The 57,671-nt window shown below is 63.3% G+C and carries 44 protein-coding genes and 4 pseudogenes (2 of these 48 only partly in view); 33 read left to right on the top strand and 15 right to left on the bottom strand.

The annotated features are described in order from the left end of the window. Nucleotides 1-722 carry the 5' portion of an SDR family NAD(P)-dependent oxidoreductase gene (locus tag CY658_RS01270; protein WP_180838824.1) on the bottom strand. 85 nt of this gene lie to the left of the window's left edge, so only the first 722 of its 807 coding nucleotides appear in the window; it begins with the start codon at nucleotides 720-722; the stop codon falls past the left edge of the window. 79 nt (nucleotides 723-801) lie between these two features. Continuing rightward, nucleotides 802-2,397: pseudogene (locus CY658_RS01265) on the bottom strand (GMC family oxidoreductase); the annotation flags it as partial. Nucleotides 2,398-2,540: 143 nt separating this feature from the next. Here CY658_RS01265 and hemE point away from each other — a divergent pair. Together hemE and priA are read left to right on the top strand one after the other, a co-directional pair. Next, nucleotides 2,541-3,650 (top strand): uroporphyrinogen decarboxylase, encoded by a 1,110-nt coding sequence (gene hemE, locus CY658_RS01260; protein ID WP_101488507.1) that lies wholly within the window; start codon nucleotides 2,541-2,543, stop codon nucleotides 3,648-3,650. Between the two features lie 486 nt (nucleotides 3,651-4,136). After that, nucleotides 4,137-6,212 (top strand): replication restart helicase PriA, encoded by a 2,076-nt coding sequence (priA, locus tag CY658_RS01255; protein WP_101490166.1) that lies wholly within the window; start codon nucleotides 4,137-4,139, stop codon nucleotides 6,210-6,212. Nucleotides 6,213-6,230: 18 nt separating this feature from the next. Here the strand turns inward: priA and CY658_RS01250 are convergent, their stop codons facing one another. Next, nucleotides 6,231-7,871 carry a S41 family peptidase gene (locus tag CY658_RS01250; protein ID WP_219589568.1) on the bottom strand — a complete coding sequence of 547 codons (1,641 nt, stop codon included), beginning with the start codon at nucleotides 7,869-7,871 and terminating at the stop codon, nucleotides 6,231-6,233. 103 nt (nucleotides 7,872-7,974) lie between these two features. Continuing rightward, nucleotides 7,975-8,184 (bottom strand): hypothetical protein, encoded by a 210-nt coding sequence (locus CY658_RS01245; protein ID WP_099794875.1) that lies wholly within the window; start codon nucleotides 8,182-8,184, stop codon nucleotides 7,975-7,977. A 256-nt stretch (nucleotides 8,185-8,440) separates the two neighbouring features. On the opposite strand from CY658_RS01245, the gene CY658_RS01240 reads away from it, so the two are divergent. Further along, on the top strand, nucleotides 8,441-9,130 hold the full coding sequence (locus CY658_RS01240; RefSeq protein WP_257884614.1) for a hypothetical protein: 690 nt from the start codon (nucleotides 8,441-8,443) through the stop codon (nucleotides 9,128-9,130). Between the two features lie 12 nt (nucleotides 9,131-9,142). On the opposite strand, the gene CY658_RS01235 is transcribed toward CY658_RS01240, so the two are convergent. Continuing rightward, nucleotides 9,143-10,162 (bottom strand): AEC family transporter, encoded by a 1,020-nt coding sequence (locus tag CY658_RS01235; protein WP_101488504.1) that lies wholly within the window; start codon nucleotides 10,160-10,162, stop codon nucleotides 9,143-9,145. 150 nt (nucleotides 10,163-10,312) lie between these two features. On the opposite strand from CY658_RS01235, the gene CY658_RS01230 reads away from it, so the two are divergent. From CY658_RS01230 to CY658_RS01205, 6 genes are all read left to right on the top strand, one after another. After that, nucleotides 10,313-12,409, top strand: coding sequence for an ATP-dependent helicase (locus CY658_RS01230; RefSeq protein ID WP_101488503.1), 2,097 nt, complete (start codon nucleotides 10,313-10,315; stop codon nucleotides 12,407-12,409). Further along, nucleotides 12,406-12,864, top strand: coding sequence for a hypothetical protein (locus CY658_RS01225; protein ID WP_257884613.1), 459 nt, complete (start codon nucleotides 12,406-12,408; stop codon nucleotides 12,862-12,864). The genes CY658_RS01230 and CY658_RS01225 overlap by 4 nt, the downstream gene beginning before the upstream one ends. Then, on the top strand, nucleotides 12,861-14,042 hold the full coding sequence (locus CY658_RS01220; RefSeq protein ID WP_101488502.1) for a phospholipase A: 1,182 nt from the start codon (nucleotides 12,861-12,863) through the stop codon (nucleotides 14,040-14,042). The genes CY658_RS01225 and CY658_RS01220 overlap by 4 nt, the downstream gene beginning before the upstream one ends. Before the next feature lie 26 nt (nucleotides 14,043-14,068). Further along, nucleotides 14,069-14,926 carry an ammonia-dependent NAD(+) synthetase gene (nadE, locus tag CY658_RS01215; protein WP_101488501.1) on the top strand — a complete coding sequence of 286 codons (858 nt, stop codon included), beginning with the start codon at nucleotides 14,069-14,071 and terminating at the stop codon, nucleotides 14,924-14,926. A gap of 165 nt (nucleotides 14,927-15,091) precedes the next feature. Continuing rightward, a complete protein-coding gene (locus CY658_RS01210) occupies nucleotides 15,092-15,808 on the top strand; it encodes a response regulator transcription factor (RefSeq protein WP_101488500.1) in 717 nt (238 codons plus the stop codon). Next, complete coding sequence (locus tag CY658_RS01205; protein WP_143713519.1) at nucleotides 15,793-16,419, top strand: winged helix-turn-helix domain-containing protein; 627 nt, start codon at nucleotides 15,793-15,795, stop codon at nucleotides 16,417-16,419. Before CY658_RS01210 ends, CY658_RS01205 begins: the two co-directional genes overlap by 16 nt. A gap of 152 nt (nucleotides 16,420-16,571) precedes the next feature. On the opposite strand, the gene CY658_RS01200 is transcribed toward CY658_RS01205, so the two are convergent. Beyond that, complete coding sequence (locus CY658_RS01200; protein ID WP_143713518.1) at nucleotides 16,572-16,820, bottom strand: hypothetical protein; 249 nt, start codon at nucleotides 16,818-16,820, stop codon at nucleotides 16,572-16,574. Nucleotides 16,821-17,040: 220 nt separating this feature from the next. On the opposite strand from CY658_RS01200, the gene CY658_RS01195 reads away from it, so the two are divergent. Further along, nucleotides 17,041-19,296, top strand: coding sequence for a hypothetical protein (locus CY658_RS01195; RefSeq protein WP_101488497.1), 2,256 nt, complete (start codon nucleotides 17,041-17,043; stop codon nucleotides 19,294-19,296). Nucleotides 19,297-19,307: 11 nt separating this feature from the next. Next, nucleotides 19,308-19,742, top strand: a complete 435-nt coding sequence (locus tag CY658_RS01190) for a DUF1810 domain-containing protein (protein ID WP_101488496.1) — start codon at nucleotides 19,308-19,310, stop codon at nucleotides 19,740-19,742. Between the two features lie 4 nt (nucleotides 19,743-19,746). Here the strand turns inward: CY658_RS01190 and CY658_RS01185 are convergent, their stop codons facing one another. From CY658_RS01185 to CY658_RS01170, 4 genes are all read right to left on the bottom strand, one after another. Further along, entirely contained in the window at nucleotides 19,747-20,073 is a 327-nt protein-coding gene (locus CY658_RS01185) for a hypothetical protein (RefSeq protein WP_257884612.1), read from the bottom strand. Nucleotides 20,074-20,089: 16 nt separating this feature from the next. Then, nucleotides 20,090-20,581, bottom strand: a complete 492-nt coding sequence (locus CY658_RS01180) for a ferritin-like domain-containing protein (RefSeq protein WP_101488495.1) — start codon at nucleotides 20,579-20,581, stop codon at nucleotides 20,090-20,092. Between the two features lie 415 nt (nucleotides 20,582-20,996). Beyond that, the gene (locus tag CY658_RS01175; protein WP_257884610.1) at nucleotides 20,997-21,722 is read right to left on the bottom strand and encodes a YqaJ viral recombinase family nuclease; all 726 of its coding nucleotides are present in this window, start codon (nucleotides 21,720-21,722) and stop codon (nucleotides 20,997-20,999) included. Between the two features lie 115 nt (nucleotides 21,723-21,837). Further along, nucleotides 21,838-22,827, bottom strand: coding sequence for a DUF932 domain-containing protein (locus CY658_RS01170; RefSeq protein WP_101488494.1), 990 nt, complete (start codon nucleotides 22,825-22,827; stop codon nucleotides 21,838-21,840). A gap of 804 nt (nucleotides 22,828-23,631) precedes the next feature. On the opposite strand from CY658_RS01170, the gene CY658_RS01165 reads away from it, so the two are divergent. The 9 genes and pseudogenes from CY658_RS01165 to CY658_RS01120 form a co-directional block, all read left to right on the top strand. Next, nucleotides 23,632-23,997 carry a hypothetical protein gene (locus CY658_RS01165; protein WP_101488493.1) on the top strand — a complete coding sequence of 122 codons (366 nt, stop codon included), beginning with the start codon at nucleotides 23,632-23,634 and terminating at the stop codon, nucleotides 23,995-23,997. Between the two features lie 110 nt (nucleotides 23,998-24,107). Continuing rightward, complete coding sequence (locus CY658_RS01160; protein ID WP_257884609.1) at nucleotides 24,108-25,397, top strand: TolC family protein; 1,290 nt, start codon at nucleotides 24,108-24,110, stop codon at nucleotides 25,395-25,397. Nucleotides 25,398-25,406: 9 nt separating this feature from the next. Next, nucleotides 25,407-27,002, top strand: coding sequence for an efflux RND transporter periplasmic adaptor subunit (locus tag CY658_RS01155; RefSeq protein WP_101488491.1), 1,596 nt, complete (start codon nucleotides 25,407-25,409; stop codon nucleotides 27,000-27,002). 12 nt (nucleotides 27,003-27,014) lie between these two features. Then, nucleotides 27,015-30,263: a CusA/CzcA family heavy metal efflux RND transporter gene (locus CY658_RS01150; RefSeq protein ID WP_101488490.1), complete on the top strand. Its 3,249-nt coding sequence runs from the start codon at nucleotides 27,015-27,017 to the stop codon at nucleotides 30,261-30,263. Between the two features lie 66 nt (nucleotides 30,264-30,329). After that, nucleotides 30,330-30,749: a hypothetical protein gene (locus tag CY658_RS01145; RefSeq protein WP_101488489.1), complete on the top strand. Its 420-nt coding sequence runs from the start codon at nucleotides 30,330-30,332 to the stop codon at nucleotides 30,747-30,749. A gap of 117 nt (nucleotides 30,750-30,866) precedes the next feature. Further along, a complete protein-coding gene (locus CY658_RS01140; protein WP_143713517.1) occupies nucleotides 30,867-31,292 on the top strand; it encodes a hypothetical protein in 426 nt (141 codons plus the stop codon). A gap of 932 nt (nucleotides 31,293-32,224) precedes the next feature. Then, the gene (locus tag CY658_RS01130) at nucleotides 32,225-32,629 is read left to right on the top strand and encodes a transposase (RefSeq protein ID WP_101488487.1); all 405 of its coding nucleotides are present in this window, start codon (nucleotides 32,225-32,227) and stop codon (nucleotides 32,627-32,629) included. Beyond that, nucleotides 32,565-33,902 (top strand): annotated as a pseudogene (gene tnpC / locus CY658_RS01125) (IS66 family transposase); the annotation flags it as partial. The gene CY658_RS01130 and the pseudogene tnpC, both read left to right, overlap by 65 nt. A gap of 97 nt (nucleotides 33,903-33,999) precedes the next feature. Beyond that, nucleotides 34,000-34,668: pseudogene (locus CY658_RS01120) on the top strand (arsenic resistance protein); the annotation flags it as partial. Nucleotides 34,669-34,940: 272 nt separating this feature from the next. Here the strand turns inward: CY658_RS01120 and CY658_RS01115 are convergent. From CY658_RS01115 to CY658_RS01105, 3 genes are all read right to left on the bottom strand, one after another. Then, the gene (locus tag CY658_RS01115) at nucleotides 34,941-36,269 is read right to left on the bottom strand and encodes a heavy metal sensor histidine kinase (protein ID WP_257884608.1); all 1,329 of its coding nucleotides are present in this window, start codon (nucleotides 36,267-36,269) and stop codon (nucleotides 34,941-34,943) included. Beyond that, nucleotides 36,266-36,949, bottom strand: coding sequence for a heavy metal response regulator transcription factor (locus CY658_RS01110; RefSeq protein WP_101488484.1), 684 nt, complete (start codon nucleotides 36,947-36,949; stop codon nucleotides 36,266-36,268). Before CY658_RS01110 ends, CY658_RS01115 begins: the two co-directional genes overlap by 4 nt. Before the next feature lie 396 nt (nucleotides 36,950-37,345). After that, nucleotides 37,346-37,666: a helix-turn-helix domain-containing protein gene (locus tag CY658_RS01105; protein ID WP_257884607.1), complete on the bottom strand. Its 321-nt coding sequence runs from the start codon at nucleotides 37,664-37,666 to the stop codon at nucleotides 37,346-37,348. A 1,427-nt stretch (nucleotides 37,667-39,093) separates the two neighbouring features. On the opposite strand from CY658_RS01105, the gene CY658_RS01100 reads away from it, so the two are divergent. The 10 genes from CY658_RS01100 (at nucleotide 39,094) to CY658_RS01055 (ending at nucleotide 52,277) form a co-directional block, all read left to right on the top strand. Next, on the top strand, nucleotides 39,094-40,317 hold the full coding sequence (locus CY658_RS01100) for a porin (protein ID WP_101488482.1): 1,224 nt from the start codon (nucleotides 39,094-39,096) through the stop codon (nucleotides 40,315-40,317). Between the two features lie 162 nt (nucleotides 40,318-40,479). Next, complete coding sequence (locus CY658_RS01095) at nucleotides 40,480-41,418, top strand: LysR family transcriptional regulator (RefSeq protein ID WP_101488481.1); 939 nt, start codon at nucleotides 40,480-40,482, stop codon at nucleotides 41,416-41,418. A gap of 816 nt (nucleotides 41,419-42,234) precedes the next feature. Next, on the top strand, nucleotides 42,235-43,953 hold the full coding sequence (locus tag CY658_RS01085) for a phosphoethanolamine transferase (protein ID WP_308217176.1): 1,719 nt from the start codon (nucleotides 42,235-42,237) through the stop codon (nucleotides 43,951-43,953). Between the two features lie 33 nt (nucleotides 43,954-43,986). After that, a complete protein-coding gene (locus tag CY658_RS01080; protein ID WP_101488478.1) occupies nucleotides 43,987-44,316 on the top strand; it encodes a zinc ribbon domain-containing protein in 330 nt (109 codons plus the stop codon). 90 nt (nucleotides 44,317-44,406) lie between these two features. Then, the gene (locus CY658_RS32315; protein ID WP_143713514.1) at nucleotides 44,407-44,760 is read left to right on the top strand and encodes a hypothetical protein; all 354 of its coding nucleotides are present in this window, start codon (nucleotides 44,407-44,409) and stop codon (nucleotides 44,758-44,760) included. Between the two features lie 89 nt (nucleotides 44,761-44,849). Beyond that, the gene (locus CY658_RS01075) at nucleotides 44,850-46,169 is read left to right on the top strand and encodes a TolC family protein (RefSeq protein WP_101488477.1); all 1,320 of its coding nucleotides are present in this window, start codon (nucleotides 44,850-44,852) and stop codon (nucleotides 46,167-46,169) included. Then, the gene (locus CY658_RS01070) at nucleotides 46,166-47,383 is read left to right on the top strand and encodes an efflux RND transporter periplasmic adaptor subunit (RefSeq protein ID WP_101488476.1); all 1,218 of its coding nucleotides are present in this window, start codon (nucleotides 46,166-46,168) and stop codon (nucleotides 47,381-47,383) included. The genes CY658_RS01075 and CY658_RS01070 overlap by 4 nt, the downstream gene beginning before the upstream one ends. Before the next feature lie 17 nt (nucleotides 47,384-47,400). After that, entirely contained in the window at nucleotides 47,401-50,526 is a 3,126-nt protein-coding gene (locus tag CY658_RS01065; protein ID WP_101488475.1) for an efflux RND transporter permease subunit, read from the top strand. Beyond that, nucleotides 50,523-50,861, top strand: a complete 339-nt coding sequence (locus CY658_RS01060; protein WP_101488474.1) for a P-II family nitrogen regulator — start codon at nucleotides 50,523-50,525, stop codon at nucleotides 50,859-50,861. Before CY658_RS01065 ends, CY658_RS01060 begins: the two co-directional genes overlap by 4 nt. A gap of 504 nt (nucleotides 50,862-51,365) precedes the next feature. Then, entirely contained in the window at nucleotides 51,366-52,277 is a 912-nt protein-coding gene (locus tag CY658_RS01055; RefSeq protein WP_101490162.1) for a cation diffusion facilitator family transporter, read from the top strand. 543 nt (nucleotides 52,278-52,820) lie between these two features. Here the strand turns inward: CY658_RS01055 and CY658_RS01050 are convergent. Then, a pseudogene (locus tag CY658_RS01050) lies at nucleotides 52,821-53,063 on the bottom strand (transposase); the annotation flags it as partial. 505 nt (nucleotides 53,064-53,568) lie between these two features. Between CY658_RS01050 and CY658_RS01045 the strand changes: the two are divergent. Beyond that, a complete protein-coding gene (locus CY658_RS01045) occupies nucleotides 53,569-55,320 on the top strand; it encodes a peptidoglycan D,D-transpeptidase FtsI family protein (RefSeq protein WP_101488473.1) in 1,752 nt (583 codons plus the stop codon). A gap of 213 nt (nucleotides 55,321-55,533) precedes the next feature. Here CY658_RS01045 and CY658_RS01040 read toward each other — a convergent pair whose 3' ends face one another. Next, nucleotides 55,534-55,911: a tyrosine-type recombinase/integrase gene (locus CY658_RS01040; protein WP_257884605.1), complete on the bottom strand. Its 378-nt coding sequence runs from the start codon at nucleotides 55,909-55,911 to the stop codon at nucleotides 55,534-55,536. 149 nt (nucleotides 55,912-56,060) lie between these two features. Here CY658_RS01040 and CY658_RS01035 point away from each other — a divergent pair, with 149 nt between their 5' ends. Both CY658_RS01035 and CY658_RS01030 read left to right on the top strand, forming a co-directional pair. Further along, entirely contained in the window at nucleotides 56,061-56,321 is a 261-nt protein-coding gene (locus CY658_RS01035) for a hypothetical protein (protein ID WP_180838819.1), read from the top strand. 161 nt (nucleotides 56,322-56,482) lie between these two features. Then, on the top strand, nucleotides 56,483-57,671 hold the 5' portion of the coding sequence (locus CY658_RS01030; RefSeq protein WP_101488472.1) for a sodium:proton exchanger. 98 nt of this gene lie beyond the right edge of the window; only the first 1,189 of its 1,287 coding nucleotides appear in the window; it begins with the start codon at nucleotides 56,483-56,485; its stop codon lies beyond the right edge, outside the window.

The following is a 57,671-nucleotide window of genomic DNA, read 5'->3' as shown; positions in this document are numbered from 1 at the left end:
GCGGCCAGCGGCGAAGCAAGGAACAGCACGGCGTTCGCCACGTCGTCCGGGCGCGCGGCGCGGCCCATGGGCACGTCGCGCGTGACGAGGTCGTAGGCCGCGTCGGTGTTCGGCAGGCGGTGCTTGTCGACAAGCACCTGCATCTGTTCGTCGGCCATCTCGGTGCGCACCCAGCCGGGGCACACGGCGTTCACGCGCACGCCCTTCTGGCCGTAGTCGCGTGCCAGCGAACGCACGAGGCCGATGAGCGCGTGCTTCATGGTCACGTAGCCGACCACGCCCGGCCCCGCGAAGTGGCCCGCGAGCGACGAGAGCACGACGATGTTGCCGCGCCGTGCAATGAGCTCGGGCAGCAGCTCGCGTGCGCAGACGAAGGCGGTGTCGAGGTTCAGGCGCGTGGACAGCGCCCATGAAGCGTCGTCGGTCGCGAGCGCGTCGCCCACGCCGTGGCCGCCTGCATTGGCGACCAGCACGTCGACGCCGCCGAAGCGTTCGCGCGCAGCAGCCAGGGCGCGCTGCACATCGGCAGTGTTCGCCGCATCGCCCGCCACCGCGAGCCCGCCGAGCTTGGACGCCACCACTTCGAGCTGCGCGAGGCGGCGCCCCATCAGCACCACGCGACCGCCCGCGGCGACGAACTGCGCGGCCACCGCCGCACCGATGCCGGTGCCGCCGCCGGTGATGAAGGCGACCTTGCCGGCCATGGAATCTGTAGCACTCATTTGCTCTGTCTCCTTGTTGAAAAGGACTCTAGGTTTCGGCGCGCTTTGGCGATTGACCGAACGTGCAATCTCAGTTGCCTGACAGCGCGAAGTCCGCGCAGCGCTCGGCCAGCATCACGGTCGGCGCGTTGGTGTTGCCGCTGACCAGTGAAGGCATCACCGAGGCATCGCACACGCGCAGCTTCGCGACGCCGTGCACGCGCATGTGCGCATCGACCACGGCCATGCCGTCGCTGCCCATGCGGCAGGTGCCGCTCGGGTGGTAGACGGTCTTGGCGCGCTCGCGCACGTAGGCCTCGATGGCGTCGTCGGTCATGTCGTCGGCCGCGGAGGGCGCGAGCTCTTCGGACACCACCTCGCGCAGCGCCGGCGCGCGCAGGATGCGGCGCGCCAGCTTCACGCCGCGCACCAGCGTGTCGACGTCGGCCTGCGCCTGCAGGTAGCCGCCGTCGAACAGGATCGGCGCCATCGGGTCGGCGCTGCGCAGCGCCACGCGGCCGCGCGACTTCGGGCGCAAAAAGCAGGGGTTGATCGACAGGCCGTGGCCGGCCAGCGGCGCGCGGTCGACATCGCCCACGAGCACGGGCAGCACATGGAACTGCAGGTCGGGCCGGCCCTCGCCGGTGGTGTCGACGAAACCGCCGCTCTCGACCACGTTCGACGTGAGCAGGCCGGAGCCGAAGCACATCCATTGCAGGCCGTGCTTCAACGCCGCCAGGCCGCGGTCGTTGCCCAGCAGGCTCACGGGCTCGCGCGTGCGACCGTAGACCGACACCTCGAGGTGGTCCTGGAAGTTCTCGCCCACGCCGGGCAGGTCTTTCACCACCGGCAGGCCGAGCGCCTGCAGCTGCGCGCCGGGGCCGATGCCCGACAGCAGCAACAGCTTGGGCGAGGCGAGCGCGCCGGCCGAGAGGATCACTTCGTCGCGCGCGGTGGCCACCACTTCTTCGCCGCTGCCGTTGCGACCCGTGCGGTAGACGACGCCGGTCGCCGCGCCGTCCTGCATCAGCACGCGCAGCACGTGCGCGCCCGTCACCACGGTGAGCTTGGGGTCGTCGCGCACGGCCGCGAGGTAGGTGGCGGCGGTGCTGGCGCGCCGGCCTTCGAAGGTGGTGGTCTGGTAGAAGCCGACGCCGGCCTGGCCGGCGCCGTTGAAGTCGTCGTTGTAGGCCAGCCCGCTCTGCTGCGCGGCGCGCAGGAAGGCCAGGCTCAGCGGATGGCGAAAGCGCGTGTCGCTCACCTTCAGCGGCCCGTTGGTGCCGTGCAGCTCGCAGGCGAAGCGCCCGTTGCCCTCGGCCTTGCGGAACCACGGCAGCACGTCGCGCCAGCCCCAGCCTTCACAGCCCTGCGCCTCCCAGCCGTCGTAGTCGGCCGGCGTGCCGCGCACGTAGACCATGGCGTTGACCGAACTGCCGCCGCCCAGCGTGCGGCCCTGCGGCACGACCATCTTGCGGCCGGCCGCGGCGGGCTGCGGCTCGCTCTCGTAGGCCCAGGTGCGCTCGGTGCCGATCACGCGCACGAAGGTGGCGGGCATGTGGATGAAGCGGTCGTCGTCGGGCGGACCCGCCTCCAGCAACAGCACGCGGCGCCCGGCACGCACCAGCCGGTGCGCCAGCACGCAGCCGGCCGAGCCGGCGCCCACCACCACCACATCGAAAACCTGCTGCTGCGCCATGTCCGTTCCAGACCGAAGTTGTTGTCGGGAACGGATGCTCGCGGCTCGCGCGCGCCGTGGCGCATCGGGGCGGGTTGATGCAACGCAAAGTGCGCTGTCGGTCAACTGACGGCGAATGCAAAGGGCCCTGCGACAATCGGGCCATGCCTTTCGCCCCTTTGCAAAACGACACCTTCCTGCGGGCCTGCTGGCGCCAGGCCACCGATCACACGCCCGTCTGGCTCATGCGCCAGGCCGGCCGCTACCTCCCTGAATACGTTGCCACGCGCGCCAAGGCCGGCAGCTTCATGGGGCTGGCCACCAACACCGACTACGCCACCGAGGTCACGCTGCAGCCGCTGGCGCGCTACCCGCTCGACGCGGCCATCCTGTTCTCGGACATCCTCACGGTGCCCGACGCGATGGGCCTGGGCCTGTCGTTCGAGGCCGGCGAAGGCCCGCGCTTTGCACGCCCGGTGCGCGACGAAGCGGCCGTGGCCGCGCTTGAAGTGCCCGACTTGGACAAGCTGCGCTACGTGTTCGACGCCGTGGGCTCGATCCGCAAGGCGCTCAACGGCCGGGTGCCGCTGATCGGTTTCTCGGGCAGCCCGTGGACGCTGGCCTGCTACATGGTCGAAGGCGCGGGTTCGAGCGACTACCGCCTCGTCAAAAGCATGCTGTACGGCCGCCCCGACCTGATGCACCGCATCCTCGCGATCAATGCCGACTCGGTGGCCGCGTACCTCAACGCGCAGATCGACGCCGGCGCACAGGCCGTGATGATCTTCGACAGCTGGGGCGGCGTGCTCGCCGACGGCGCGTTCCACGAATTCAGCCTGGCCTACACCGCCCGCGTGCTCGCCGGCCTGAAGCGCAACGGCCCCGACGGGCAGCCAGTGCCGCGCCTCGTCTTCACCAAGGGCGGCGGCCTGTGGCTGGGCGCCATGCGTGCGCTCGACTGCGAAGTGCTCGGCGTCGACTGGACCGTGAACCTCGCCGCCGCGCGCCGCTTGGTGGCCGAAGGTGCCGAGGACAAGGCCAAGGCGATCCAGGGCAACATCGATCCGAACGTGCTGTTCGCCCCGCCCGCGGCCATCGAAGCCGAGGTCGGCAAGGTGCTGCAGGCCTTCGGCAAGCCCCACACCGACCGCACCACGGCGGGCCCGACGCACATCTTCAACCTGGGCCACGGCATCAGCCAGTTCACGCCGCCCGACCACGTGTCGGCGCTGGTTCAGGCGGTGCACGACCAGTCGCGCGCACTGCGCGCCTGACGTTGACAACTGTAATCTGCCGACCGTTCGGTTGGCAGACTCAGCGCCCCCTAAAAGCCAGTCGGCCGGCGTTTGTCAAGCCCTAAAACGGCCCCGGACGCCCGACTTATGCACAAAACGCGTGTTGCACTGCGCAAGATTATCTGAGGGGGCATTGGTTCTGCTCCTAAACCAATAGCGACGCTAAGTGGTTGATTTATATAGGTTTTGATTTTTGCTTTTTTTACAGGCATTCCAGCGGAAGCCTTGAAAATCAAGGCTTCGGCGGCCATCCAGCCGTCTTGTCAACAAAGTTATCCACAGAAACTCTGGATGACCGCCAAAGCGCTGTGAAATCAACAACTTAAGCGGTCTTGCTCCAAAACGCATTAACAAACCTTGCCAAAAAGGACGCCCAGCCCCTCCGCCGAATCGCCGCCCGCAGACGGCGCGCCACCGGTCACATCCACCCCAAACGTGTCCTGCCCCTGGCGACTCGACATCGCGGTGCAGACGCCCGCGCATGCCGCGCTCGGTGACCTGCTGAGCTACGCCGGCGCCGAGCCGCTGGTGCCGGGCACGCTGGTGCGGGTGCCGCTGGGCAAGCGCGAAGTGCTGGGCGTGGTCTGGAACGAGCCGACCTCGATGGCAGGCGCCGAGCCCGACACGGCGCTCAAACCCGTCGGCGCCGCGCTCGACGCGCTGGCGCCGCTGGGCGAGGCCTGGCGCGACCTCGTGGCGTTTGCCGGCCGCTACTACCAGCGCTCGATCGGCGAGATCGCGCTGGCCGCCCTGCCGCCGCAACTGCGCGACCTGAGCACGACGCAGCTGGCGCGCCGCCTCAAGCGCAAGACCACGGCAGGACCGGTGGCCGAGACGGCCGAGTCCGCGAACCTGATCGCACTGAGCGAAGAGCAGGCGGCCGCGCTGGCCCGCATCGAGGCCGAGAGCGGCACCTTCCTGCTGGTCGGCAGCACGGGCAGCGGCAAGACCGAGGTCTACCTGCGCTGCGTGGCCGACCTGCTGGCGCGCGACCCCGAGGCGCAGGCGCTGGTGATGGTGCCCGAGATCAACCTCACGCCGCAGCTCGAAGCCCGCTTCAAGGCCCGCTTCGGCGACGAGGCCGTGGTGTCGCTGCACAGCGGCATGACCAACCCGCAGCGGCTCGCGAGCTGGCTGGCGGCGCACGGCGGCGCCGCGCGCATCGTGCTGGGCACGCGCATGGCGGTGTTCGCGTCGATCCCGGGGCTGAAGCTCATCGTGGTCGACGAAGAGCACGACCCCAGCTACAAGCAGCAGGAAGGCGCGCGCTACTCGGCGCGCGACCTCGCCGTGTGGCGCGGCCAGCGCGAAAAAGCCAAGGTGATCCTGGGCTCGGCCACGCCCTCGCTCGAGAGCTGGCACCAGAGCCGGCCGCCCGAGGGCGACGACCCCGGCGGGCGCTATGTGCGGCTGGCCATGCCTTCGCGCATCGGCGCGGGCGCGCTGCCGGCGGTGCGGCTCGTGGACATGAATCTGCAGCCGCCGAAGACGGTGATTTCAGGTGCGCTGCTCGACGCCATCGGCCAGCGCATCGCGCGCGGCGAGCAGAGCATGATCTTCCTGAACCGGCGCGGCTATGCGCCGGTGCTGGCCTGCGGCGACTGCGGCTGGAAGAGCGAATGCCCGCACTGCAGCGCGTACCGCGTGTTCCACAAGATCGACCGCACGCTGCGCTGCCACCACTGCGGTTTCACCGAGCGCGTGCCGCGCGCCTGCCCGGCCTGCGGCAACCCCGACATCGCGCCCGTGGGCCGCGGCACCGAGCGGCTCGAGGAGCACCTGGCCGAACTGTTCGCCGGCGTGAAGCACGCGGACGGCAGCGCGGTGCGCATCGCGCGCATCGACGCCGACAGCACCAAGAAACAGGGCGCGCTCGAATCGCAGCTCGCGGCCGTGCATGCGGGCGAGGTCGACGTGCTCGTCGGCACGCAGATGATCGCCAAGGGCCACGACTTCCGCCGCATCACGCTGGTGGCCGCAGTGAACCCCGACGGCGCGCTGTTCTCCAGCGACTTCCGCGCGCCCGAGCGCCTGTTCAGCCTGCTGATGCAATCAGCAGGCCGCGCGGGCCGCGATGCCGCCTACCTCGCTGCGCAAGGCACCAAGGCCGAGATGTGGATCCAGACGCACCACGCGCCGCATCCGCTGTTCGCGGCGCTGCGCCGGCACGACTACGAAGCCTTCGCCAAGCAGCAGCTCGAAGAACGCCAGGCCGCCGCCATGCCGCCCTTCGCGTTCCAGGCGCTGCTGCGCGCCGACGCGCGCGAGCAATCCGTCGCGCAGGGCTTTTTGAACCTGGCGGCTGACAAGGCCGAGGCCCTGTCCGGCGCCGACCTCGTCACGCGCTACCCGGCGGTGCCGCTGGCGATCCAGCGCGTGGCGAATGTGGAGCGCGCGCAAATGCTCATCGAAAGCCCGTCACGCGCCGCGCTGCAACGCCTGCTGGCCGCCTGGCAGCCGCTGCTGCACGAGCTGCGGCGCACGCCCGAGGGCAAGGGCGTGATCCGCTGGCTGGTGGACGTGGACCCGCACAGCATCTGAGCGAAGCGCGAAGGCGCCTCAGCGCGGACGCAGGATGCGGTTGCGCAGGCCTTCGGGTTTGCGCAGCAAGGGGGCGGCGGGGCCGGCGACGGCACTCTTGGCGAGGCGACCGCCGGGCACGGCAGGGCAAACGCCCGTGACTTGGTGCGAGAGCGCGGCGGCCAGGCGCGCCTCCGCCGGATCGCCGAGCGCATGGCCGAAATCGTCGGGCATGGCGCAGGTGGGAGCGAGACCGTCCGGGTAGTCGCCGAACCCCTTGGCGTTCACGCCCTGGAACTGCACGCTGAAGTAGGTGGTGCCGCAGTTGTCCTGGGGATAGAAGCCGTAAGGTTTGCCGCAGGTGGTGCCACCGATCTGGACCACGTCGATGTCGATGCCGCGCAGGCCGTTGATGAACGCCTCGCTGGCCGAGCAGGTGTCGGGCCCCGTGAGCACGTAGACGCGCCGCAGGTCGAGGCTGGGAAGGGGCTGGTCGTACGGCACAGAGAAGCCGGAGGCGGTGGACCAGAAAAGGATGGGGTCGAGCGTCCTGCCGGTCACCGGATCGCGCTCGGTGTGCTTGGCGTTGAACTGCGTGGCCTCGAAGGTCTTGCCGCGTGTGTTCGCCTCTCCGGCGACCATGAAGGCCAGTTCGCTGGCCAGGTCTACATAGCCGCCGCCGTTGTAGCGCAGGTCGACGATCAGCTCGGTCGGCTGCGCCGCGCGCAGTTGATCGATCGCGTCCACGAGTTGCCGCTCCGCCGGGGCGATGTGGTCGTTGAACTGCAGATAGCCGACCGTGCGGCCCGCGTTCTGGAACACCTTGACGTTCTGGACAGGCGTCGAGGTCACGGAGGCGGCCGTCAGCGTGACCTCGCGCACGGTGCCGCTGACGACGTCGCGAACGATAAAGACCGTGCGCGTCCCCAGTGCGGCGGGAAAAAGCCCCGCGTTGATGATGTCGACACCTTCCTGCGTGGGGTCGTTCACGAAATCGATGCCGTTGACCTTGAGCACCTGGTCGCCGCGCCGCAGGCCGACACCCGGCACGGCTGCGGGGGAGCCGGGCTCCACATAAGCCACCAGCAGATCGCGTGGCGGGCGGTCGGCGAAGATTGCCCACTGCGCCCCATAGCCGGCGGATGTGCCGGCGAGCGAGAGCGCATCCCACTCCTCGGTGGTGTAGGTGAAATGGAACTGGTCCTTGTCCCGGCCCGACGGCGTCACGGCGTGGGTCTTGAGCAGGTCGAAATAGTCGGCCGTGGCGTAGCGCGCGGGGTCCAGGTCGGGGGCCTCGTCGTACCAGAGGTAGGTGTCGTTGATCCAGGCGCGCAGCCAGTTGTTCTCGTCGACCGTGCGGCCGGCCTTGTCGGCGAACGGCTTGCCGTCGTAACCCGTGCCGGTGCGCGGTGCGGCGCAGCGGTCCTTGTAGAGGCTCGCGGTGCGGAACACGCCCTCGACCCATGGCGCGTTGCGCAAGGCATCGCCGTCGTCGGGCGCATCGGGCGGCGTCGTGGGCGGGGTGGTGGTGACGGGCGGCGTGGTGCCCGTGCCGCTGTTCGGCAAGAGGCTGACGCCCGAGCCGCCGTCTCCCCCGCCGCCACAGGCGAAGAGCACGGCCATCGGAACGGACAGCAGCAGAAGACGGGCGAAACGAAAACGCAGAGGAAAAAGAGGCACGGCGAAATTCCTGGAGGGCGGTAAGGCGCCGCCATCCTAGGAAGCTCTGCGCTGGCGCGCATTGGACCAAAGTCCTAGATGCGGCCCGAACGCCGTATCGCCGTCAGTGGTACCCGGTGGGCTCCTTGCCCATGTCGACGTAGCGCAGCTCGTTGTGCCGTCGCCGCGCAATGCTGTTCGGCCAGGCGAACACGACGAGGCTCAGCGCAGCGAGCGCGAGCGCGGCGGCCGTGCCGAGCGTGCCGGCATGCCAGAACCAGCCCACCGCAGCGAGCCAGGCCAACCACATCAGGATGCGAACCAGTATTGCCATCGCGCGCCCCACTTGGATCTCACACTTGCACCATTCACACCTTGGACTCGGAACCACTGTAGCAGTGCAAGTGCATACGCAAGCATTCATCTGAAGAGATAACGCACGGTATGCCTTTAGACATGCCCTGGGATTACCCCGAAATAATCTGCAAAAAGAGTTGACGGTACCCCGCGCCTTGCACAAGCTGTGCCTGTGCGGTTCCACTGCTGGGTCCGCGTGATTTCGTGCCCGCTCGCTTGATGCAAAGGTCGCCGTGAAATCGTCGTCTCTTCTGGCTGGGGTCGTTGTTGCTGTCGCCGTGTCGCTCTCGTGCCTTGCTGTTGCAGGGTCCGCGGGCGCGGCGGAGCTCGAACTGCAGGGTCGGCAGCTGGTGGTGTCGGGCACGCTCGACGGCAGCAAGGTCAAGGCCTTCACCGAGCACCTGAGCAGCGGCACGGTGCGCACCGTGGTCTTCGAAGATTCGTTCGGCGGCACCGCCGAAGCCGCCGGCGCGTATGCCGACGCGATCCGCGAGAGCGGCGTACAGACCGAGGTGCGCGGCCACTGCATGGCGGCCTGCGCCTACGCCTTCCTGGCCGGCAAGACGCACCGCTTCGGACACGGCCTGCAGGTCAACGGCATCCTGGTGCCGGTGGCGACCCGCCCCACGGCGGCCGAGCTGGCGGTGCGCTGGCGCGGCGAGGAAGCCCGCAAGACACTGGCCGACTTCACGCCCGCCCCTGCCAACGCCGACGCGGCGCGCCCGATCGAAACCAACGCCACCGCGCCCGCCCCCAAGGACAACTGGCAGCCCGACCACGGCGTGCTCTTCACGGCCAGCCCGACGCTGTTTGGCCGCATCTACAACACCTACTACTGCGACGGCACGCAGGGCCGCGACTTTTCGAAGTGCGAGCGGCTGTCGGATGCCGACCCGTACAAGCTCGGCGTCTTGACCGAGTAGCGCCCGCTCAGGTCAGCGCAGCGCGCCGACCGCCACCGGAAATGTGAAGAACGCCGCCACCGTCGTCCACAGGATGATGCGGGCGATGCGGCCGTTGTCGGCGCCGAAGCGCTCGGCCAGCATCGACACGTTGCTCGCGCTCGGCAGCGCCGCGACCAGCACGATCACCGCGAGTGCCGACGGCGCCAGCGGCAGCCCCAGCGCGATGGCACCGCGCCCCAGCGCCCAGACCGCCAGCGGATGCAGCACCAGCTTCACGAGCACCACGGGCAGCACGTCGGCCAGCGGGGCCTTGGGCGCGGGCCCGGCGCCGGTGCCCATCGCCGCCGCCACCATGGCGCTGGCGCCGTGCTCGCGCGCCAGCAGCGCCGAGCGCGCGAGCACGGCACCGATGGTGAAGAGCGCCACCGGCGAGGCCGCGTCGGCCAGCATGGCGATGGTGCGTTCGACCGGCCCGGGCAGCTGCCAGCGCAGCGCCGACAGCAGCACGCCCAGCAGGATCGACCACGGCATCGGGTTCACGAGGATGCCGCGCAGCGCCTTGCGCGCAGCCAGCGTGGCGCCCTGGCGGCCCGCACTGCCGGCGCCGTCGAGCCGCGACAGCGCGATGCACAGCGACGAGGTCACGACCAGGTCGAACGCGATGGTGATGATGATCGGCCCGGCCGCCTGTGCGCCCAGCAACGCCACCAGCAGCGGCACGCCCATGAAGCCGGTGTTCGGAAAGGCCGCCACCAGCGCGCCGAAGGCCGCGTCGTTCCAGCCGATGCGCGCATTGCGCGTGAACAGCACCACGCCCGCCACCACGGCCAGCGCGCAGATGCCCCAAATCAGTGCCACGCTGCCGTCCAGCAGCTGCGCGATGGGCGTGCCGGCGCCGAAGCGCAGCAGCATGCAGGGCAGTGCGAAATACAGCACGAAGGTGTTGAGCCCCGGGATCGCCTCCAGCGGCAGGATGCGGGTGCGGGCGGCGGCATAGCCGGCCGCAATCAGGGCGAAGAAAGGAAAAGTAACAAGGAAAACAGGCAGCACGCCGGCATTGTCGTCCTCCTTCGCCGCGCGATGCCCGCTGACACAGGCGGTCGGAGCCGGGCCCGTATCATTGCCCGCTTTGCGACGGCCGCGCCATGCGGCCCCTTCCCGCTTTTCGGCTCTTCGGCTTTCCCGGTTCCCCCTCCCCCCATGTCCCACGGTCTCAATCTCGCCCAGCAAGAAGCGGTCAATTACATGCACGGTCCCTGTCTGGTGCTCGCAGGCGCGGGCTCGGGCAAGACGCGCGTGATCACGCACAAGATCGGCCGGCTGATCCAGTCGGGCCTGAAGCCCGAGCGCATCGCGGCCATCACCTTCACGAACAAGGCGGCCGCCGAAATGCGCGAACGCGCCAAGGACCTGATCGGGCGCGACGCGCGCAAGGTGGTGGTGTGCACCTTCCACGCGCTGGGCGTGCGCATGATGCGCGAAGACGGCCACGTGCTGGGCCTGAAGAAGGCCTTCAGCATCCTGGACAGCGACGACGTCACCAAGATATTGAAAGACTGCGGCGGCACCGTCGATGTCGCCACCGCCCGCATCTGGCAGTGGACGATCAGCAAGTGGAAGAACATGGGCCTGAACGCCACGCAGGCCGCGGCCGCCGCGGTGGACGACAACGAGCGCATCACGGCCGAGATCATGGGCCAGTACGAAGAGCGGCTGCAGGCCTACCAGAGCGTGGACTTCGACGACCTCATCGGCATGCCGCTGAAGCTGCTGTACGAGTTCCCCGAGGTGCGCGCGAAGTGGCAGGCGGCGCTGGGCCACATCCTCGTCGACGAATACCAGGACACCAACGCCACGCAGTACGACGTGCTCAAGGCACTGGCCGGCGAGCGCGGCCAGTTCACGGCGGTGGGCGACGACGACCAGTCGATCTACGGCTGGCGCGGCGCCACGCTCGACAACCTGAAGAAGCTGCCGGTCGACTACCCGACGCTCAAGGTCATCAAGCTGGAGCAGAACTACCGCTCCACCAGCGCCATTCTTCGCGCGGCCAACAACGTGATCGGCCCCAACCCCAAGCTGTTTCCGAAGACGCTGTTCTCGGAGCTCGGCGAAGGCGAGCCGGTGCGCATCGTCGATGCCGACACCGAGCTGCACGAGGCCGAGCGCACGGTGGCGCGCATCATCAGCCTGCGCGCGGGCGATGTGGTTTCGCAGGGCAAGCAGTACAAGGAGTTCCGCGACTTCGCGATCCTGTACCGCGCCAACCACCAGGCCCGCATCTTCGAGCAGGCACTGCGCAAGGCACAGATTCCGTACAAGGTGTCGGGCGGCCAGAGCTTCTTCGACCGCGCCGAAATCAAGGACCTGTGCGGCTGGTTTCGCCTGTGGGTCAACAACGACGACGACCCGGCGTTCCTGCGCGCCATCACCACGCCCAAGCGCGGCATCGGCCACACGACGCTGGCCAGCCTGGGCAGCTTCGCGAGCCAGTACAAGCTGAGCCTGTTCGCGGCGCTGTTCAGCCCCTCGCTGCCGAGCGTGATCCCCAAGCGCACGCTCGACGGCGTGCACGAGTTCGGCCGCTACATCAACGACCTGGAATACCGCGCGCGCCGCACCATGGGCGCCGAAGCCTCGCGGGCCTTCATGCTCGAGTGGCTCAAGGAGATCGACTACGAGCGCCATCTCTACGACGGCGAAGACAGCGAGGCTGCGGCCGCCACGCGCTGGACCAACGTGCTGGAGTTCGTCGACTGGATGTCGCAACGCGCCGGCGGTTCGCTCGACGACGCCTCGGGCGCCGACGACACGAACCCGAACGAGCACAAGAGCCTGCTCGAGGTGGCGCAGACCATCTCGCTGCTGTCGACCATCAGCGAGCGCGAGCAAGACCAGAACGTGGTCACGCTCTCCACGCTGCATGCGTCCAAGGGCCTCGAATGGCCGCACGTGATGCTCATCGGCGTGACCGAGGGCCTGCTGCCCTTCAAGCTCGACGACGACAACGGCCGCCAGAAGGTGGTGAGCGACGAGACCACGCAGCGCCTGCAGGAAGAGCGCCGCCTGATGTACGTGGGCATCACCCGCGCGCAGCGCAGCCTGGCCGTGAGCTGGACCAAGAAGCGCAAGCAAGGCCGCGACATGGTGCCCTGCATGCCGAGCCGTTTCATCGCCGAGATGGGCCTGGACAAGGCCACGACCAAGGAAGACCCGCGCGAGAAACTGAAGGCGCTGCGCGCCGAGTTCGCACGCAAGGCGCTGGACAGCGCGGCCAAGGCCGCCGCCACGCCATGAAGACGATGGCGACGATCGCGGCCGCGCTGTTCGCCGCCGCCCTGGCCGCTGGTTGTGCCGCGCCCCACGACCCCAACTGCCCCGCCGATGCACGCGAGCTGCCGCTGCAGGCGCTGTACGGCCAGTGGGACGCCCGCTTCGACGACCTGCCCGGCGCCGCCGTCGTGCAACTGGGCAAGCACCCCGAATACGCCGGCGTGCGCGGCACCATCACGCGCCGCGCCGACACCTCAACCAAGACGACCGTCGCGCAGCTCGCGGGCGACGTCGACGACGAAGGCGCGCTGTCCATCGACGAATCGCTGGACGGCCGCGCCATCAGCGGCGTGTGGTCGGGCACGCTGCAACCCGGCGCCTGCGGCCGCGAATTCCGCGGCACGTGGCGCGACGCCGCGACCGAGCGCACGCACCCGTTCGTGCTGCGCAAGACCGTCGCACAGGAAGGAAAGCCATGAAGACGACACGACGACACCCTGCTTCACTCTTTACTCTGCGCACCGTTGCGGCCGTCGCCGCATGCCTCGGTGCCGCATCTGCCGCGCAAGCACAGGCCGTCGACAAGCCCGCCAGTCCGCTGGCCGATGCACAACTCACCTGGCAGCAGTGCGCCGCGCTCGGCGCGAACAACGAAGCGCGCCTGGCCTGCTACGACCGCTGGTCGCAGCAGCAGACGCTGCCCTCGGTGTCGGTGCCCGTCGCGCCGCCGGTGCTCGCGAGCACGCAGCCGCCGGTGGACGGCACGATTCCGGCCACGCGCGTGGTGTCGGTCGCCACCACCGAAGGCTGCCGCGACCGCCAGTACTCGACGCTGTCGCGCTTCTGGGAACTCGAGAACGCCACCGACTGCGGCACCTTCGGCTTCCGCGGCTACCGTCCGCTCACGGTGTCCGCCTCGGCCGCCACCGACAAGCCCCAGCCGCCCACCTCGCCGTCGGCCGGCCACACGGCCGAGCCCGTGGCCTACCAGGCGAACGAAATGCGCATCGGCCTGTCGGTGCGTACCAAGCTCGCACAGGGCATGCTCACGCAGAACGACCCAGTCAAGAAAGACTCGCTGTGGTTCGCGTACTCGCAGCTGTCGACGTGGCAGCTGTTCAACGGCGACATCTCGCGGCCCTTCCGCACCACCGACCACGAACCCGAGCTGATGTATGTCTACCCGACCGACTTCAAGCTGCCCGGCGGCTGGCGCTGGCGCTATGCGGGCGTGGGCATCGTGCACCAGTCGAACGGCCAGAGCCTGCCGCTGTCGCGCAGCTGGAACCGCGTGTACCTGATGGGCGGCGCCGAGCTCGACGACCGCTTCACCATCACGGGCCGCGTCTGGCAGCGCATGTCGGAAAGCGCCGCGAAGGACGACAACCCCGACATCTCCGACTACATCGGCCGCGCCGAAGTCACGGGCCGCTGGAACCTCAACCGCGACAACCAGCTGGGCATCACGGTGCGCAACAACCTGCGCGACAGCGGCCGCGGCTCGGTGCGCCTCGAATGGCTGAAGGCCATCGGCGACCCGACCAAGAGCAACCTGCGCTTCCACACGCAGCTGTTCCACGGCTACGGCGACACGCTGGTGGACTACAACCGCAAGCGCACCGTGCTGAGCATCGGCCTCAGCCTGGTGGACTTCTGATCTTCCTCACATCCAGAGCCCCACAGATGAGTGCAGACCTTTCCCCCGTCGATGCCACGCAGCGCGAGATCATCGCGGCCCTGCAGGTGGCGCCCGCCTTCGATGCCGCCACCGAACTCGCGCGGCGCACCGATTTTCTCGCCGACTACCTGCGCAGCACCGGGCTGAAGACACTGGTGCTGGGCATCAGCGGCGGCGTCGATTCGCTGACCGCCGGCTGCCTCGCGCAGCGCGCGGTCGAGAAGCTGCGCGCCGAAGGCCGCGATGCCACCTTCATCGCGATGCGCCTGCCCTACGGCGTGCAGCGCGACGAGGCCGAGGCGCAGGCAGGGCTGGCGGTGATCCGCCCCGACCGGCTGCTGACGGTGGACATCCGCCCCGCCGCCGATGCGATGCTGGCCGCACTGCGCGCCGGCGATCTGGTCTTTCGCGACGCGGCGCACGAAGACTTCGTGCTCGGCAACATCAAGGCACGCCAGCGCATGATTGCGCAGTTCGCAGTGGCCGGCGCGCACGACGGCCTCGTGATCGGCACCGACCACGCGGCCGAGGCGCTCATGGGTTTCTTCACCAAGTTCGGCGACGGCGCGGCCGACGTGACGCCGCTCACCGGCCTCAACAAGCGCCGCGTGCGCGCGGTGGCGGCGCTGCTCGGCGCACCCGATGCGCTGGTCTACAAGGTGCCGACCGCCGACCTCGAGTCGCTGGTGCCGGGCAAGCCCGACGAAGACGCCTTCGGCGTGAGCTACGAGCAGATCGACGACTTCCTCGAAGGCAAGCCGGTGTCGGCGGCGGCGCGCGCGGTGATTGTGTCGACGCACCGCAAGAGCGCCCACAAGCGGGCGCTGCCGGTCGAGCCGCCAGCGCCCGGCGCGGCGCGCTGACGCAGCGCGAAACCGCCATTGCCCATGCATATGTGAATGGGCAATGGAATTAAGTCTCGAAAAGCGAGCTGCGGACGACCTATGTGACCATTTAGTATCAATTGGTGTGCATACGTCTGTAAAAATTCTGAATGACCGGCGCAACGCCCGGCCGTTTGGAATCCCATGCTTGATGTAGTGAAACCCGAAATCCTCGTGGTCGATGACGATCCCGAGGTCTGCGAAACGCTGGTCGACCTGCTCGAGTCATCGGGCTTTCGTGCGCAGGCCGTGCCGGACGGCCTGGCCATGGCGGCGCGCCTGGACCAGCGCGCCTTCTCGCTCGTGATCATCGATCTGCGCCTGAAGAAGGAAGACGGCATCGAGCTCGCGCGCCAGCTGCGCACGCATTCGCGCATTCCGATCATCATCCTCACCGGCCAGGGCACGGCGGCCGATCGTGTGCTGGGCCTCGAAACCGCTGTCGACGACTTCGTCGCCAAGCCCTTCGACAACCGCGAACTCATCGCGCGCATCCGCGCCCTGCTGCGCCGCTCGGCCGGCACCGGCATGCCGCGCTCGCTGCGCGCCGACCGCCTGAGCCACGAACGTTATTTGTTCGGCGACTGGACCCTCAACATCACCGCCCGCGAGCTGTTGCACAGCGACGGCTCGCCCTGCGACCTGACCCATGGCGAGTTCGCCTTGCTCGAGGTCTTCGTGCTGCATGCGAACCGCGTCATCGACCGCGAGCAGCTGCTGCTCAAGACACGCAGCGCCCAGTCGGACGCCGTGAGCCGCACGATCGACGTGCTGGTGTCGCGGCTGCGCCGCAAGATCGAAGACGACCCGGACACCGACCCATCACGTTCAGCAGCATCGGTGAGTTGCTGTCCACCCTGAGTCGTGGCACCCGCTTCGACCTGCTGCTGGCAGCTCCAGATGCGATGGGCAGCGAAAGCCTTCTCACCGTGTGCTGGGTGTTGGGCATGCCGGCCCTTCCCATCACCGCGCAGGGCGAACCGGATGTGGTCGCATTGCCTTCCTACTTCGAGGACATGCCCCTGCCGAGCGGTGGCATCAGCTTCGACCTGCGCCGGGTCTCGAACGAAGCGCTGGTGCAGCACATGCACACGCTCTACATGGAACAAGACACCGGCACGGTCGCTCGCCAGAGTGCACCGGACCGCTGGACCTGGGGCGAATACCGCTTCGTCGACGGCAACAACACCGTGCTGCACCGCGACCGCGAGATCTCGCTGCAGCCGCGGCAGTTCTCCTTCGCGCTCGAGCTGTTCCGCAACCTCGGCAATGTGCTGACGCGCTCGTGGCTCATGAGCTCGGTGTGGAAGCTGCCGCCCGAGCGTCCCGTCACGCGCTCGCTCGACGCCTGCGCCACGAACGTCCGTCGCAAGCTGTCGCTGCAACGCGAAAACGGCTTCGTGCTGCGCGCGGTCTACGGGCAGGGCTATCAACTGGTGCCGATCAGCTCGCCTGCGCCGTACCGGATGTGACATCGGGGTGCGATGGCACCCTCACTCACCTGGAAAAAGCGACCTCTTCGGACGGTCGCTTTTCTTTTTTGTGGCGCCGCATTTCGCTCCCACACCCCACAGTCCGCCGTGGGCCCGATGCCCCGCGAAGACGGTCGCAAGACGCGCGAGGCTCAGGGCCGTGGCGGTTGGCCCGAGCCCTGCCGCATGCGCCACTCCCCGACGAAGTAGTCGGCGCGAAACTTCAACCGTTCGATGAGGGCTTCGCGGTTCGGCTGCTGCGCAATGACCAGCACGCACCGCGGGTCGTTTCCCTCGCGAAGCTCCGCCTTTCCCGAGTAAGCCCCTTCCGGGGATTGCTGGAGTTCGAGCCAGCAGCTCCACCCTTCGGGCAAATCGAGATCGATGTGTGTGGCGTCCATGGCGATCGAGGATAAGTCGCCATGAAACATCCGCCCCCAAATAACCATGCATTGACCCTTCTGCACGTGGGTCGAGCGCGATGTCGGCCTAGGACGACATCGCCGTGCGTCGTCTGTCCTCAAGGCTTGCCCGCCACGCGATCTAGGCTGATGCCCGTGCGATGAAGGCGCGCTTTGCTTTGCCTGCATCCCCGCCCACCATCAGAAGGGATTCAGTCCGTTGACGACCGCCACCGCCCCCGTTCCCTCCGGCACGCCCGGCCACTCCACACCGACTCGCTCGCCGCACCGCTGGCAGTTTCTTCGCGCGGGCGGCGTGGACCAGGTGGTGTTCCGCAACGGCGAGGACATCGCGCGCATCGCCGAACTCGATCAGAAACTCTGGGTCGCACTCGCCTGCCCCACGCGCGGCATCGACTTCGATGCGCGCACGCTTGACCTCATCGACTCCGACAGCGACGGCCGCGTGCGTCCGCCCGAGGTCATCGCGGCCTGCCAATGGGCGTGCGAACGGCTGCGCAGCGCCGACGTGCTGCTCGCAGGCGGCGGCACGCTCTCGCTGGACGATCTCGACCCCACGCGCGCACCGGGCGCCGACCTCGCGAAGGAAGGCCGGCGCATCCTCGACCTGCTCGGAAAACAAGACACGCACACGCTGACGCTCGCCGACATCGCCGACCGCGGCGAGTGGCTCGCGGCCATGCGCTTCAACGGCGACGGCGTGGTCACACCCGACACCGCGGACGACGACGACACGCTGCGCGCGGTCATCGAGGAAGCGATCCGCACCCACGGCAGCACACCTGATCGCCACGAGAGCAAGCCCGGCCTCGATCGCGCACGCGCCGAGGCCTTCATGGCCGACGCGCTGGCAATGCGCGACTGGTATGCGCAGGGCGACGAAGAGGCGCTGCTGCCGCTGGGCGCGCGCACGCTGGCTGCGGCCGAGGCCCTGCGCGCGGTCGCACCCAAGGTCGACGACTTCTTCGCGCGCTGCCGCGTGGCCGCCTACGACGTGCAGGCCGTGGCAGCGCTCAACCCGTCGCCCGAGGCTTACGACGCGCTCGCCGGTCACACGCTCGATGCGAGCGCGCAACCGATCGCCGAGCTGCCGCTGGCGCCCGTGACCCCGCGTCGCGCATTGCCGCTGCACGGCGCGAGCCTCAACCCCGCCTGGGCCGATGCGATGGCCACGCTCGCGCGCGACACCGTGGGGCCGTTGATCGGCGAACGCGACACGCTGGAGGAGGCACAGTGGCAATCGCTGCGCCACCAGCTCGCACCTTGCGAGGCATGGATCGCCGCGCGGCCCGACAACGCACTCGCCGGCCTGCCGCGCGAGCGCATTGACGCCCTGCTCGCTGCGCGCGAGGCGCTGCTCGCACTCATCGCCGAAGACGAGGCGGCCGAGCACCACAACCGCCTGCTGACCGACCTCGAGAAGCTGCTGCGGCTGCAGCGCGACCTGCGCGTGCTGCTGCACAACTTCGTGTCGTTCAAGGCCTTCTACCGGCGCGAGGGCGCGATCTTCCAGGCCGGCACCCTCTACCTCGACGGTCGCAGCTGCGAGCTCACGGTGCAGGTGCAGGACACCGCGCGCCACGCGACGCTGGCCGGCCTGGCGAAGACCTGCCTTGCGTACTGCGACTGCACGCGACAGGGAGAGAAGATGAGCATCGTTGCGGCCTTCACCGCGGGCGATGTCGACTTCCTCTTCGTCGGGCGCAACGGCGTGTTCTACGACCGCCAGGGCCGCGACTGGGACGCCACCATCACGAAGCTCATCGAGAACCCCACCAGCGTCGCGCAGGCCTTCTTCGCGCCGTACAAGAAGTTCGTGCGGCTGATCGAGGAACAGGTGGCGAAGCGCGCAGCAGCCAGCGAGGCCGGCTCGCAAGCCGCGCTGCAAACACTGGCCGGCAAAGTCGCCACGGCGGACGCACCGGTCGACGCCAGCGCGTCGGCGAAGACGCCGGCCAAGCCGGGGCCGATCCTGCCCACCAGCAGCCGCATCGACGTGGGCACTGTCGCGGCCATCGGCGTGGCGCTCGGCAGCATCAGCGCCGTGCTGGTCGGCATCTTCGGCAAGTTCGTCGACCTCGGGCAGTGGATTCCGGTGGCGCTCGTCGGCATCGTGATCGCGATCTCGGGGCCGAGCATGCTGATCGCGTGGCTCAAGCTGCGCCAGCGCAGCCTGGGCCCGATCCTCGATGCGAGCGGATGGGCCATCAACGGCCGCATGAAGGTCAACGTGCGCCTGGGCGGCATGCTGTCGCAGACGGCGCGCGTGCCACCGGGCGCCAAGCGCATCGCGCCCGATCCGTACCGCCAGCGGCACGGCCTTGCGGGCGCGCTGGCCGTCACCTGCGTGGTCGGTGCGGTGCTGCTGCTGGCGTGGCGCATGGACTGGCTCGACCATCGCTTGCCACCTCGGCTGCAGCATGATCCGGCGACAGCAACGGCGCCAGGCGCCTGAAGGTCATCCACATGCCGACGGCCATCGACTGGGATCTGGAACGCTTCGTGACGGCGCAGGAGCCCGTGTACGCACAGGTCTGCGCGGAACTCGCGACGGGACGCAAGCGCACGCACTGGATGTGGTTCGTCTTTCCGCAGCTGAAGGCACTGGGCCGCAGCGCGACCGCACAGTTCTTCGGCCTCGACGGTGCCGCCGAGGCGACGGCGTACTGGCAACACCCCGTGCTGGGCGAGCGGCTGCGTCACTGCACGGAGTTGCTGCTCCAACGGCCCGGCACCGATGCACACGCTATCTTCGGCTCGCCGGACACCATGAAGCTGCGCTCCTGCATGACGTTGTTCGAGATCGTGGCGCCTGACGCGCCGGTGTTCGGCGACGTGCTGGTGCGGTACTTCAACGGCATGCGGGACGACGCGACGGTCGCGCTTGTCTCACCTGCGTGATCGGTCAGAACCGGCCTTGTCCATCGCCCGTGCGGTCATGCGCCCAGCGAATGGCTTGCTGCTCGGCATGGCGCAGCGCCTCGGCTTCGCTGCCGTACGCGACGTTGTCCGTGTCGGGCGGCAAGCGGTGCTCGGGGCCTTCGACGTCGCCGCCCCCATGGGCGCGGCAGAAGACCACCGGCCGGAAGGTCTGTGCGTCCACTTGCTGCGCGGCGCACGAGAACCACCAGCCGAGGTAGCTGAACGTGAGAAGGCGCTCGCCGACGCCGTCCGCGGCTTCGATCGCGGACGGCGCACTGGGCATGGCGGGCGCGGGGCTGTCACCGGTCATGGTGAAAGGCCGGTGCTCATCCCTTGGCGCTGCGGAACTGGTCACGCAGCCCCTTGATCTGGTCGTGGTTGGCCTGGGCGCCGTCGGCCTGGCGCTGCACCAGCATGCGCACCTCGGCCGGCAGGTCGGCCTTGAGGGCCTTGCGGTAGCGCGCGACCGCCGCGTCCTCGCCGCGCTCGCACTCTTCGAGCATCGACAGCGGGCTGTTCGCGCCGACCGTGCCCTTCACATGCACCCAGCCGCGGTGCATCGCACCGCTGACCGTGCCGCCGTCGTCGGGTTTGCCTCCGAGCTGGCGGATGAGCGCGACGAGTTCGGACGCCGCGCTGGCGCATTGCGAGGCGCGACTCTCGAACACCGGCTTCAGTTGCGCCGAGTCGACTTCCTTCGCGCAGGCGCGAAAGCCGTACTCGCCGTCGCGCGCGTTTTCCAGAAGGTCGTTCAGGACGTCGATCACCTGATCGTTCGACACCACGTCCGCGGTGGTTGCCTGGGTATCGTTGGCCATGGGTGGTTGCTCCTTTGAAGGCCGGTCGCCGAAGCGAGGGCCGGGTTGAGAAAGACTGCAATGAAGCTTCATGGTCGACACGGTGCGGCGCGCCTCCTGTCGTCTCGGCCCGATGACGCGTGTAAGCCTTGTCCGAGGCGCGACCGCGCGCCGCTTTCCACCGACAGCGTCAGGGGAATTGCGATGCCATGCGAGGCGGGCATCGGCTGACGCGGCTGCGCGTGCCATCGCGGCAGCATCGCCCCGACTTGGAGGACAGGCGCGAGGCATCGCCCACGAGCTCGAAACGGAGTTGCGCCGGCGCGCTGGGGCACCGTTCACGCACTACGACACGCTGGACTTGCGGCCTCTCGAGACGAGATCGGCGCCACGTCGATGGTGGTCGCTCTGGCGAAGGCGTTGACGTCCTCACGCTTCACGGCATGGACTCGAACACCGGGGCGTCCTCGTCTCGTGGAGGCGGCGCCTGATCGCGTTCGACACAGCGCCAGAACATCCGCTCCTGTCTGATCAGCCGCGAAATCTCGGCCTCGTCGCGTTCGATACGATAGATCTGCAGGTCCTGGCCGCCTAGCAGCACGACCACATCGGCGGCGCGCAAACCGGTGACGGCTAGCAAATGCATGACCCGAAGCCGCATGTACTCAGGGACGCCGTGAGCCCACAAAGGTGCGACGTCCATGCCGACACACAGGCACTCAAGTAGCTGGACATCCGGCGCGTCCAAGACCTCGCGCGTGACAGTGGCGAGCATCCAGGGATGCTTTGGGTGCTGCTGCGTGGCGTTGACTTGCCGGATCCGGCGCCCGGTCCTGTGGGTGTAGTGCGCGGCCACGATCGGCTCGAGCAGCCGACTCCAGTATGCGAAGCTGTGGTCCTGGATCCGCGCCGGGTGCAACAGGTCCTGTCGACCCGTCTTTTCCATCCAGAGGCGGATGTGGGATTTGAAGGGATCCTGTCCGACGACAGCGGCTGCATCGCGGTTTCCGATGCCGGCTTCTGGGGTGTGGGGTTTGTCGAGCTGGCGATCAACGATCACCGTCGGGCCCGGCATCTTTGACGTTGAGACCAGGTGCAGCGCGGCGCGCTTTGTGGTTGCAAGGCTCGCAGCTCGCAAACGTTCAGCACGTGTGTACATCATGTTTTTTCCTTGAAAGGAGTGCCCATAGTCAAAAGCCCCGTCCTCCTGGTGGAGGGACGGGGCTTTTGGTAAGGGGGACGTGGTGGAGAGGCGGTGCCGAGGTTGGTTGTCTGCCTCATGAAGTGAGCTCAAGCGCGTGGTCCAGCGCTCGCTGCTTCAGTGCGGCGCCCTGACCGAACCAGGCACTGTCAAGGCGGTACTCGCGGTTGCGGGCACGTCGTTCGTGGTCGACGTATTCGGTCATTGCACTCAGCAGGCCCCAGGCAGTGCCCCGAGCGGCTGCGAGTTCGGCGCCACGGCCCTTGCCTTCGTACAGTTGCAGAACCTTCCGGGCCGCCAACGCGCGCGGCATGGACTGCGAATCGGTCTTGAACGCAGTGGGCTGATTCAGCTCGCCTGGTCCGTAGAGCACGCGTTGAATGTAGGTTTCTACCTCCTTGCTCTTGACCTTGCGCTCGGACAGGGTCTTCATGCGATGCATGAAGTTGTCCCATAGCGACACAGCAATGCCCAATTGGCGTTTGATCGCGCCGGCGTCGAAGCTGGTGCTGTGCGGCACACGGATGGCGTTGCTGCTCGCGCCGTTGATGGCCATCGTGAGGGTGTTGTGGCAGACGACCCGCACCGTCGTCGGGGTGACGGTGGTGGCCAGGGTGCCGTCGCAGGAGGTAGCAAGCAGCAGGTAGCCCTCGACAGCGTCCGAGCCCTTGAGCACGGCGTGCTGGCCGGTGCGCGCCAGAGCCCAGAATTTGCGCCCCGCCTTGAGGACCCCGGCCGTTTCCATCTCGTAGCCAGAGACCTCGGTGAGGTCCCGGTAGAACTCGAGCACTGCTTGAGGCTGGACCACTTGGTAACGACTACTGACCACCGACAGGGCCGCCTTGGTATCGCTGCGGTAGAGAACCTTCTGTTCCTCGAAAGATTTGAGGGCCTGCAACCCGCCAGTGCGCTCGCTCATGTAGTGCACGGGCGTCTCGCAGATGGTCCAGTCCATGCCTGCCTGCTGGGCCCAGACTTCCAGAGGTTGCTTCGCTGGGAGCTGGTGGCCCAGCAAGTGCCAGGGAGTGGCACCGGTGTAGGCCATGTTTTCGATGAGGTGAGCCATGAGTGATTGATTTCCTTTTGAGAGTGAACACATGCGTAAGCCCGCGCCGGCTCGCCGCAAGAGCAGCGTCCGGGCGGGAATTCACGCCTACTTCCAGTTGATTTAGTGGATGACAGAAATGCGCGATCGCGACGGCACGAATGCCATCGATATTGCGCATCTGAGAACGGGAGGACAGACTCTGCTCGAGTGAACGGGTGAGTAATGCGAATGTCTGATCCCATTTCACCTGGCCTGCTCATAGTGAGTGAGTCAAGAGAAATGCAATGAAGTGGCAACTGCTCTACTGTTCTCGGGGGAGTGATATAGGTCTGAAAAAAACTGGAATCGGAGCTCGGGGAGCTTCAACGAAAAACGCAGGCACTTCTGCACGATTCGCCCCCTTGCCGAGACGCAGAGGTCACTGCAGGGCCGCGCGTCGACGTCTTGTCGACGGCACTGAATCCGCTGCTCAACGAGCGGGTTGACGCCCATTGGCTCATCGCGCCTTGTTGTCGGGCACTTGAAGCGTTTTGCATGAGGCCGCCATTACAGGGAGATCGCTGCCCCGCCTTCTAGGCTGCCACGCGGTCGACATCGACTTGCAGCACACACGCCACCACCGAGCTGCCACGGGCGGACGGTCCAGATTACAGCAATGTAATCTTGAAGTTCACGTTCTTGGCAAAATAGCTCATAGGATCGCGGTCGCAAGTCCCGCCTACCCTACCTATCCCTTCGCGCTCCATTGGCGCTCTGCACATTCCAGGTTCTGAGTGACCTCGAGTCGTGTGCGCCTTCATGCTGCATATATAAAATTCCTCGATGGTCCGCCGCTTACTCGTCGTTTTGATGCTTTTGCTACCCACCCAGTTCACTTGGGCGGCGGTCGCGACCTATTGCGAGCACGAAACCACGCCAGCTTCGTTTCATATCGGGCACCATGACCATCAGCATCAGGCGACCTCCTTGGACCTCGTGCAACAAGAAGCGGATCTTGCGGACAAACCCATATTCCCTGAACACGACGACTGCAGCTACTGCCAAACCGGCGTAGCCCAGTTTGGAGCGGCCTTGGACACGTCCTTCGTGGGTCCTCAGGGCCTCTCCTTTGTAGGAGCAACGTCCAAGCCCTACAACTTCAGGGTCGACGAGGACATCGATCGCCCGAAATGGATGCGCGCCGGTTGACCCGGCGCGCATCTGTCTTTACTTTTTCGCTCACAAACGATGTTCTGACGATCGCGCCGGATTCCCTTGTCTCGTTCCTTTGACTGGAGAATTCGATGTGCAGGTTTATCGTGCCGTTCGCGCTCGCGCTTTCGGCATTCGCGGGCAGCAGTGCGCTCGCTCAAGGCAGCAGCGCGGGTACGCCCCCTGTGCCGAATCAGGCTCCTTTGCCTGTTGTTCCAACTTCTCCGCCCCTTACCTTGGCGGCCGCGATCCAGATCGCCCTGGATGGAAATCCCGAAATCGCTTCTTCGCGACGCGAGGTCGAAGCGATGGAGGGTGCGCGCGTCCAGGCCGGTGTCTTCCAGAATCCCACGCTGAGCGTCGAGGTTGAAGATGTGCGGCGCGACACACGCACGACCACAGTACTGCTGAGCCAGCCGTTCGAGCTTGGCGGCAAGCGGGGCGCACGTATCGAGGCGGCAGAGCGTGCCATCGATGTCGCGCGCGTGCAGCTCGAGACAAAGTACGCAGACATCCGGGCGAATGTGACGGCGGCATTCTTCGCCACCCTGATCTCGCAGGACCGTGTGCGACTGGCGCAAGCATCGCTCGAACTTGCGCGAACCGGCAGTGAGACAGCAGGCAAGCGCGTCACTGCGGGCAAGGTATCTCCGGTCGAGGAGACGAAAGCCAAAGTCGCGGAAGCCAATGTCCGACTGGAGTTGGTCCAGGCGCGTGGTGAGTTGCAAACAAACCTCTATCAGCTTCGTGCGCTGACGGGACCGACTGCGGTGTTTGACGCGGTCGACGGCAATGCGCTGCAGATTCCCAAGCCGCAGGCCCAGGAGACCATCGAGGATCGGATCACGAACGCGCCCTCCATGCGGCAGGCACGTCTGGAAGTAAAGCGATACGGCGCTCTCTCGGAACTCGAGAAGGCCAAGCGCATTCCGGACATCACCCTGAATGCAGGAACGATGCGTTCACGGGAAGTCGGGCGCAGCCAGGCGGTCGTGGGCATCTCCGTGCCATTGCCCATCTTCGACACCAATCGGGGAAACATCACGGAGGCGCTTCGACGTCAGGACAAGGCGGAAGAGGATGCTCGTGCGCTCGAACTCAGGCTGCGTGCCGACGTAGGTGGCGCGCGCCAGCGATACGTCACCACCCTGGCCGAGGTCGAGGCACTCCAGTCGGACATCCTGCCGGGTGCACAGACTGCATTTGACGCAGCCGCCAAAGGTTTCGAACTGGGCAAGTTCAGCTACCTGGATGCCCTCGACGCGCAGCGTACTTTGCTGCAGGCACGTTCGCAGTACCTGAGGTCGCTCTCCGAACTGCATCGCTCCATCACTGATCTGGACCGCCTGCTTGGCGGCCCCGCCGCTGCAAGCGGCTCCCCCGTCTCCAATCCTTAAGGACCGATCATGGCCAACTCTTGGCAGTCGACGCTCGGCAAGCCCGGGCGCAAGCAGCTTTTCATCATCATTTTTCTCCTCATCGTCGGTGCGGCCGCAGGTGCGCTCATATTGCGCGGCGGCTCATCCAAGAAAGCGGTCGAGGGCGGGGGTCATGCCCAGGAATCGGCCAAAGGCGAGGATGGGCACGGTCACGGCAAGAGCGCCAAGGACGACGGCCACGGGCACGGCAAATCCGAAGAGGGCGGACACGAAGAGGAATCCGCACCCAAGGGCCCCAACGGCGGACAGCGTTTCACGGAAGGCGACTTCAGCATCGAGCTGAAGCTGGCCGAGGAGAACGGCGAGCCAAGGTTCAAGGCATGGCTCTATGACAAGGAAAAGCCGATCGCGCCGACCGACGCCGAGGTAACGGTCACGTTGAATCGCCCGAACGGCGACCAACAAGAAGTCAAGCTGGCGCCGGTCGCAGGCGTTCTGACGAGTCAGCAGACGGTGGCGGAGCCTCATATCTTCGAAGCCACGATCGCCGTGCAGACGCCGAAAGAACCGTACCTGTTCACGTTCAATCAGCAAGAGGGCAAGGTCAACATGACCGACGCCCAGATCAAGGCATCGAGCATCACGCTCGATACCAGCACGCCAGAATCGATTCGCAGTGGGCTCCAGTTCCCGGGCGAGATCCGCTTCAACGAGGACCGCACTGCGCACATCGTCCCGCGGGTCGCCGGCGTCGTTGACAGCGTCAGTGCGAACCTCGGGGAACGGGTCAAGAAGGGGCAGGTACTGGCGGTCGTTTCCAGCGCCGCGATCTCCGAGACCCGTTCCGAACTTCAGGCTGCCCAGCGGCGGCGCGAGCTCGCCAAGACCACCTACGATCGCGAAAAGTCGCTCTGGGAACAGAAGATTTCGCCAGAGCAGGATGTCCTCCAGGCCCAGCAAGCGCTTCGTGAAGCAGAGATCAGCGTGGCCAATGCGACGCAAAAGCTGCTGACTGTCGGCGCCTCAACCAGCAGCAGTTCTCTGGGGCGCTTCGAGCTGCGCGCACCCTTCGACGGCATGGTCGTGGAAAAGCACATCGCCCTGGGTGAATCGGTCAAGGAAGACGCGAGCGTGTTCACCATCTCCGACTTGTCCAATGTGTGGGCCGAGATGAACGTTCCAGCACGCGACCTCCAGCAGGTGCGCGTGGGTGAGCGTGTCGTCGTGCGATCAGGCGCCTTCGATGCAACGACCAACGGCACCGTCGCTTACGTCGGCTCTCTGATCGGCGAACAGACCCGTACTGCACGTGCTCGCGTGGTGTTGCCCAACCCTCAAGGTGCCTGGCGACCGGGTCTCTTCGTCAGTGTTGAAGTACTCGCCAACGAAGTCATCTCGCCCGTGACGGTTGCTTCTTCTGCTCTGCAGACCGTCGAGGACAAACCTGTCGTCTTTCTCAAGGTCCCTGGCGGATTCGTGCCGCAGCCTGTGCAGATCGGCCGCACGGATGGCAAGCGTGTGGAAATCGTCAGCGGCCTGAAGGCGGGCGCGACGTACGCTGCCGCGGGCAGCTTCGTTGTGAAATCCGAGCAGGGCAAGGGCTCTGCGACCCATACGCATTGAGGCGGAACACGCATGTTTGAACGCATCATTCGCTTCGCCATCGAACAACGATGGCTGGTTTTGCTGGCTGTGGTGGCCATGGCAGGCCTTGGCGTATACAGCTATCAAAAGCTGCCGATTGACGCTGTCCCGGACATTACCAACGTCCAGGTTCAGATCAATACCAGTGCTCCTGGCTATTCACCGCTGGAGACGGAACAGCGCGTGACCTTCCCAATCGAGACTGTCATGGCGGGCCTGCCTGGGCTGCTTCAGACACGCTCGTTGTCGCGCTATGGTCTCTCGCAAGTCACCGTGATCTTCAAGGACGGAACTGACGTCTACTTTGCGCGCCAGCTCGTCAACGAACGTCTCCAATCTGCAAGCGGCGAGATGCCTGAAGGCGTCCATCCGCAGGTCGGTCCCATCTCCACGGGTCTCGGCGAAATCTATCTTTGGACGGTGGAAGCGAAGGACGGAGCAAAGAAGCCCGATGGCACCCCGTACACCTCGACGGACCTGAGAGAAATTCAGGACTGGATCATCAAGCCGCAGCTGCGCAACGTGGCCGGGGTCACGGAAATCAATTCTATCGGCGGCTACGAGAAGCAGTATCAGATCGCCCCTCTTCCAGAGAAGCTGTCCGCGTATGGGCTGTCGATGGCGGACGTGGTCAAGGCTCTGGAGCGCAACAACACAAACGTTGGCGCAGGCTATATCGAACGTCGCGGCGAGCAGTACCTCATCCGTGCGCCTGGCCAGGCGCGAGGCGTGGAGGATCTGCGCAACATCATTCTTTCGAGCAACGGAAGCACGCCGGTGCGCGTGCGTGACGTCGCGGAGGTCGGGATCGGGAAGGAACTGCGCACAGGTGCTGCGACCGACAATGGTCGTGAGGTCGTGCTGGGCACTGTTTTCATGCTGATCGGCGAAAACAGCCGCATCGTTTCGCAGGCTGTCGCGAAAAAGATGGCGGACATCAACCGCACGCTTCCTGAAGGCGTCGAAGCTATCACCGTCTACGACCGGACCGTGCTCGTCGACAAGGCGATCGCCACGGTCAAAAAGAACCTGCTCGAAGGCGCGGTGCTCGTGATCGTGGTGCTCTTCCTGTTCCTGGGGAACATGCGTGCCGCAGTGATCACGGCGATGGTGATTCCGCTGTCGATGCTGTTCACCTTCACCGGCATGGTCAATCAGAAGGTCAGCGCCAACTTGATGAGTCTGGGCGCGCTCGACTTCGGCATCATCATCGACGGTGCGGTCGTGATCGTGGAGAACTGCGTGCGCAGGTTGGCTCATGCTCAGCACAGGCACGGGAGACCACTGACCCGCAAGGAACGCTTCCACGAAGTCTTCGCCGCTTCTCAGGAGGCTCGCCGCGCGCTGCTCTTCGGGCAACTGATCATCATGATCGTGTATCTGCCCATCTTCGCGCTCACTGGCGTGGAAGGGAAGATGTTCCATCCGATGGCCCTCACCGTTGTGATCGCCTTGCTCGGCGCGATGATTCTGTCAGTCACATTCATTCCCGCGGCCGTTGCATTGTTCATCGGCAAGAAAGTTTCGGAGAAGGAAAACCGCCTCATGGGCTGGGCCAAGAAAGCGTATGAGCCGATGCTGGTACGCGTGCTCGAGGCCAAGGCGGTGGTTCTCACAGTGGCCGGCATTGCAGTGGTCCTCGCCGGCTTGCTGGCAACCCGACTGGGCAGCGAGTTCATCCCGAACTTGAACGAGGGTGACTTTGCCGTGCAGGCGTTGCGCATCCCCGGAACGAGCCTGAGTCAGTCGGTGCAAATGCAGCAGCAGCTGGAACGCACGCTCAAGGAGAAATTTCCGGAGATCGATCGCATCTTTGCGCGAACAGGCACTGCGGAGATCGCCTCCGACCCCATGCCGCCGAACATCTCGGATGCGTATGTGATGCTGAAGCCGGTGGATCAATGGCCGGAGCCCAGGCGCACGCGTCAAGAGGTTCTTCAGGGGGTGCAGAAGGAAGTCGCCAAGATCCCGGGCAACAACTACGAGTTCTCGCAGCCCATCCAGTTGCGTTTCAACGAACTGGTCTCGGGCGTGCGGGCCGACGTCGCCGTGAAAGTCTTCGGCGACGACATGGATGTACTGAACAAGACGGCGCGAGAGATCGAAGGTGTGCTGAAATCGATCCCTGGCTCAGCCGAAGTCAACGTGGAGCAGACAACAGGTCTGCCGATGCTGACGGTCAACATCGATCGAGACAAGGCCACGCGCTATGGGCTGAACATCGCGGATGTCCAGGACACCATCGCCACTGCAATCGGCGGTCGCAATGCAGGCACCCTCTTCGAGGGGGATAGGCGCTTCGACATTGTTGTCAGGCTGCCGGACAACGTGAGAGGCGACCTCGAGGCGATCAAGCGCCTTCCCATCGCGCTGCCCGCCAGCGCGGCCGCGGCCGACGTCGTCGGAGCCACGTCCGTTGCCGGCGCTGGAGCAAACGCTGCCCGCGTGAACTTCATTCCGTTGGGCGAGGTCGCCACACTGGAACTGGCGCCGGGCCCGAACCAGGTGAGCCGGGAGGATGGGAAACGTCGCATCGTCGTCAGCGCCAACGTACGCGGCCGCGATCTCGGGTCCTTCGTCAGTGAAGCGACGGGAGCACTCGATTCGCAGGTGAAGATCCCAACCGGTTACTGGACCACGTGGGGCGGCCAGTTCGAGAACCTTCAGTCTGCCACCAAGCGTCTGCAGATCGTGGTGCCTGTCGCGCTGCTGCTGGTCTTCACGCTGCTGTTCGCCATGTTCGGCAACATGAAAGACGGGTTGATCGTATTCACCGGCATTCCGTTTGCGCTCACCGGCGGCATTCTGGCGCTGTGGCTGCGTGACATCCCGTTGTCGATTACCGCGGCCGTCGGGTTCATCGCGCTGTCGGGGGTCGCCGTTCTCAACGGCCTGGTGATGATTTCCTTCATCCGGAACCTTCGCGAAGGGGGCGCGTCGTTGGACCACGCCATTCACGAGGGTGCGCTCACCCGCCTTCGCCCAGTGCTTATGACCGCGCTCGTCGCATCTTTGGGCTTTGTGCCGATGGCGATCGCGACAGGCACAGGGGCCGAGGTGCAGCAGCCGCTCGCGACAGTGGTGATCGGTGGGATTCTTTCCTCAACGGCACTGACGTTGTTGGTGCTGCCAGTGCTCTATCGACTGGCACATGGTCGAGACGAGGAGGAGGCGGTGTTCAACGAGGCTCAGAAGCAAGCTGCTTTGGAGCATGAGATCCCTCCACAGCCAGCCGCCTAGGGTCAGTGCCGTGATTGCCCCCGCACGGCCGTTCAACGGGGGCGCCATTCATACCTAAGAGCCATCATGAAACTCGCAACATTCATCGCAGCCGCGACGCTGGGCATTTCGAGCGGCGCATTCGCTGCCGACGATCACAAAGGGCACGAGCACGAAGGCAAGGGGGCAGCAGCCCATAAGGATGAGGCCAAGCCCGCGCATGGCGGCATCGTGACGGTCGCAAAGGATGTGAGCTACGAACTCGTTGCTCGGCCCGATCTGATTTCCCTGTACGTGTCTGACCACGGAAAACCAGTGGATCTCGCAGGCGCTACCGCCAAGGTGACCTTGCTGTCGGCGGGAAAGAAGGAGGAAACCACGCTGGTGCCGGCTGCGGACTCTCTCCAGGCCAAAGGCACTTTCGCCGTGGGCGCGGGAACCAAGGTGGTCGCCAACGTTTCCCTGAAGGGCCAAGCACCCCAGCCCATCCGCTTCAGCCTCAAGTGAAAAGCTGATAACCAAACTGTAATCTGGCAGTTAGAAGTCTGGAGGACTGGACTTTTAAAGTTCACTCACGCAGTCGAGAACGGCTGCGTATGAACGTACCAATCCAAGGACTTTCTCATGCAAATCTCCTCGCTTCGACTGCCCCTCGCCTCTATGTTTCTCGCTGCCGCGGCGGTTCCAGCTTTCGCCGGCAACTATGCAGAAGGCGACCCGCGCCCTGTTGCGCAAACTTCCAACGTTTCCAGCCCTGCCGTGGCCGCAGAGACACGTGCCTGGATGGCCGCCGCTCCCACGCTCGGCTACCCGGAAGGCAATCCTCAAGCCGTCGCGCAGGTGCAGCAAAAGACCCGCGCGGCGGTGCAAGCCGACACGATGAACTGGATCAGGTCTGGCCTGGGCGCTCTCAGCTACAGCGACGCATTCGCAAACGGCAACCATCCGGCCTACGCCAAGGCAAGCCGCGCATATGCACAGCTTCGTGGCTCGGGCGACGCGGCCAGTGCTTCGCTGACGCCAGTCGACGGAAATGCCGTCACGCGCTGATTCGAAGGGGTCGCTGCCCGCTGCAGCAAGTTTGCAGGCAACTGACCCGCGCAGACAAGACATAGCCTCCAGTCGCAAACGCCAACACCTAGCCTCGGTATCCACGAGGCGGATAAATCAGGACACCACGCTGGGACCATCCAGGTGGTATTCTTTTTTCATGACATTTCAATGACCAATATGTAATCCGGTTGCAGGCCAAGTGTTCGAAAGGCTTTCTACAGTCGTTAAGCGCCCCGGACTTTTCGGGGCGGGATACAACAAGGAGACCTTATGTCGATTCGCACCCTTCGTTCCGCCGCGGCCGCAGCAGCCGTCATAGCCGCCGCTCTTTCAGCCGCAAGCGTATCCGCCGCCGGCGCCTACCACCCCACGCCCAATGAGGCCGGTGCGACTTATCGCCCGGAGCATGCCTCCACGCGGACCCGTGCAGACATCGACTCCGACTTGAACTCGGCAATGAAACAACCCGCCTGGAATTCTGCGAGCCGAGGCGCCCCGTGGCCTGTCGCCAAGACGGGTGAGCCCAAGACTCGCGCACAGGTAGTCGCTGAACTCGACACGGCAATGAAGCATCCCGCATGGAACTCGGTAAGCCGCGGTGCACCTTGGCCGCCGGTGCGGAACAACTCGAAGTGAAAAGCAAGCGCTCTCTCCCTGAGCGCTGATCCTGCTTTCGCGACGATGGACCGCCAGCGACTTCGTTGGTCATGACGGAGGACTCCTAGGTTGGTGGCATCGACGTCACGCGACTGATTGAAAACAGAGATTCCCTGGTCCAACGCGAGAACTGGTTGTTCCGAGGTATGAGCTCAATCCAATCGCGTGCGCAAAAGGGCCACGTCGGTAAGCGTCCGGCCAACCCGTCTTGATTCCCGCCAGCGAGCCTAGGAGCATCGTGTTCACTACTCCACTTATTTCTTGGCGGACACGTGAACACTATCGAGACGACGGTGAAGGGAGATCGGCGCCGCAGGCGTCGTCATACCGATGAGTTCAAGTCAAACCTGGTCGCCGCCTGCTCTCGACCTGGCGTGTCGATCGCCTCAGTGGCATTGGCCAATGGCATCAATGCGAACCTGTTGCGCCGCTGGATCGAACAAGGTGGTCCACGGTTGCCCAGCGCCGACTCTATCGAGACGACTTTCGATATGCCGCGGGATCAAGCCAAGGCGGCATTCGTGCCCGTGCAGCTCGACGCTACGCCCTCGTCGACAGCATCTGACATCCGCGGATGGTGCCTGAGCACTGTTGCCGGCATGATCACTGTCCGTGATTGCCGACGACATCGACACACTGGACCCACAGGAGCTTCGCGAGAGGCTGCGCAAGGCTGACGCTCAGTTGGCGTTCCAGAAGTCGATCATTGACAAGCTCACGCACGAGAACGCGATCCTCAAGCGACTGAAGTTCGCCACCAAGAGCGAGGCTTACAACGCCGAGCAAAAGAGCTTGCTCGAGGAGACGCTGGACACGGATCTGGCCGCCGTTGCGGCGGAGATCGAGGCGCTGCAGGCAGCGAGGACGTCCCCTGCTGAGAAGCAAAAACCGAAGCGCGAGAAGCTGCCCGCGAACCTGCCGCGCCGCGAGATCCATCACGAGCCCGAGAACACCACCTGCGGGTGCGGCGAGCCGCTGCAGCGCATTGGTGAGGACGTGGCCGAGAAGCTCGACTACCAGCCGGGCGTGTTCACGGTCGAGCGCCACATCCGCGGCAAGTGGGTGTGCAGGTGCTGCGAGAAGATCACCCAAGCGCCGGTGCCGGCTCACGTCATCGACAAGGGAATGCCCACCGCCGGCCTGCTGGCACAGGTGCTAGTGGCGAAGTACCTGGACCACCTACCGCTGTACCGGCAGGAAGCGATCTTCGGGCGTGCGGACCACATCATCGCTCGCTCGACGCTGGCCCAGTGGGTTGGCGAGTGCGGCACGCAGCTGCAGCCGCTCGTAGACGCGCTGGCAGCAGAGCTTCTTCGACACAACGTGCTGCACGCGGATGAGACCCCGGTGGCGATGCTCAAGCCTGGAACCGGCAAAACGCACCGAGCGTACGTGTGGACCTACTGCACGACGCAGTTCAACCCGGTCCAGGGCGTCGTGTTCGACTTCGTCGACAGTCGCGGTGGACAGCACGTGCGCGACTTCCTGAAGCTGAGCGCAACCGCTGCCAAGCCGAGGTGGCAGGGCAAGCTCGTCACCGATGACTTCAGCGGCTACAAGGCGTGCTTCGAACTCGGGGTGACTGAGGCCGGGTGCATGGCTCACGCGCGGCGCAAGTTCCACGAGCTATGGGTCAACCACGGTAGCCTGGTCGGCGAACAGGCGCTGAAGTTCTTCGGTCCACTGTACGACGTCGAGCGCGAGGTGGCGCGGGCTGATAGCGGCAGCAGACTCGAACTCCGACGATCGCGATCAAGGCCGGTGGCCGATGCGTTGCAGCAGTGGATGCGCCAGCAGCGCCAGAAGATCCCCGACGGATCTGCGACCGCGAAAGCAATCGACTAAAGCCTCAGGCGCTGGGATGCGCTCACACGCTTCCTCGAAGATGGCGACCTGCCAATCGACAACAACTGGGTAGAAAACCGGATCCGGCCGATCGCACTCGGCCGCCATAAGGTGAACTGCGTGCTTATGCGAAGTCGTATGTTCGTGTTCGGCGGAAGCACAGCTAAGTCGGGCCCTGGCGCGGCCTCCAGGCTGCGATGGACTGCTGGTGTTGCTGACGCCGTGCATCGATTACGTTGTGACCTTCGCCCACCTTGGCAAAGCCGACGCCAAGCCGCTGCTGGCATCCACTCCCTTGCTGCTGGCCTTGCAAATGGTGCTGCTGCCCGTCTACTTGGGCGTGTTCATGGGTGATGCGGCCGCAGCACTGGTCCACTGGGGTCCGTTCTTGCACGCCTTTGTATGGCTGATCGTCGTGCCGCTGTCACTTGCAGCCGTCTGCCAAGCTTGGGCGGCCCGCTCGGCCGCCGGTGAGCGGGCGGTGGAACGGTTGGGCTTGCTACCCGTACCGGCTACAGCCGCCGTCCTGTTCGTGGTGGTCGCAGCGGTCGCGCCGCAGTTGGGGCTGGCGCTTGATGCTGTGCGAGAGGTGGCCCCAATCTATGTGGGCTTCGCCATCATTGCCCCGATGCTGGGGTGGTGTGCGGCATGCCTCTGTCGCCTACCTTCCGACCAAGGCCGAGCGGTCGCGTTCAGCGCGGCCACACGCAATTCCTTGGTGGTCTTACCACTGGGCTTGGCAATCCCCGGCGCAGTCCCTTGGGTGCCGGCCGTGATCGTGACGCAGACATTGGTGGAGCTGGTCAGCGAGCTGGTCTATGTCAAGGTTGTGCCCCGCTTGGGGTCTCGCACGGTCCGGCAGCCGTCGTAGCCCGCCGATCGGCCGTACCGTTCATGGATCGGCGTTCGCGTCGTAGGCCGCACGCATCGAGATGAACCACGGTGTACTGAGGCCCTCCACAGGGGCTCAGTCAAGACGAGATCGCCGGACGCTTACCCACGTCGGCGCTAACCACGCAATAGAAGTGTGGGCGTGCTAGATCGCACGCATCGCGGGTCTCCTGATGGCTATACGTTCGACTTGGAAGTCGGGGCGGATCCACCGGCCGAGCAAATGCCCGCAAGTAGACATCCGCCACCGACTCAGTCACCGCTCGATTCGGGCTGGGACAGCACAAGCCCGATGCGTGTCACTCCCCCGCCCGAAGAAGCGAACGTTGAACCACCGTGCATGCGAGCAATGGCCGACACAATCGTCAGACCCAGTCCATGGTGGCTGGAGGACCCTGAGCGCGAGCGATCCGCCCGGTAGAAGCGCTCAAACAGATGCGGCAGCGCAGATGGGTCGATCGGCTCTCCGCGGTTATCAACAAAAAGCTTGACCGCTTTCCCCTCTTGCTCGATCGCCACGCGGATAAGGCTCTGCGGCGCGGCGTATCGGATCGCGTTACTGACCAGATTCGAGACGGCGCGCCGTAGCAGGCCAACGTCCACAAGGAGATTTGCGTCACCATCGATCTTCAAAGAAAGCTGAGCGGCCTCTAGCTCGGCCTCATGGAACTCGGCAACTGCGGCAACCTGTTCGGCAATGCTTACAGGTCCGGTTCGCCGTGCACGCGCACCACGATCCGCCTTGGACAGGAAGAGCATGTCCGTCACGATGCCTGAGAGGCGGTGCGCTTCTTCCAATTGGGAGCTCAACGCATCCTGAAGCGCGGCGACGGATCGCGCCTGGCTCAATTCGACTTCTGCCTGTGCGATCATGTTCGCCAAAGGCGTTCTGAGTTCATGCGCGACATCCGCGTTGAATGACTCGAGCTGCTCGTATGCACCTTCAACGCGCTCGAGCAAGGCATTGAACTGGCCCACCCATGGCTGCAGTTCACTTGCGTACTTCGTAGCGTCGATACGGATGCCAGCGTTCTCCGGTCCTGCTTCGGCGGTTTTGGCCGCGAGAAGCTTGAGCTGCTTCAGTCCGCGGCGAACTACCAAGGATCCCGTGAATGCCACCAGCAAAGACCCCAGTGTGGTTGCCAGAAAGAGAGTCCATGCGAGCCGGCGTAGCAACAAGTCATCCTTGGAGACATCGAGTGTCAGTTGCAACTTGACCGACTTGCCCTCGATCGCGAGTCCTTTGAGCATGCGGCTCTGCGTGACCCAGTTGCCTTTGGCGGCTGGACCTGGCGACAGATACGCCCGGTCCTCTCCGACCCAGACTTCTGCAGCTGCATCCGGGTGCGACAGGAAGTAGTCGCCGAGCTTGTGCCGCAAGGCGTCAAGATCGGGAGGATTGCTGGTCTCTTCGACCACATGCTGAACGAGTTCGATATACCTCGCGAACTCTTCCGATTGCTTGAGCTGAAAGCTCCATCGTGTTGCCGCATACACAGCCACGCACACGAAGCTCAAGCCAATCAAAGTCTGTATCGCGAACCAGCGAGACAGCGTTGTCTGGATGGAATTGTCCTTCACGCCGATTCCGATTCTCGCAGCTCGAGGACGTATCCCATCCCTCGAACCGTGTGAAGCAGCTTCACTTCGAAAGGATCGTCGATCTTCATTCGGAGCCGCCTCACCGCCACCTCGACCACGTTGGTATCGCTGTCGAAATTCATTCCCCAGACTTGGTCAGCCAATATGGCTCGGGGAAGAATCTGTCCTTGGCGGCGCAGCAGAAGCGAGAGCAGGGCAAATTCCTTTGCCGTCAGCTCCAGGCGTTTCGAACCCCGTGTCGCCTTGCGTGTGGTGAGATCCAATTGAAGGTCCGCCAGGGCGTAGCGCGTTGTTTCCTGCAGTGTTCCGCGACGCAAAAGGGCCCGGATGCGCGCCTGCAATTCGGAAAAGGCGAAGGGCTTTGCGAGGTAGTCATCTGCACCACTTTCCAAACCCTTGACGCGATCGGCCACATCGTCCCGTGCGGTCAGCATCAACACGGGAATGGAAGAAGACTTGCGGATCGCTTCGAGGATCTTGAAGCCGTCGATGCCTGGCAGCATCACATCCAGGACGATCGCATCGTAGTTGCCCGTCAGCGCCATGCCCAGCCCCTCGGAACCATCGCGAGAGAGATCGACGTTGAAGCCGCTTTCCACCAGGCCCTTGCGCAGGTAGTCCCCCAACTTCGCTTCGTCTTCGATTACTAGTAGGTGCATTTCTTGATCGTAACTTCGCGATGAGAGGGGACGATTACATTTCGGTAATCTACGAATTCTCCTCTGCATAGCGTTTCGCGACCGCAGATCCTCATGCGATAAATGCAACCGCCGCCCTTGTTCGGCGAAATTGACTTGATCACGCCAAACTACCCGTATGGCAGCCTCCCGACGCGGAAGGCACACTACGTGCCTGCCCGTGAGGCACGAACAGGGCTCGCTCCACAATCCAGGTTACGAATCGGATTCGTTGCCGTTCATGGTCAGGCTATAGTTATGAATTGGCCTGTTTAATTAAGGCAAGGGGGCGTCACGCATTGATCTCATGCCACGACAGTAGCGCGTCAAATGCAGGCTTGGCCGAGCACCGCACCCTACGGGATGCGAGAGTGCCTTCTACCTTGAGACAGTCAGTTCCTGGAGCAAACACAAAACCCGCTTACGCCCGTCCCCCCCGAGAGCGTGGAAAAGTCGCAAAAGCTCCGCCTCGTCATCGTCAGCGGCCCAAAAATACGACAGCGGCACACCCAGCACCTGCGCCAAGCGCCTGGACATCAGCACATCCGGCATGTGCCTTCCACGTTCGTATTGGTTAATTCTTGCACTAGCGGAGAACGCGTCCATGCCGGCCGCCACACCCAATCGCTCCTGCGAGAAATCGCTACGCAACCGTGCTACCTTGAGTCGCCGAGAAAACAAAGGCAAAGCAGGGTCCATCTGAGTACCGCTCGCATGTGACATGCTTAGATATTGTAAGTTTATATCCTCCTTTATACCAAGTCCTCCTTCATGCCCGACGTGTAAATACTGTCACAGAGGCACTCGCCGTGAAGCCCGCAGAGGTTTCAACAGATGCATTTCACCGCCAAAGAGACATCTGAAAACTCAGTTTTCGAGCAGCCAGAAGTGAATCTCCAATAGGTTGCATCTGATTCTTTGTCGGGTTGGATTTTGAAAACTGTAGGCCGCCAAACTTCAATCCATGCGCAGGCTGGGCCAGCCGAACGTTGGTAACGCATGCTCAGCCCCCCTCTCCTCCTGAATCAAGATGGTTAAACAACTGATTTTAGAGTACGCCTTCATCGGCTGATGTCTCAGGAAGAGTTGTAAAGCTCTTCCTTCACTTGCTGCGCCCCCTTGTCCACCCATCTGACGAGTTGCTCAATACGCCCTGCATCGGCTGCGCCACGAAGAACAAAATCCGCCCAGTCATGCAGCGAACTGAACGAGCGCGTTCACGCCTTTCTGGGGCGCCAGATCAATGCCGACTACCCGCCAGCGGCTTGGCGCGATCTGCATAATGAAGACGCAAGTGGCTAGCACGCATCGCGATGCGTGCCGTTGATAGTGACCGTTAGGGTGAGCGCTGGCGAGAACCGCCAGGGGCTCGGCCTGACGGTCAGGCCTCAAAGGCCTCGCCCTTTGGACCGAGTTCCGGCACAGCTTGAGCTACCGCGAGCCGCGCAGAGTCAAGTTGGCGACCTGCAACAGCCACGAGAGCTTCAAGGCGGTCGCTGCAAAAGTGCTAGGCCACCCGACAGCGTTGCCCAGCAGTCTGCCGACCTCGCAGAGATCTCCCGCCGAACCACTGACACCCAAGTAACTGCGCCACCTCATCGGCTGCCGTCACTCACAACCGTCAAGTGCGGGACACCATTTACTTACAGCAGACAGGACGGCTGTCCAAGCTGTACGGCGCATCCAAAGGCCGTATGCGATCGAGGCGAATCGGGCAATCGCGCAGCGGAAACCAGGAGCCCAGGAGCCAGAACCGCCAAGGCCGGGCTCGGCCCATTGCCGGCCGGGCTCCACGACCGACCATACGGGGCGCTCGCCCAAGTGCTAGTCAAGTCGGATAGGCCCTGGCCAAAACGGCGCGATACGCTACAGATCCTCGCGAGACAGTACCAGAGCCCCCCAGGCGAGGCGCTGCTCCACTTTTGCGAGCATGTCGCGAATGCACAACAAAAATGCAGAGCCTCCAAGATTTAGGGCGATTTGTTTTGCCCTGTTGCAGCGGCTCTGGTGCAATAGCATCAACTTCCCAAAAGGAGGTTGGCCCGGGGTCCGGTGGGAGCACAAAGTGCCAGTCACGGTGAGCCCTTCGCACCGGAGCCCTATGTTTAACCTTGGAGAAACTTGCAATGAAAAAATCTCTAGTTGCTCTGGCTGCCCTGGCTGTTGCCGGTGTTGCCTCGGCTCAGTCGTCCGTCACGCTGTTTGGTGTGGTCGACGCGTCGATCAGCGGCTACTCGTCCACCTCGCGTGACCTGAACAACGCCACCTTCCTGAACCCGTTCTACCTGAACAAGGGCAGCGTCAAGGTCAGCAGCCGTCAACTGGCCAACGGCGCCTACAACTCCAGCCGTCTGGGCTTCCGTGGTACGGAAGATCTCGGCGGTGGCCTGGCTGCCAGCTTCTGGCTCGAAGCCCCGATCACCAATGACGACGGCGCAACCGGCGTGTCGACGTTTGCTCGTCGCTCGACCGTGAGCCTGTCGGGTGGTTTTGGTGAAGTCCGCCTGGGTCGCGACTACACCCCGACGTTCTGGAACGACACCGTGTTCGATCCGTTCGGCACTGTTGGCGTGGGCACCAACCTGATCTCGACGGCCAGCGGTTTCAACACCGCCGGCGGTGCGGGTGGCTTTGGTGGCAACCCGAACTACGTTCGCGCCAGCAACACCATCGGCTACTTCCTGCCCCCGAACCTGGGTGGCTTCTACGGCCAAGTCCAATACGGCTTCAGCGAGAAGACGAAGTACAGCCCTGGTACCGCTACGCCCAACGTCGCGAACAACTCGCGTACCGGCCGTTACGTCGGCGGTCGCTTCGGCTACGCCAACGGTCCTCTGGACGTTGCGCTGGCTTATGGCAGCAGCACCTCGGGTGACCAGTTTTACGCTGGCGTGACCAACAAGGTCAACACGCTGAACCTGGGCGCTTCGTACGACTTCGGTCCTGCGAAGCTGTTCGGTGAAGTGTCGCGCGTCAAGAACAAGGTCGACTACGAAGTCACCCCGTTTGCTAACGCCGCTGCTGACACCGATCTGACTGGTTACCTGCTGGGTGTGACCGTGCCCGTCGGCGCCGGCCTGATCCGCGCTGCTTACTCGTCGGTCAAGTACGACCTGAACCAGCCCGCAGTGCTGTTCCAGCCGCGTATCGCTGACCCGAAGGCTAACAAGCTGGCTATCGGCTATGTGCACAACCTGTCGAAGCGCACGGCTCTGTACGCCACCGTTGCTCGCGTGAGCAACAAGAACGGTGCAGCTCTGACCGTCGGCGGCCCGGCTTTCTTCTCCGGCGCTGGCTTCACCCCGAAGAGCTCGACCGGCTACGACTTCGGTATCCGTCACGCTTTCTAATTTGATGCTGGCGTAAGCCAGCTTCGGATCGAAAGACTGAAAGCCACCCAGCTTAGGCTAGGTGGCTTTTTTATATGGCGAAATACTTCTGTCTCTAACTTGGTTGACGCATGCCTCCAGACCTCCCAGCGTCTGCACACACTTCAAATTGAAGCTATTTGCATGGAAAATTTCTCTTTAGACGAAAATGGCAAAATTGATGCGAATTCAATTGATTTGAATGATTTGAGAATTTTCACATATGTGGCAATCCTTGGCAGCTTTTCCGCTGCCGCAGAGGAGCTTAATATTCACAAATCGAGTGTGAGCAGAAGCATTGCCAGATTGGAAAAAATTCTAAATACACCACTGCTTCTACGCACAACCCGCAAGGTGCGACTTAGCAAAGCTGGTGCTGTGGTTAAAGAACGAGGGGCTGAAATGCTTCAGCGCATCGATGACACACTTGGCTATGTAGGATCGCTTTCGTTGAAACCTCAGGGACCTTTGACGGTATGTGTTTCAACGGAATTATTTCTTACCGCCGCCATGCGAAATCACATAGGATTTCAATTCTTAAATAGCTGCACTGGTGTGCAGCTGCAATTGAACATTACCTCGGATGATTCGGCCTTGAAGGCGGAGACTACCGACATCGCGATCACTTCGCGCAGTCATCTTGGTTCATCCCATTTAACAAGCATGGGCCACTGGCTATGCGCTTCACCAGAGTACATTGAAAGAAGAGGGCGCCCCTTTTTTGCCACAGACTTAGATCGACATGATTTTATTTTCAACAATTCTGGCGGAATAAATTCAAACCCTTTGTCGGCCACTGGAAGTGTAATTTCCAAGCGTTTGCATGCTCGAGCCACCACGAATGATGTGGAGATTTTTCAATCCTTTGTTTTGCAGGGCTTGGGCATCGGCTGCTTTCCCGCATACATCTGCGAACCATTGATGCAAGAAAATCTCTTGATACGAGTGCTTCCAGACATCATGCTACCTCAATTAGAGATACATATTTCTTATCCAAGCAAACGGGTGAAAGCCCCAGCCGTTCGCGCCTTCTCTCACATTCTCAAGTCGAATCTGCCACCAGCTCCAAGTCCACGCCTTTAGCTTTAAAAATCTCAGGAGCAAGGAATTTTTGCCTCCAGCAAAAAAATTATCAGGTCGATGGCGATTTATTTTTTCAAATTAGACCAATGCCTGCAGGAATTTAATTTTGAAGGGCCACAAGAAGCAACTCGACCTGGGAAAGGCATCATTTCAAACCACACCGGCTCGCAAAAAACAACAAATGGAAAATTGAAAACGCTCCGCCAGATTATGAGATAACTCACAGATTTCGCGAAGCACGCAAACCATACTCAAAAATATTGAACGCAATTTGAAGCCGAACCTCCAATTAACTACCCCAAAGCACAATCACCTCGTCTTCTTTTTTAATCAAAAGCCCATCAATCACTTCAATTCAATTCAATTCAATTCAATTCAATTCAATTCAATTCAATTCAATTCAATTCAATTCAATTCAATTCAATTCAATTCAAGCAGCGTACGCGCAATCAAAATTCAACGCCAATTCAGCTTAAAGCAAGGCCTCCTCGAATACAGAGAAAAATAAAATTCGCAGCAGTCGATTTTACTTTTGACGAAAAACAAACTCCCTTGCGCCAAACACCCTCGCCAGTTCTCGTCGTGCATCCTCAATGACGGATTCATTCATTTGACACTCGCAAGCGAAGAGCTAAAAAGAAAAATTGACTTACTTTCTTTAACTCCTCAGTTGGGCCAATGATTCCATGCCACCCAGCCCTCGTGCTTCTACACGTATTACGCGCCTGTAATGTTGCAGTTCGGCGCTTGTTAGATGTGATTTCTAGAATCGCCCGCCACGACTGACGCGATTGGCAGCCGCCGCCTTCGATCCGCGTGAATGATTTCGACCATGCCCCCCCCCCCCCTCGACAGCCTCCCAGCGCCAACGCACCACTTACCTCCTTGCGGGTAACGAACGTGCCACTCTCCGCAACCTGGGCAAGCGTAGGCACTGCAAGTTGGATTGTTGGTGTAGACAACCTCAGCTTCTGGAGGACGTTCGCGTTGGCACAGGACGGCTTGAGCGCCACCACCGCGGCTTCGACGGTCGGGCTTGGGATCTTTCTTGTGCTGCTTTTCGCCGCAGTCCTGCGACCCTTCGTCGTTGGCAAGGCCGGTATTCTCTTGTTGTGCACACTGTTAGTCACCTCTGCCAGCGTATCGCACTACCTCGATGCCTGGGGCGTGCTCTTCGACAAAGGACTGGTTCGGAACATGATCGAAACGGACACGCGCGAGGTCCGCGAGTTGCTGTCGTTCCCCGCGTTCGTTGATGTGTTCTGGCGGGGCATCTTGCCCGCGGCATTGCTGTGGTTCGTCGGCATTCGCCGGGCCGAATGGAAGCGATCGACGATCCACACGGCGCTGCTGGGTGTGGTGGCGGCCGGCGTCGCCGGCGCCTTGCTTGCCACTTCGTATGGAACCCTGGCATCCACGTTCCGCAACCACCGTGAACTCCGCTTCCAACTCGTGCCGACCAACTACATCAATGCGGTTTACGGCTACCTCAAAGGCGAAGACGTGACATCCGGCGCGATTCTTCCAATCGCACCGGATGCACGTCGTACCCCCTCCCTCTCGCGCCCGCTGGTGCTTGTCCTGATTGTGGGCGAGACCGCACGAGCGGCGAACTTCTCCCTGGGCGGCTATATGCGCGAGACGAATGCGGCCCTCGCCAACCGCGACATCCTGTACTTTCAGAATGTCGTCTCGTGTGGCACCGACACCGCGACATCGTTGCCTTGCATGTTCTCCGGGCTGGGTGCCGAGGAATTCTCCGTGCGGAAGGCGCGTGAGCGCGAGAACGCCCTCGACGTCCTGCTGCGGACAGGTATTTCGGTGCAATGGCTCGACAACAACTCCGGTTGCAAGGGGGTCTGCGCGCGAGTGCCAACCCTGCAGATGCCGACGTCAGGCATCGACGGCCTTTGCGGGGAGGACGCGTGCCAGGACGAAATCCTTGCCCGGTCGCTGGAGGAGCGCCTGAAAGAGGTGAAACAGGACACGGCCATTGTTCTGCACCAGATGGGCAGTCACGGGCCAGCCTACTACCGGCGGTATCCAGCACCTGGCAAATTCCAGCCGACGTGCGATACGAATCGGATCCAGTCTTGCGACCGGCAAGCGCTCGTCAACACCTATGACAACACGATCGAGTACACCAGCCAGAACATCGCTCGGATCGTGGAGGCAGCGCGCGCTCGCGCGCCCGCGATGGACATCGCGGTCCTCTACATCTCGGACCATGGTGAAAGCCTCGGCGAGCGAAACATCTATCTGCACGGGCTTCCGCCGATGCTTGCACCCAGTGAGCAAACGCATGTTCCCATGCTCGCCTGGCTACCGGTTCAGACACAGGATCGCCTGAAATTGCCGATCTCGTGCCTTGCTTCGGTTGCCGGGCAGAAATATTCCCACGACAACCTGTTTTCAACATTGCTTGGGTTTTTCGGCGTCGCCACAGCGGCGTACCGAGCGGATCTGGACGTGTTGGCGATCGCGCGGGCATCTCCGGCATGTGGAAATGCATCGCCGCGCTTGACCTTGAAGTGACTTCATGGTTTCCAATCACTTCATTCCACAGCAATGGGCGCTCCCGCCCTCCAAGGAATCATCATGAGCTTCTTCAGCGACATCTTTCGAAACATGGCAAACGGTGGTCATGCCCGACGTGGGCATGGCCAGTCGAACCGTTCGGGACATCACGGTGGTCGGGAGAGCGGCTATCCCTACGGAGATGCCGATGCGCGCGGTGGCCAGCCCTGCCGTTCGTGCGGGGCACCGTTCCTTCCTGGCGCGAATTTCTGCGCACAATGCGGCGCAGCCCCCGTTGCAGCACGGGTTTGCTCTGGCTGCGCCACCGCCTTGGTGCCAGGTGCGCGCTTTTGCGCAAAGTGCGGCCAGGCGGCGGCGTAAGCTGCGATCCAACGATATCTCCAGAGCCTTTGCCGCAATTTCACGCCCAAGCTCATCGATAAATCTAGCGCCCTCGATACACTTGCGACCATGCGTACGTTCCTCCTAACCCTGCTTCTCGCGATCCTGCCGTTGCAGTTCGCTTGGGGTGCGGCCACGGGTTACTGCAGGCATGAGGCCGGCACTGGTGCCGCGCATTTTGGGCACCATGAGCACCAGGCCAACTCATCTTCAGGTGAAAAAAGCAAAGACCTGAAGCAGAAGACGATCGCCGACAGCGACGACTGCATCGGTTGTCATGCCAGCGTTGCCTATATCGCTCCGGTTCTGTCTCTTCATTTTCTGGCCCCTGTCGGAGGATGGCCCCCGGCGCTCAGCCTTCCTACCTATCGTTCCCCAATCCCCATAGGGCTTGAACGCCCAGCACGAACGCTCGCCCTCTGATCGGCGAGCTCGTTCCTTCTTTTCCTTTTCACGCGACGACAGCTCGCCGAATCTCGCCTTTGGTTGTTTTTCAACGCTAGGAGAATTCGATGCGAATCAAGACGCTGGTCATTGCCAGTGCATTGGCTTTGGCCGTATGGCCCAGCCTCGCGCAAGTCGCGACATCCACCGCCCAAACTGCGCGACCAGCACAACCCCGGCCGGTACTACAGGGATTGAGCCTGACGGAAGTCTGGCGTCTGGCTGAAGAATCCAATCCGGCTTTGAGAGCCAAGCGAGCCGAACTCGCTTCGGCGGAAGGTTCGCGCACCGACGCCAACGCGTTCCTCTATAACAATCCAGTCGTTTCTTTCGATGGCATCCGCCGGACTGTCCCCCAGGAGGGGGCGTCGTCTGAACGGCGTCGCGAGTGGTCGAGCAGCGTTCAACAGACGTTCGAGATCGCAGGCCAGCGAGGCTTTCGCCGCGAAGCTGCCGATGCGGCGCTGACGGCCCTGGAGGAAGAGATCGCCGAGACACGCAGACAGGTTCGCGTCGAGGTGGCGCAGCTGTACTACCGCGTCCTCGCCTTGCAGCAACGCACCGAGCTCGAAGAGCAGGCGCTGGGCCTCTTCGAGAGCACTGCGGCAGCTGTGCAAAAGCGACGCATCGCCGGTGAAGACACCAAGCTGGATTCCAATGTGGCCACGGTCGAGGCCGAGCGCGCCCGCAACCAGTTGGCCGTCGCGAAGGAACAACTGCTCGACGCTCGCGCCGAACTGGCTGCGAAGCTGCAACTCCGCGCGGAAAGTCTTCCACAGGCGAGCGGCGAGCTTCGCCCCACGGCAAGCGCGGCTTACAGCCTCGAGTCCCTGCTGTCTCAGGTCGATAGCCAGCCGCGCCTCCAGGCGCTGCGTGCACGCGAGGAGTCGGCACGGGCCAAGCTGAAGTTGGAGAGCGCCAGCCGCTATCCCGATCTCACTGTCGGCGTCGGTGTGGGACGTGAAGGTGCATCCGGTGCACGCGAACGTCTCACAACCGTTTCGGTCTCCGTGCCGCTGCCATTGTTCAAACGCAATGCCGCCGGCATCGGACAGGCAAGCAGCGCGCTCACCCAAGCCGAGATCTCGCGCAGTGCGGGGGTTCGAGACGCGCAAGCGCAGGTGCAGGCACTCTGGGCCAAGCTGGGGAGCCTGAGGGATCGTGTCACCAGGCTTCAGGAGCGTGTGCTTCCGGCGCTGCTCGATAACCAGCAGCTCTCGGTCAAGTCCCAGCGCGCCGGCCAGATCGGTCTTCTCGAGTTGATCGTGGTGAACAGGCAAGCCCTCGACGCACGCCGCGATCTGATCGACGCGCTCATCGACTATCAATCCACCCGTCTTGCACTGGAGCTGGCCGCTGGCTGGCCTCCTGAAGGAGTCACACCATGAAATTCAGCCCAACCCTGGTCGGTCAGCGCAGTACCGAACGTTCCGCTCTGACCAAGCTTGCCGCAGCGATCTGCGCGGCCTTTGCAGTGATTGCACTTTCCGGTTGCGGAGGCAGCAACGGTTCGGCCGAGAAGCCCGCTGCCGAAGAGAAGGCTACCGAGAAAGAAGGCCTCAAGCTCTCGAAGGAGGAAGCGGATCGCGCTGGCATTGTCCTGGAAGAACTCAAGGCGCAAGCCCTCGCTGACACCGTCACGGTGACAGCGACGATTCGTGCGAACCAGGATCGCATTGCCAGGATTGCGCCTCGCGTCGAAGGCCGCGTTGCCACTGTTGCAGCAAGCCTTGGCGATAATGTTCGAACCGGACAGTCGCTCGCGACCCTGGACAGTTTGGCCGTTGGCGAGGCTTCGTCGGCGTTGAGCCAAGCACGGTCTGCTAAGCGAGTGGCTGACGCGGACTACAAGCGCGCAACTGCCTTGCAGGCAGAAGAGATCATTCCGCAGAAGGATTACCTGCGGGCCAAGGCGGAGCATGAAAAGGCAAGCGCTACGCTCCGCGCCGCAGAGGACCACCTTCGGCTGCTCGGCGTCCCATCGGGCCAGAGCGCAGGCGTGGCCTCCGTCTTCCCTCTGACTTCGCCGCTGGCCGGCACGATCATCGAAAAAAAGGCCGTTGTGGGCGGCCTGGCCGGACCCAGCGATGCCTTGTTCGTCGTCGCGGACCTGTCGACGCTATGGATCGAGGCAAACCTGGCCGAGGCCCAGTTGGCGAAAGTCCGCGTCGGTGCGAAAGCAACCGTCACCGTCGGTGCCTATCCGGACGAGCGCTTCGAAGGACGAGTGACCTACGTTGCAAGCATCCTCGACAAAGAGACGCGTTCGATTCCGGCGCGCATCGAGGTAAAGAACGGTGAGGGTCGCCTCAAGCCTGAGATGTTCGCGACCGCCACCATAGAAAGCCCCTCGCCGCAGTCGGCACCGAAGACTGACGTGCTGACGGTGCCGGACCAGGCCATCGTTCTCATGCAGGGCCAGCCCAACGTTTTCGTCTTTGAAAACGGTGCTTACGAACAACGCGCCATCGATCCCGGCGACAGGCTCGGTACCCGGACGGTGGTGAAGTCAGGCGTAAAGGCCGGCGAACAGGTGGTGAGTGCGGGAACCTATGCCCTCAAGGCACGCGTGCTGAAGTCGCAAATCGGCGACGCACATTGAGGAATCGAAAGTAAAACATGCTCAACGCACTCGTAGACGCGTCGCTTCGATACAAGGTCCTCGTCCTGGTCATCTTTGCCGTCTTGGTCGGACTCGGTGTCCAGGCGTTTCGCAACGTCCCTGTCGATGCCTTCCCCGACGTCACCCCGGTTCAAGTCAACATCTATACGGAGTCTCCGGGCTTGGCCGCGGAGGACGTTGAAAAGCTGCTCACGACACCGATCGAAGGCGCCATGGCTGGCTTGCCGGGCGTCGAAGAAGTGCGCTCGGTCTCGCTCTTTGGCTTGTCCTACGTCGGCGTCTACTTCAAGGACGATGTTGACATCTATTTCGCTCGCCGCTTGGTGGGCGAGAAACTGCAGGAAGCAAAAGGGCGCCTGCCTCAAGGCTATGGCGAACCGGTGCTGGGTCCGAACAGCTCGGGTCTCGGCCAGGTTTTTTGGTACACCGTCGAATCCGAAGACAAGAAGATGAGCACCATGGACCTTCGTACGCTCCATGACTGGACCGTGCGACTGATCCTTCGTACGGCCCCTGGCGTTGACGACATCGTCTCGTGGGGCGGGGAACAGAAGCAGTTCCAGGTTCAGATCGATCCGCGAAAGCTCATCCAGTACAGCGTGAGTTTCAAGGAGGTGATGGAGCGACTCACAGCCAACAACAAGCAGGTTGGAGGCCAATCGATCAGCCTCGGCGCGGAGCAGTTCCTGGTGCGTGGTCTCGGGTTGGTGGGAACTACAAAGGACATCGAGCAGATTGTCATCGCCGAGCGCAACGGCGCGCCTGTGTATGTGCGAAACGTTGCGCAGGTCAAGGAGGCTCCCGCACCCAGATTCGGCGCAGTGACACGAGACGGAAAGGAAGCTGTCTTGGGCATCGCCTTGGCCCGGATCAACGAAAACGCGAAGAACGTAGTGGATGCCGTCAAGGCCAAGCTGGCCGTGGCACAGGCAGCGCTGCCGAAGGGCGTGACGCTGCAGCCTGTGTACGATCGCACCGAGTTGGTCAAGAAAGCCCTGAACACCGCAGAGAGTTCGTTGGTCGAAGGCGCGATCCTTGTCGCCGTGATCCTCTTCCTTTTTCTCGGCGAGTTTCGTTCGGCGATCGTGGTGGTGATCACGCTGCCAATGGCGATGTTGATCGCATTCATCCTGATGCAGCAGTTTGGCGTCTCGGCCAACCTGATGTCCCTTGCCGGCTTGGCGATCGGCACAGGGATGATGGTGGACGGCGCTGTCGTGATGGTCGAGAACGCATTCCGACTTCTGGCGCATGCGAAGGAATCCGGCAGGCCGATTCAGAAGACCCACCTCATCCTGGAAGCGGCACGAGAGGTGGTCAACCCGATCGCATTCGCCATCCTGATCATCATCGTGGTTTTCCTGCCCTTGTTCTCACTCACTGGGCTCGAGGGAAAGCTCTTCAAGCCGATGGCGTACACCATCACGTTCGCCATGGCGGGCTCGCTCCTGCTTTCGCTGACGTTGGTCCCGGTGCTCGCCGCGTTGATCCTGAAGCCCAAAGAGGAGAAGGACACCTTCCTCGTCCGTCGCGCCAAGCGGATCTACCTTCCGCTGTTGGACTGGGCGCTTGAGCGCAAGCGCTTGGTCGTCGGCTCGGCGATCGTCTTGCTGCTCGCCTCGCTAGCGCTGTTCCCATTTCTGGGCAAGGAGTTCATGCCTCAGCTGCAGGAAGGAACGATTCAGTTTCGTGTGACGGGTATTCCTTCCACGTCGCTCGACGAGTCCATCCGCGTGTCCAACGAGGTGAGCGCGGCACTGCACAAGCAATTCCCGCAGATCCGATCTGTGCTCGCGACCATCGGCCGCGCCGAGGGCGGCGAGACCACGGACGTGAACTACATGGAGCTGAATCTGGACACCAAGCCGCCCGGGGAGTGGCCGGAGAAAATTTCTTACGGAAAGCTCGCCTCGGACATGCAGGAGGCGCTCGAAAAAGTGGTGCCCACCGTTGTGTTCGGCGCGACCCAGCCGATTCAGTCCCGCGTCGAGGAGCTGATCTCCGGGGTGCGGGCCACGCTTGCGCTCAAGTTGTACGGAGAGGATCTGGCAACACTCGACAGACTCACCAGCAAGATTCAAGGCGTGCTCGGGAAGATTCCGGGTGTTGCGGACCTGTCGGCCGAAGCCAACAAGGGAAAGCCGCAACTCATCATCAAGGTCAACCGGGACGCCGCGGCGCGCTATGGCATCAACGCGGATGAGATCCTGGAGGTCGTGCAATCCGGCATCGGTGGCAGTGCGGTCTCCACATTGATCGATGGCACCAAGCGTTTTGAAATCGCGGTTCGCCTCTCCGACGAGTTCAGGGTGAGCCCAGCGGCCATCGCCAGCATTCCAATCCGCACGGGTGGCGGGGCGCTGGTGCCTTTCTCGCAGGTCGCATCGATCGAGCTCGACGAGGGGTACTCCTTCATTCGGCGTGAATCTCTGCAGCGCTATTCAGTGCTCCAGATGGACGTCAAGGGCCGCGATGTCGACAGCTTCGTGAAGGAAGCAGATACGCAACTGAAGGCGCAAGTCGAGTTGCCAACCGGCTACTGGATCGAATGGGGCGGCTCCTTCGAGAATCAGCAGCGAGCGATGGCCAGGCTCGGGGTGATCGTTCCGTTGACCATCGGTCTGATCTTTATCCTTCTGTACACCGCCTTCAACTCTGTGCGGCATGCGACGCTCATCATCGCCAACGTGCCGTTCGCAATCATCGGCGGTATCGTCGGCTTGTTTATCAGCGGGCAATACCTGTCGGTCCCCTCGGCCATCGGCTTCATCGCCGTCTTCGGTGTTGCCATGCTGAACGGCATCGTGATGGTGACGTTCCTGAACGATCTGAGGAGACAAGGCCTGCCGATCCGGGAGGCAGTTCAACAGGGGGCCGCGCTGCGGCTGCGCCCTGTGTTGATGACCGCGTCCGTCGCAATCCTTGGCCTCATTCCGATGCTGCTGTCGACCGGCGTCGGTGCGGAGACGCAACGCCCCCTTGCCACGGTGGTGGTGGGTGGCCTCTTCACCTCGACCGCGTTGACATTGCTGATCCTGCCACTGATGTACGAGTGGGCGGAGCAGCGAGCCGAGAGGCGCAAGGCGAAGACTCAAGAAACCTTAGAAGGAGACACACCGTGAAAGAGATCAAGGCTTATGTCCACAGCAACAGGGTCGCGGCTGTGATTGCAGCATTGAAGGGGGCAAGCGCCTGGGGAGACGACGCACGTGGTCGCCTGCACAACCTTACCCTGTACGTCGTGAAGGGATCGTTGACGCCGCTTCACGAGGCTGAGCGTCGCTACTCCATTGAACTTGGCGACGAAGTGGTGAACGAGTACAAGCTCGAACTCCATTGCAATGATGAAGATGTCGATGAGTTCGTGAAGATCATCGCAGCCGCTGCCCATACTGGCCAAGCGGGTGCGGGATGGATATACGTCATGGATGTCGGGTACGCGCAAGCCATCGTTTGACGGTGTCGTTGTGAACAGCTCCGATCCGTACGCCCGTTGTCTCGAGAGGGGTGGTGATCGAGCAGTCGCCTTGCGGGCAAGGCGACTGCTCGTGATGGCTGTGTTCGGCACGGGTTGCGCCGCAAGCTTGGGCGGCTGCGCGAACCTCATGGAGGACGCCGGTGCGTTCCGCGAAGGCTGGCGCACCGCAGAGGTGACCGAGGTGGCCTCCGCGCGTCAACTGCGAGGAGGCGGCCGAACCGATTGCCGACAGACGGCAAGCCCACAACAACTTGCGACGTCGCGCTTCGCTCGCTTGTCGTACCGCTCCGGCGGGTCCAAACACTCACATGTTGTCGTGGTGAGCGACGGCCTCCCCGTCACCTTAGGCGATGTCGTCTTCACCAATGTGATTCGTTGCGGAACCCCCTTGGAAGTTCGATCAAGGCCAACGGCCGATGCGATCAAGACCGGAAGCACGAGTGGCCCTGGCCGGCTTCCCAGCCCCAATCTTTGAAAGCGATCATGGCATCCGGAAACTCTCACTCGCATGTACAAGCCGTATCGGGCCCTGGTCACGAGCGATCCCTGTGGATTGCCCTCGCTCTTACGACGACGTTCATGGTCGCGGAGGTGATCGGAGGACTCGTCACCGGAAGCCTCGCGCTAATCTCCGACGCGGCGCATATGTTCACCGACACGGTGGCGCTCGCTATTTCGCTCGCAGCGATCCAGATCGGTAAGCGCGCAGTAGATACCAAGCGGACCTTCGGCTACTACCGGTTCGAGATCCTGGCGGCGACGTTCAATGCCCTCCTGCTCTTCGGCGTTGCCATCTACATCCTCTATGAAGCTTGGCAACGGATGCGTGCGCCACAAACGGTCGACTCCATCCCGATGCTGATCATTGCGGCACTGGGTCTCGTAGTAAACCTCGTGAGCATGAGATTGCTCTCGTCGGGCAAAGATCGAAGCCTCAATGTCAAGGGCGCCTACCTGGAAGTCTGGAGCGACATGCTCGGGTCGATGGGAGTGATTGTGGGGGCTGTCGTGATCTGGTTCACCGACTGGACGTGGGTCGATTCGGTTATCGCCGTCGCGATTGGATTCTGGGTGTTGCCGCGAACTTGGCTGCTGCTGCGAGACAGCATGAATATTCTTCTCGAGGGTGTGCCGGACGATGTCGATATTGACGAGATCGGGAAGGCGTTGCGCGAATTGCCCGGGGTCGACTCCATTCACGAATTGCACGTCTGGGCTATCTCCAGCGGCAAGGTGAGCTTGAGCGTTCATCTAGTCAGCGCGATCAGTGACTTCGACAGTCTCGTGGCTGAGGGGGCCCGCGTCCTCGCGGAGCGCTTTGATATACACCACTCGACGATTCAACCCGAACGCGTTCCATGCGGTCAGGCGTCGGAAACACATCGGTTCGAGTGATCTCCCGTACCCGAACCATTCTGAATTCGACGGAAAGGAAAGGCCGTGCACCGCACCACAATCGACGACGGATCGCATTTTTTCATGATGCTGGGCCTGTACATCAGCATCCTCGCCATCGGAGCCGTGATCTTTCTTCTCGTTCGATGGTGGAAAGATCGCCGCGACTTTCCAGCGGCACATCGCCGCCCCAAGCAAAAAGCTTGCTCGATCGACTTTCGGGCCGTGACGCCAAGAGGAAAAGCACGCCGGCTCACTAGAGCCACGAGAAACGCAAGAAATAATGCTCGGTGTTCATTGATAGATGAACTCCTGATCGTGGAAAGAAACACCAGTGAAACTAGATCGCAGGTAATAGTCCGCTCGAGGCCGTAGTTGACAATTGAATGGTTTAGGGCAACGCTGAACAAGCGGTCGATTTCAGCGACGCGCTGTTGCGTTGATCGGGAACTCCGAGATGGGAAGGGCTCAACGGCTCGATTGCGAACCGGATTGCGACCATTTCCGGCCCACGCCCGCGCACAGCGGGTGTTGCGGGCGCACTCATGCCATGAGGCGCTGACGCGCCAGGTAGATGTTGGCCAGGCCCAGGGCGACGAACGAGCGTGTGGCGTTCTTGGCCAATCCGCGGTAGCGCACCTTGGTGAAGCCCCATAGCCGCTTGACCACCGCGAAGACGTGCTCCACGCGGGCGCGCACCCTGGACTTGTTGCGATTCTTCGAGCGCTCGGCTTCGTCGATCTCACCGCCTTTGCGCACGCGCTGGTTCGTGAAGTCGCGCGCCTGCGGCGTAAGCGCGCGGTGAAGGCATCTTGATTCGCTGAGAGGCTGCAGGCAGCGTGTCCGCGGTGAATGGTGGTTAAACGGACCAAGTGCAATAAACACAGCGCCCAGTTCAAGGCCGAGGTCTGGGAGGCGTGCCGGCAACCTGAGGCGATCGCGAGGCTGCGACGATTCCGCCTCTGTATCGAGTACCTTTTATCCAGACGGGCTATCTGGTTACGGTTGCTTCGATCGGAGGACACCTACCGCCCACTTCGACTTCCTGGCGGACATGGCACGTCGACTGACGGTTCCTGCCCGCAGCTTTGCTTTGAAATTTTGATGGGGCCTGGCCCCATTTCTCAAGTGCAGAATAGCCCGGTCGCGCGATCGGCTGGAGGCAATCAATTCGTTCTCTCCGACTTGCTCAAAATCTTCAAAGCGGAAAAAAGGCGTACAGGTTATCGGCCGTTGCATGCTCAATCGGCTGGACATCGTGCCGCAAAAAACTATTTCAAGGCTCGCTCAGATGACGTCTCGGCACGGTATTCGATACACCACCAGCCCCTTGCTTGCGAGCAAGACGCCGGTGTGGCGCAGCAAGTTCATCGTCGCGGGCATTGCTTTCGGCTTCCTCGGACTGGCCGGACGCGCCGCGTACGTGCAGGTCTTCAACAACAGCTTTTTCCAGCGGCAGGGCGAAGTGCGCTTCGCACGCACGCTGGAGCTGCCGGCCAACCGCGGCCGCATCCTCGACCGCAACGGCCTCATCCTCGCGTCCAGCGTGGTGGCGCCCAGCATCTGGGCCATTCCCGAGGACATCGAGCGCGACGACCCCGAGGTGCGCGCCAAGCTCAAGCAGGTGGCCAAGCTGCTCGAGATGCCGCAGAAGGACTTCGACAAGAAGCTGCAGGACGAGGACAAAACCTTCGTCTGGATCAAGCGCCAGGTCGACGAGCCCATCGCCAAGCAGATCGCCGCGATGAACCTCAAGGGCATCTACCAGCGCAAGGAATACAAGCGCCAGTACCCCGAGGGCGAGGCGGCCGCGCACGTGGTCGGTTTCACCAACGTCGAAGACAGCGGCCAGGAAGGCATCGAGCTCGCGTTCAACAAGGAGCTGGCCGGCAAGGCCGGCTCACGCCGTGTCATCAAGGACCGCCTGGGCCGCGTGGTCGAGGGCGTGGGCGACATCGTGCCGCCGGTCGAAGGCCGCGACATCCAGTTGAGCGTCGACAGCAAGGTGCAGTTCTTCGCCTACCAGAAGCTGCGCGACGCGGTGACCGCGCGCAAGGCCAAGGCCGGCAGCGTGGTGGTGCTCGACTCGATCACCGGCGAGGTGCTCGCGCTCGCCAACTACCCGAGCTACGTGCCCGACAAGCGCCAGAACCTCACCGGCGAACAGCTGCGCAACCGCGCGCTCACCGACACCTTCGAACCCGGCTCGACGATGAAGCCCATCACCGTCGCCATGGCGCTGGAGGCGGGCCGGATCACGCCAAAAACCGTCATCGATACGACTCCTGGCCAATACCAATTGGGAGGATTCACGATCACCGACACCCACAATAACGGGGCATTGACGGTCGAAGGCGTGATCCAGAAGTCGAGCAACGTGGGCGCACTCAAGATCGCGCAGAAGATGACCCCGCACGAGATGTGGGACACCTACACCGCGCTCGGCTACGGCCAGAAGCCGCAGATCCAGTTCCCCGGCGCGGTCACCGGGCGGCTGCGCCCGTGGAAGACATGGAAGCCGGTCGAGCAGGCCACCATGGCCTACGGCTACGGCCTGTCGGCGTCGTTGTTCCAGATGGCGCATTCGTACACCTCGTTCGCGCACGACGGCTCGATCATCCCCGTCACCATCCTGAAGAACTCCGAGCCGCCGGTCGGTGTGCGGGTGTTCTCGCCTTCCAACGCCTTGGCCGTGCGCAAGATGCTGCAGATGGCGGCCGGCCCCGGCGGCACCGGCACGCGCGCGCAGACGGTCGGCTACTCGGTCGGCGGCAAGTCGGGCACGGCCCACAAGCAGGTCGGCAAGGGCTACGCAAGCAACAAGTACCGCGCCTGGTTCACCGGCATGGCGCCCATCGAGAAGACGCGCATCATCGTCGCGGTGATGATCGACGAGCCCAGCGACGGCCAGTATTTCGGCGGCGTTGCGGCAGCGCCGGTGTTCAGCGAAGTCGTGCAACAGACCCTGCGCATGATGAACGTCGCGCCTGATCTCGCGGTCAAACCCCTGGTGATGACACAGGGTGCCCCCGAGAGTCTTTGATTTGCGCACGCCCACCAGAATCGCGCCATATGCCGTCGTTGCCGAGGCGTCTGCGTCCGGCTCAATCATCTTGACGCCTATGGTCGGCGAGTACGCCGAGAACTCGTCTTAATTTCGTCGCTCGAGGTTAAGTTTTGGCGGGGAAAATGGATTCATGCTCTCATCCGTCACGATGCATGCGCGTGGTGATCCAGTCTTGACGACGGTTTCCGATCAGCGCACTGCGGTTGCCTGCCAGTGATGCGGCAGCAGTTCGGCGACGCGACTGGCCGGCTGCGTGGGCAGCGCCTGAACCACGCTGGCAGCGATGGGCAGGCAGCGCGACTTGTGGAACTTCGTCTGCCGCACGGTGACGGTCGCCTCGTCAAGATCGACGTCGCCTACCTTCAACTGCAATGCCTCGGAGAGTCGGAGGCCCGCAGCAACGATCAAGCCGAAGAGCGTGCAGTACATGAGGGGGCGCAGACTGCCCTTGGGCATCAGGCGGGCGGCGGTCTCCAACAGCGCTTGGATCTCGTCGTCCGTGTAGATGTGGGGCGTCAGCCGGCGATGCCCTCTACCGCGGCAACCGTGGCACCAGGCTCCGCGCACGCGGCCACAACTTGTGCCTTGAACCCAGCGCCGTGTCTGCGCCGCGACTTCGGGTTCACGTCCATAACCGTCCAGTTAGAAGTTAACTGGACAGCATCGTTTAGCCAACGGCTCTACTCAATGTGGGGGCGGCTGGCCGCTTGCTCTTCATGTATGCCGACTACGGCCTGCAGCTCGCGCCGCTGCGCGAAGAGGTCGAGCACCTGGTCAAGACCGCGCGCGAATGGGACGGCCGTTTCTTCAACCTGCAGGTGACGAACGCCACCGAGCGCGCCATGCAACTTCGCGCGCTGTGCACGGCCGCGTCGTCCTCGCTCGCATTCGATCTGCGCTGCAAGGTGGCCAAGGCATCATCGATTTCATGCAGCGCGAGCCCCCCAATCACTGCCGCGCCTTCGAATCCGCAATGAATCGACACCATCGAGCGCCGATAACCAATCGCGAGCGGACTGAGCGTTCGCGCGGTCTACATCGCGACATTGGGACGTCTTTCTGTTTCACCGGTGTCGTGAAGCAGCCTCCAGTACGATGCGATGGCATCATTGATCGGTCTACTCCAACCAGAATACCGATGAAACGATTTCTTCTTGTGCTCGGCATCGCCGTGGCGGCCATCGTGCCGGCGGCAATCTTCCGTTTCAGCGGGTTTCGCCCCAATCCGGTACTGGACACCGCGGTCTTCGGTGTTGCCGTGTTAGCCGCAGGCTTCATGTTGTCCTGGGGCGCCGAGGCGGCGGAGAAACGAATCTCGCAGGGCTTGATTCTCGCCCTCGTTGCCTTGGTGACGGTGCTGCCAGAGTATGCGGTCGACATGTACTACGCGTACCAGGCAGGCAAGGCACCGGAATCCAACTATGTCCACTATGCGGCCGCCAACATGACGGGCGCGAACCGGTTGCTGGTCGGCGTGGCATGGCCGCTGATGGCCATCCTCCATTGGTTTCGAACGCGCGAGCGCAGCATCAGGTTAGCGACGGTCAACGTCGTGGAGATCGGTTTCCTGCTGGTTGCAAGTCTCTACGCGTTCGTGATCGTCCTCAGGAATCGCATCAGCCTCGTCGACACGGTCGTGCTGATCGGTATTTTCGGGGCCTACCTGTGGGTGACCGGGCGCATGCCCAAGGTTGAGTCTGGCCTGGAGGCCGACGACGAGCCCGGACCGGCCGCGGCGCTGGCGACCCTGTCGCCTGCCCGTCAATGGACCTGGATGGGCGGGCTCACGATCGTGGCCGCCGCGGTGATCCTAGTCTCGGCCGAACCGTTCGCCGAATCGATCGTCGCCTCGGGACGGGTGCTGAGGATCGACGAATTCCTGCTCATCCAATGGCTCGCACCCCTGGCCAGCGAGGCGCCCGCCGTCGTGATCGCGGTGCTGTTCGTGCTCTCGGGCCGCGCCGAGGGCGGCCTGACGACTATGATCAGCGACAAGATCAATCAGTGGACGTTGCTGGTCGGTATGCTGCCGCTGGCAATGAGCGTGGGCGCAGGCGCGCTGACGTCGATGCCACTCGACGCGCGCCAGCACGAGGAATTCTTCCTGACCGCGGCGCAGTCCTTGTTCGGCGTGGCGTTGCTGCTGCGCCTGCGTTTCAACCTAGTGTCGGCAATCACGCTCGCGGCGCTGTTCTCGGTTCAGTTGGTGGTGGCCTTCATTTTTCGGGAGGATGCGCAGCGCGCCATCGATGCGCTGACCATGCTCGCCTGGGTTTACCTGGCGCTGGCGGCGGTGATCTTTGTGACTGGTGCGCCGAGCGCGTGGC

The sequence above is a fragment of the Variovorax sp. RO1 genome (genome assembly GCF_002849325.1).
Taxonomy (GTDB): Bacteria; Pseudomonadota; Gammaproteobacteria; order Burkholderiales; family Burkholderiaceae_C; genus Variovorax.
This window is presented reverse-complemented; position numbering and strand designations above follow the sequence as displayed.

What these genes read in the sequence shown, in the direction of transcription:
- hemE (WP_101488507.1), top strand. Translation starts at nt 2,541, where the DNA reads ATGCCTTTCGCCCCTTTGCAAAACGACACCTTCCTGCGGGCCTGCTGG.
- CY658_RS01245 (WP_099794875.1), bottom strand. Translation starts at nt 8,184, where the DNA reads ATGGCAATACTGGTTCGCATCCTGATGTGGTTGGCCTGGCTCGCTGCG.
- CY658_RS01230 (WP_101488503.1), top strand. Translation starts at nt 10,313, where the DNA reads ATGTCCCACGGTCTCAATCTCGCCCAGCAAGAAGCGGTCAATTACATG.
- CY658_RS01225 (WP_257884613.1), top strand. Translation starts at nt 12,406, where the DNA reads ATGAAGACGATGGCGACGATCGCGGCCGCGCTGTTCGCCGCCGCCCTG.
- CY658_RS01220 (WP_101488502.1), top strand. Translation starts at nt 12,861, where the DNA reads ATGAAGACGACACGACGACACCCTGCTTCACTCTTTACTCTGCGCACC.
- nadE (WP_101488501.1), top strand. Translation starts at nt 14,069, where the DNA reads ATGAGTGCAGACCTTTCCCCCGTCGATGCCACGCAGCGCGAGATCATC.
- CY658_RS01210 (WP_101488500.1), top strand. Translation starts at nt 15,092, where the DNA reads ATGCTTGATGTAGTGAAACCCGAAATCCTCGTGGTCGATGACGATCCC.
- CY658_RS01200 (WP_143713518.1), bottom strand. Translation starts at nt 16,820, where the DNA reads ATGGACGCCACACACATCGATCTCGATTTGCCCGAAGGGTGGAGCTGC.
- CY658_RS01190 (WP_101488496.1), top strand. Translation starts at nt 19,308, where the DNA reads ATGCCGACGGCCATCGACTGGGATCTGGAACGCTTCGTGACGGCGCAG.
- CY658_RS01185 (WP_257884612.1), bottom strand. Translation starts at nt 20,073, where the DNA reads ATGACCGGTGACAGCCCCGCGCCCGCCATGCCCAGTGCGCCGTCCGCG.
- CY658_RS01180 (WP_101488495.1), bottom strand. Translation starts at nt 20,581, where the DNA reads ATGGCCAACGATACCCAGGCAACCACCGCGGACGTGGTGTCGAACGAT.
- CY658_RS01175 (WP_257884610.1), bottom strand. Translation starts at nt 21,722, where the DNA reads ATGATGTACACACGTGCTGAACGTTTGCGAGCTGCGAGCCTTGCAACC.
- CY658_RS01170 (WP_101488494.1), bottom strand. Translation starts at nt 22,827, where the DNA reads ATGGCTCACCTCATCGAAAACATGGCCTACACCGGTGCCACTCCCTGG.
- CY658_RS01165 (WP_101488493.1), top strand. Translation starts at nt 23,632, where the DNA reads ATGGTCCGCCGCTTACTCGTCGTTTTGATGCTTTTGCTACCCACCCAG.
- CY658_RS01155 (WP_101488491.1), top strand. Translation starts at nt 25,407, where the DNA reads ATGGCCAACTCTTGGCAGTCGACGCTCGGCAAGCCCGGGCGCAAGCAG.
- CY658_RS01150 (WP_101488490.1), top strand. Translation starts at nt 27,015, where the DNA reads ATGTTTGAACGCATCATTCGCTTCGCCATCGAACAACGATGGCTGGTT.
- CY658_RS01145 (WP_101488489.1), top strand. Translation starts at nt 30,330, where the DNA reads ATGAAACTCGCAACATTCATCGCAGCCGCGACGCTGGGCATTTCGAGC.
- CY658_RS01140 (WP_143713517.1), top strand. Translation starts at nt 30,867, where the DNA reads ATGCAAATCTCCTCGCTTCGACTGCCCCTCGCCTCTATGTTTCTCGCT.
- CY658_RS01110 (WP_101488484.1), bottom strand. Translation starts at nt 36,949, where the DNA reads ATGCACCTACTAGTAATCGAAGACGAAGCGAAGTTGGGGGACTACCTG.
- CY658_RS01105 (WP_257884607.1), bottom strand. Translation starts at nt 37,666, where the DNA reads ATGGACCCTGCTTTGCCTTTGTTTTCTCGGCGACTCAAGGTAGCACGG.
- CY658_RS01100 (WP_101488482.1), top strand. Translation starts at nt 39,094, where the DNA reads ATGAAAAAATCTCTAGTTGCTCTGGCTGCCCTGGCTGTTGCCGGTGTT.
- CY658_RS01095 (WP_101488481.1), top strand. Translation starts at nt 40,480, where the DNA reads ATGGAAAATTTCTCTTTAGACGAAAATGGCAAAATTGATGCGAATTCA.
- CY658_RS01080 (WP_101488478.1), top strand. Translation starts at nt 43,987, where the DNA reads ATGGGCGCTCCCGCCCTCCAAGGAATCATCATGAGCTTCTTCAGCGAC.
- CY658_RS32315 (WP_143713514.1), top strand. Translation starts at nt 44,407, where the DNA reads ATGCGTACGTTCCTCCTAACCCTGCTTCTCGCGATCCTGCCGTTGCAG.
- CY658_RS01075 (WP_101488477.1), top strand. Translation starts at nt 44,850, where the DNA reads ATGCGAATCAAGACGCTGGTCATTGCCAGTGCATTGGCTTTGGCCGTA.
- CY658_RS01070 (WP_101488476.1), top strand. Translation starts at nt 46,166, where the DNA reads ATGAAATTCAGCCCAACCCTGGTCGGTCAGCGCAGTACCGAACGTTCC.
- CY658_RS01065 (WP_101488475.1), top strand. Translation starts at nt 47,401, where the DNA reads ATGCTCAACGCACTCGTAGACGCGTCGCTTCGATACAAGGTCCTCGTC.
- CY658_RS01055 (WP_101490162.1), top strand. Translation starts at nt 51,366, where the DNA reads ATGGCATCCGGAAACTCTCACTCGCATGTACAAGCCGTATCGGGCCCT.
- CY658_RS01045 (WP_101488473.1), top strand. Translation starts at nt 53,569, where the DNA reads ATGACGTCTCGGCACGGTATTCGATACACCACCAGCCCCTTGCTTGCG.
- CY658_RS01035 (WP_180838819.1), top strand. Translation starts at nt 56,061, where the DNA reads ATGTATGCCGACTACGGCCTGCAGCTCGCGCCGCTGCGCGAAGAGGTC.